Source organism: Alteromonas sp. ALT199, assembly GCF_018619335.1.
In the GTDB taxonomy this organism is placed as follows: domain Bacteria; phylum Pseudomonadota; class Gammaproteobacteria; order Enterobacterales; family Alteromonadaceae; genus Alteromonas.
Genome location: NZ_JAHHDX010000054.1, coordinates 1 through 42,139, shown reverse-complemented (window position 1 = coordinate 42,139; position 42,139 = coordinate 1). Strand labels below are relative to the sequence as shown.

Annotated in this window: 35 protein-coding genes, 1 tRNA gene, 1 pseudogene and 1 riboswitch; of the genes and pseudogenes, 9 read left to right on the top strand and 28 right to left on the bottom strand. The window is 43.7% G+C overall.

The window, feature by feature from the left end:
• Together KL866_RS05915 and KL866_RS05910 are read left to right on the top strand one after the other, a co-directional pair.
• A partial coding sequence (locus KL866_RS05915; RefSeq protein ID WP_214993960.1) for a methanol/ethanol family PQQ-dependent dehydrogenase occupies positions 1-1,608 on the top strand: 1,608 nt, incomplete at its 5' end.
• Positions 1,609-1,673: 65 nt separating this feature from the next.
• Positions 1,674-2,342 carry a pentapeptide repeat-containing protein gene (locus KL866_RS05910; protein WP_025254473.1) on the top strand — a complete coding sequence of 223 codons (669 nt, stop codon included), beginning with the start codon at positions 1,674-1,676 and terminating at the stop codon, positions 2,340-2,342.
• 12 nt (positions 2,343-2,354) lie between these two features.
• Here KL866_RS05910 and KL866_RS05905 read toward each other — a convergent pair whose 3' ends face one another.
• The 4 genes from KL866_RS05905 to prfC form a co-directional block, all read right to left on the bottom strand.
• Complete coding sequence (locus tag KL866_RS05905) at positions 2,355-3,887, bottom strand: acyl-CoA carboxylase subunit beta (RefSeq protein ID WP_214993958.1); 1,533 nt, start codon at positions 3,885-3,887, stop codon at positions 2,355-2,357.
• A 439-nt stretch (positions 3,888-4,326) separates the two neighbouring features.
• Positions 4,327-4,893 (bottom strand): NADPH-dependent FMN reductase, encoded by a 567-nt coding sequence (locus tag KL866_RS05900; protein ID WP_025254471.1) that lies wholly within the window; start codon positions 4,891-4,893, stop codon positions 4,327-4,329.
• A gap of 203 nt (positions 4,894-5,096) precedes the next feature.
• Positions 5,097-6,827, bottom strand: coding sequence for an arginine--tRNA ligase (argS, locus tag KL866_RS05895; protein ID WP_214993957.1), 1,731 nt, complete (start codon positions 6,825-6,827; stop codon positions 5,097-5,099).
• A gap of 33 nt (positions 6,828-6,860) precedes the next feature.
• Complete coding sequence (gene prfC, locus KL866_RS05890; protein WP_025254469.1) at positions 6,861-8,450, bottom strand: peptide chain release factor 3; 1,590 nt, start codon at positions 8,448-8,450, stop codon at positions 6,861-6,863.
• Positions 8,451-8,772: 322 nt separating this feature from the next.
• On the opposite strand from prfC, the pseudogene KL866_RS05885 reads away from it, so the two are divergent.
• From KL866_RS05885 to KL866_RS05870, 4 genes and pseudogenes are all read left to right on the top strand, one after another.
• Positions 8,773-10,265: pseudogene (locus KL866_RS05885) on the top strand (carbon starvation protein A).
• Between the two features lie 137 nt (positions 10,266-10,402).
• Positions 10,403-12,088, top strand: coding sequence for a sensor histidine kinase (locus KL866_RS05880; protein WP_214993954.1), 1,686 nt, complete (start codon positions 10,403-10,405; stop codon positions 12,086-12,088).
• Between the two features lie 9 nt (positions 12,089-12,097).
• Positions 12,098-12,826: a two-component system response regulator BtsR gene (gene btsR, locus KL866_RS05875; protein ID WP_214993952.1), complete on the top strand. Its 729-nt coding sequence runs from the start codon at positions 12,098-12,100 to the stop codon at positions 12,824-12,826.
• Between the two features lie 209 nt (positions 12,827-13,035).
• Positions 13,036-14,793, top strand: a complete 1,758-nt coding sequence (locus KL866_RS05870; protein ID WP_214993946.1) for a diguanylate cyclase — start codon at positions 13,036-13,038, stop codon at positions 14,791-14,793.
• Between the two features lie 109 nt (positions 14,794-14,902).
• On the opposite strand, the gene dkgB is transcribed toward KL866_RS05870, so the two are convergent.
• The 3 genes from dkgB to KL866_RS05855 all read right to left on the bottom strand — a co-directional run bounded on the left by dkgB (position 14,903) and on the right by KL866_RS05855 (position 17,129).
• Positions 14,903-15,739, bottom strand: coding sequence for a 2,5-didehydrogluconate reductase DkgB (dkgB, locus tag KL866_RS05865; RefSeq protein WP_214993944.1), 837 nt, complete (start codon positions 15,737-15,739; stop codon positions 14,903-14,905).
• Between the two features lie 21 nt (positions 15,740-15,760).
• Entirely contained in the window at positions 15,761-15,895 is a 135-nt protein-coding gene (locus KL866_RS20450; protein WP_285801307.1) for a hypothetical protein, read from the bottom strand.
• 67 nt (positions 15,896-15,962) lie between these two features.
• A complete protein-coding gene (locus tag KL866_RS05855) occupies positions 15,963-17,129 on the bottom strand; it encodes an MFS transporter (protein ID WP_025254463.1) in 1,167 nt (388 codons plus the stop codon).
• Positions 17,130-17,321: 192 nt separating this feature from the next.
• Between KL866_RS05855 and KL866_RS05850 the strand changes: the two genes are divergently transcribed.
• Positions 17,322-18,218, top strand: coding sequence for a LysR substrate-binding domain-containing protein (locus tag KL866_RS05850; protein WP_214993942.1), 897 nt, complete (start codon positions 17,322-17,324; stop codon positions 18,216-18,218).
• Between the two features lie 7 nt (positions 18,219-18,225).
• On the opposite strand, the gene KL866_RS05845 is transcribed toward KL866_RS05850, so the two are convergent.
• From KL866_RS05845 to KL866_RS05800, 10 genes are all read right to left on the bottom strand, one after another.
• The gene (locus tag KL866_RS05845; protein ID WP_025254461.1) at positions 18,226-19,155 is read right to left on the bottom strand and encodes a DMT family transporter; all 930 of its coding nucleotides are present in this window, start codon (positions 19,153-19,155) and stop codon (positions 18,226-18,228) included.
• A gap of 228 nt (positions 19,156-19,383) precedes the next feature.
• A complete protein-coding gene (locus tag KL866_RS05840; RefSeq protein WP_214993962.1) occupies positions 19,384-19,680 on the bottom strand; it encodes a 2OG-Fe(II) oxygenase in 297 nt (98 codons plus the stop codon).
• Between the two features lie 132 nt (positions 19,681-19,812).
• Positions 19,813-20,313 (bottom strand): ribosomal protein S18-alanine N-acetyltransferase, encoded by a 501-nt coding sequence (gene rimI / locus KL866_RS05835; RefSeq protein WP_214993935.1) that lies wholly within the window; start codon positions 20,311-20,313, stop codon positions 19,813-19,815.
• Positions 20,314-20,322: 9 nt separating this feature from the next.
• Complete coding sequence (locus KL866_RS05830; protein ID WP_214993928.1) at positions 20,323-20,991, bottom strand: alanine acetyltransferase; 669 nt, start codon at positions 20,989-20,991, stop codon at positions 20,323-20,325.
• Positions 20,992-21,344: 353 nt separating this feature from the next.
• Positions 21,345-21,421, bottom strand: a tRNA-Trp gene (locus KL866_RS05825).
• Between the two features lie 208 nt (positions 21,422-21,629).
• Entirely contained in the window at positions 21,630-22,487 is an 858-nt protein-coding gene (locus KL866_RS05820) for a phosphotransferase (protein ID WP_214993926.1), read from the bottom strand.
• Positions 22,453-23,097, bottom strand: coding sequence for a nicotinamide riboside transporter PnuC (gene pnuC / locus KL866_RS05815; RefSeq protein ID WP_025254440.1), 645 nt, complete (start codon positions 23,095-23,097; stop codon positions 22,453-22,455). Before pnuC ends, KL866_RS05820 begins: the two co-directional genes overlap by 35 nt.
• A complete protein-coding gene (locus KL866_RS05810; RefSeq protein ID WP_025254439.1) occupies positions 23,097-23,360 on the bottom strand; it encodes a hypothetical protein in 264 nt (87 codons plus the stop codon). Before KL866_RS05810 ends, pnuC begins: the two co-directional genes overlap by 1 nt.
• A 16-nt stretch (positions 23,361-23,376) precedes the next feature.
• Positions 23,377-25,467: a TonB-dependent receptor gene (locus KL866_RS05805; RefSeq protein WP_214993919.1), complete on the bottom strand. Its 2,091-nt coding sequence runs from the start codon at positions 25,465-25,467 to the stop codon at positions 23,377-23,379.
• Between the two features lie 55 nt (positions 25,468-25,522).
• A riboswitch (TPP riboswitch) is annotated at positions 25,523-25,626 on the bottom strand.
• Between the two features lie 129 nt (positions 25,627-25,755).
• Entirely contained in the window at positions 25,756-26,181 is a 426-nt protein-coding gene (locus KL866_RS05800) for an acyl-CoA thioesterase (protein ID WP_025254437.1), read from the bottom strand.
• 59 nt (positions 26,182-26,240) lie between these two features.
• Between KL866_RS05800 and KL866_RS05795 the strand changes: the two genes are divergently transcribed.
• Positions 26,241-28,523, top strand: a complete 2,283-nt coding sequence (locus KL866_RS05795; protein ID WP_214993912.1) for a GNAT family N-acetyltransferase — start codon at positions 26,241-26,243, stop codon at positions 28,521-28,523.
• A 166-nt stretch (positions 28,524-28,689) separates the two neighbouring features.
• Here the strand turns inward: KL866_RS05795 and KL866_RS05790 are convergent, their stop codons facing one another.
• The 6 genes from KL866_RS05790 to KL866_RS05765 are packed head-to-tail and all read right to left on the bottom strand — an operon-like array spanning position 28,690 to position 33,633.
• A complete protein-coding gene (locus KL866_RS05790; RefSeq protein ID WP_025254435.1) occupies positions 28,690-29,955 on the bottom strand; it encodes a tetratricopeptide repeat protein in 1,266 nt (421 codons plus the stop codon).
• A 2-nt stretch (positions 29,956-29,957) separates the two neighbouring features.
• The gene (locus KL866_RS05785) at positions 29,958-30,569 is read right to left on the bottom strand and encodes an energy transducer TonB (RefSeq protein ID WP_025254434.1); all 612 of its coding nucleotides are present in this window, start codon (positions 30,567-30,569) and stop codon (positions 29,958-29,960) included.
• A 1-nt stretch (position 30,570) separates the two neighbouring features.
• Entirely contained in the window at positions 30,571-30,969 is a 399-nt protein-coding gene (locus KL866_RS05780; protein ID WP_012517737.1) for a biopolymer transporter ExbD, read from the bottom strand.
• 11 nt (positions 30,970-30,980) lie between these two features.
• Positions 30,981-31,505 (bottom strand): MotA/TolQ/ExbB proton channel family protein, encoded by a 525-nt coding sequence (locus KL866_RS05775; protein ID WP_012517736.1) that lies wholly within the window; start codon positions 31,503-31,505, stop codon positions 30,981-30,983.
• 1 nt (position 31,506) lies between these two features.
• On the bottom strand, positions 31,507-32,865 hold the full coding sequence (locus tag KL866_RS05770; protein WP_025254433.1) for a MotA/TolQ/ExbB proton channel family protein: 1,359 nt from the start codon (positions 32,863-32,865) through the stop codon (positions 31,507-31,509).
• Positions 32,866-32,871: 6 nt separating this feature from the next.
• Positions 32,872-33,633 (bottom strand): DUF3450 domain-containing protein, encoded by a 762-nt coding sequence (locus KL866_RS05765; RefSeq protein WP_025254432.1) that lies wholly within the window; start codon positions 33,631-33,633, stop codon positions 32,872-32,874.
• A 553-nt stretch (positions 33,634-34,186) separates the two neighbouring features.
• Between KL866_RS05765 and KL866_RS05760 the strand changes: the two genes are divergently transcribed.
• The gene (locus tag KL866_RS05760) at positions 34,187-34,741 is read left to right on the top strand and encodes a 2OG-Fe(II) oxygenase (RefSeq protein WP_025254431.1); all 555 of its coding nucleotides are present in this window, start codon (positions 34,187-34,189) and stop codon (positions 34,739-34,741) included.
• Between the two features lie 15 nt (positions 34,742-34,756).
• On the opposite strand, the gene KL866_RS05755 is transcribed toward KL866_RS05760, so the two are convergent.
• The 5 genes from KL866_RS05755 to KL866_RS05735 form a co-directional block, all read right to left on the bottom strand.
• Positions 34,757-36,559, bottom strand: a complete 1,803-nt coding sequence (locus KL866_RS05755) for a tetratricopeptide repeat protein (protein WP_025254430.1) — start codon at positions 36,557-36,559, stop codon at positions 34,757-34,759.
• A complete protein-coding gene (locus tag KL866_RS05750; protein WP_214993905.1) occupies positions 36,559-37,551 on the bottom strand; it encodes an aspartyl/asparaginyl beta-hydroxylase domain-containing protein in 993 nt (330 codons plus the stop codon). The genes KL866_RS05755 and KL866_RS05750 overlap by 1 nt, the downstream gene beginning before the upstream one ends.
• Positions 37,552-37,602: 51 nt before the next feature.
• Complete coding sequence (locus KL866_RS05745) at positions 37,603-37,875, bottom strand: hypothetical protein (RefSeq protein WP_025254428.1); 273 nt, start codon at positions 37,873-37,875, stop codon at positions 37,603-37,605.
• A 5-nt stretch (positions 37,876-37,880) separates the two neighbouring features.
• Entirely contained in the window at positions 37,881-39,011 is a 1,131-nt protein-coding gene (locus KL866_RS05740; protein ID WP_214993903.1) for a 2OG-Fe(II) oxygenase, read from the bottom strand.
• 66 nt (positions 39,012-39,077) lie between these two features.
• Positions 39,078-41,885: a TonB-dependent receptor gene (locus KL866_RS05735; protein ID WP_034325208.1), complete on the bottom strand. Its 2,808-nt coding sequence runs from the start codon at positions 41,883-41,885 to the stop codon at positions 39,078-39,080.
• Between the last annotated feature and the right edge of the window lie 254 nt (positions 41,886-42,139).

The window sequence follows — 42,139 nt, the reverse complement described above, 5'->3', positions numbered from 1 at the left end:
GAAAAGCAGCGGGGGCAAGAATCTCAGGCCCTAGTGTATGACGGTGTTGTTTATGTGACCGGTAGCTATTCCCGTATATATGCCTATGAAGCCAAAACAGGTAAAAAACTGTGGGACTACGCTCATCGTCTTCCAGAAGGAATTCGCCCGTGTTGCGACGTAGTTAATCGCGGGGCCGCTATTTATGGTGACTTAGTCTTTTTCGGTACACTCGATGCGGGTATTGTTGCTCTTGATCGATTAACCGGTAAAGTAAAATGGAAAAAGCGCTTTGAGGACTACCGCGCAGGTTACACTATGACTGGCGCTCCGACGATTGTTAAAGACCAAAAGTCAGGAAAGGTCATGCTTATTCACGGTTCATCTGGTGATGAGTTTGGCGTAGTAGGAAAATTGTTTGCGCGAGATCCTGAGACCGGTGAAGAAATTTGGATGCGTCCTTTCGTTGAAGGACATATGGGCAGATTAAACGGGAAAGATAGCACTCCTACGGGCGGTTCGTACGAAGTTACGACTTGGCCTAAAGATGAAAATGGCGAAATGGTAGAGGCATGGCACCACGGTGGTGGCGCGCCATGGCAAAGTGCAAGTTTCGATGTTGAAACAAACACTATTATAATCGGAGCTGGAAATCCGGCCCCTTGGAATACGTGGAAGCGCACCGCAAAAGGCGGCGATCCCAAAGACTGGGACAATCTTTATACTTCAGGGCAAGTCGGGGTAGATGCAACAACCGGCCAGGTTAAATGGTTCTATCAACATACGCCAAACGACGCATGGGACTTCTCTGGTAATAATGAACTTGTTTTATTCGATTATTATGACAATGGTAAGCTCATAAAAGCCACTGCTCATGCAGACAGAAATGGCTTTTTCTATGTGGTTAACCGACAAAATGGCGAGTTTATCCGAGGTTTTCCATTCGTAGACAACATCAGTTGGGCTACACATATAGATCCTGATACGGGTCGCCCGGTAGAAGTCGATGGAAAGCGCCCGCCACTTCCAGAACCAGGTGAAAAAAGAGGAAAGTCGATAGAGGTATCTCCCCCGTTTTTGGGCGGAAAGAACTGGAACCCGATGGCTTACAGCCAGAATACAGGCTGGTTCTACATGGGCGCAAACCACTGGAAAGAAGACTACTGGACGGAAGAAGTTACCTATAAGAAAGGTGCAGCTTACTTGGGACAGGGCTTTAGAATCAAACGTATGTATGACGACCACGTAGGCGTACTTCGTGCCGTAGACCCCATTTCAGGTGAAATTAAATGGACGCATAAAGAAAAGCTTCCTATGTGGGCCGGCGTACTGGCAACGAAAGGCGGGCTTATTATTACCGGAACGGGGGATGGCTACGTCAAAGCTTTCGACGAAGAAACTGGTGAAGAACTTTGGAAGTTCCAAACGGGCTCAGGCATCATCTCATGCCCTATTACATGGGAAGAGGATGGTGAGCAATACATTGGTTTAGCTTCTGGGTATGGTGGCGCGGTACCTCTTTGGGGTGGCGATATGGCCGAACTCACTAAACCTGTAGCGCAAGGCGGTTCGTTCTGGGTATTTAAACTCCCTAATCACAATAAAAAGCAAAGCGTAGCTAAACAATAGCTTTAACCTCTTTTAAACCAAATCGGGAGGCTGTGAAAACGCCTCTCGGTGTCAAGGAGCTTTCCATGCGTTTACCTTTTCAAACAACTAAACAACTACTCATACCATTAGTCGTTCTTTATTCTGCGTCTGCAACTGCGATCCCCGATTTTGAAGATGAAGTAAAGGTGATTAACGGCTGTGTAATAAAACCCAAAACGGTTTGTAGCGATACAAACCTAAGTGGCGCCGACTTACGTCATGCAGATTTACATGGTGCTGTTTTCACCAACGTTACGTTCAATAAAACTGATTTAAGGCATGCCAACTTGAGCTACGCGACCTTTAAGAAAAGCAATCTAGATCATGCCGATCTGGCAACAGCCAACTTAAAGCACGCTGACTTACGCAGCTCTAAAGTTCGCAACGCTAACCTGGAAGGGATAGACGGCTGGGCGATATTCGGACAAGGGGTAGATTTTACCAATTCCAACTTTTCAGGCGCCAGCCTGGACCAAGGGCGCTTGTCAGGTGCAACAATGGTAAACACCAACTTGCGAGCAGCGCGCTTAGAGCGAGTTTGGATGAACAAAGCTAACTTTGAAGGCGCAATACTCATTAATGCCAACATTCAGGAAGCAAAATTGAACGATGCAAGTTTGTACCGAGCGAATCTAACTGGCACGCGCATCCACTATGCGACATTCCAAGGCACTTTCATGGATAAATGCATAAATTGCCCTACTGATTGGTAATTGTTTATGGCTTTAGAAAGATTGCGTCAAAAAACGTGAAATAGTATCTCTGGTTTCACTTGGGTCAATCACAGCGTCTATTTCAAGTACGGACGCAACTTCTATCGCTTTACCTTTCTCATAAGCCAACTGAACCAACTTTTCAAAATGCTGACGCTTTTCCGCTTCGTCTTTGATTTGAGCTAGCTCTTCCTTAAATCCTAATTTCACGGCGCCCTCTAACCCCATGGCCCCAAACTCACCGGTAGGCCAAGATACGGTATAGTCAGGCTTAGATGTACTGCCACCAAGCATTGCTTGCGCGCCTAGTCCGTAACACTTTCTTAAGACTACCGCGACAAACGGCACGCTTAAACGAGCTCCTGCAACAAAAAGCTTATTTAATCGCCTCGCAGCGCCTTGTTTTTCATGCTCAGGGCCCACCATAAAGCCGGGTGTATCGCACAAACTCACCACGGGTATACGAAAAGCTTCACACATAGCAAGAAACTCTGCGGCTTTTTCTGCAGCATCAACGTCAATTGCGCCACCGAGTACTTTACAATCATTTGCCAAAAGTCCGACCGCTTTTCCATTGAATCGACACAACCCCGTTATGATTGCACCGCCATACTGTGCTCTCAATTCAATAAAAGTGTTTGTATCAACTAACGTATTAATAATGTTACGCACATCATAACTGTAGCGTCGGTCGTCTGGAAGAATGCTAAAAATATCTTCTTGAGAGCAGCTTTGCCAAGGTTTTACATTGCCTTGAAAAAAACTCAAACAAAATTTAGCCAGTTCAGCCGCGTGATTTTCATCTTTAGCAACAATATCGACCACACCATTTCGCGCCTGCGAAGCAACCGGTCCTATATCTTGTGGCGCATATTTACCAAGTCCTCCACCTTCAATCATTGAAGGCCCGGCCATGCCTATCGATGAATTAGTCGTTGCGATGGTAATATCCGCTCCACCAAACAGTGCCGCATTGCCAGCAAAACAGTAACCATTGTTTACCGCTATTCTAGGTACTACCCCTGAAAGTCCCGCCCATGAAGAAAAAGACTTACACTGCAACCCAGAGTTAATCGTAGTGACGTCAGTATCACCGGGGCGACCTCCTCCACCTTCTGTAAACATAATAATTGGCAGGGACTTTTGCTTCGCCACATCGAATATTCGATCTAGTTTTAAATGATGAAAGTATCCCTGAGTACCTGCTAAGACGCTGTAATCATTGATGATAATTGCAGCTGAACTCTGCTTTTCATCAAAAACACCTTCATTGACACTTCCCACCCCCGTAATTACACCATCTGCAGCTGTAGATGATTTTAACGATTCATAATCTCTACGCTGGCGCTGTGCTGCTACAGCGAATTGACCATATTCTTGAAAGGTTTTTGGGTCACAAAGGAGTGAAAGATTTTCCCTTGCGCTATTAAAGCCTTTAGCTTTGCGTTTTTGATACTGCGTGATGCGCACTTTATCGAGGGTAGATTGAGACCTTTCACGCGACTGCGCGAGCGCATTTTTCTTGTAACTGCTTTCACTACTCATTCAACAAGTGCCCCAGTTGTAAAAAGAATATATTGCTATACAAGCTTCTATAAATATCAGCATAAACGCATTCCTACCATTTATTGCTCTTATAGGTTTCTCTCATATTTTTTTATATGCAAATATTTCGATTATTCAAATTGGGCTGACGCAATTGTTACAGGAAATCTTGAAGGTACATTTTCGGGTGGCGATGCAAAAGTTGTCGAGTTGTATGTTTGCGTTTGAGAAGCTATAAACGCATAGTAAATGCAGCGCTAGAAGAACACCTAAAGCTAGGTCCACGCCCGTTTGCGCAAGCAGCACTAAAGCTTGTTGATTTACTTGTTGTTGAAAGTATGTGTAGCGCTTAACTTGGCAAGTTAAAAATTGTATGCCCCTAATGCGATGCATCAGGGGCTTAGATATTTTAAATACTCGTTCAAAGGCGAAAGGGTTGTTAGCCCAGCTTTGCGGTAAGTTCAGCAGTTTCTTTACCCAACGTCTTAAGCTGTTTTATAGCTTTTACATCAGTAATTTCGCCATCTTCCATAAGCGTATTTACCTTTGCGATTGCTTTTTGATTTGGTAGCACTATAGTGCCCAAGTTTTCAAGCAACATTCTAAGTACCACCAACACGCGCATACCGCCTAGCCCACCCGCAGACGCAGCCATAATGCCGGCTACTTTACCGCGATACGCTTGTAATGGCTTTTCACCCTCTTCCATACGCGAAGCCCAATCAATGGCGTTTTTTAGAAGTGCCGGATAGCTTGAATTGTATTCTGGAGATGCAATCAAAAAGCCATCGTGACTCATAAGTAATGCTTTGAACGCTTGAGCTTTTTCAGGTATACCGAACTTAGCTTCTTCATCCTCATTGAATAGCGGCATTTGATAGTCCGCCAAGTCGATAACAGTAACTTCTGCGCCTGCCTCACGTGCGCCTTCGGCGGCCACGTTTACAATAGCTTGATTAAACGAACCTTTACGGGTACTACCTGCAAATGCAAGGATCTTAGTCATTCGATTTTCCTGTCTGTACTTTAAAATATGTTTTTAATAGTCTGATTTATAAGAACTCATGGCCATATCGGTTTTAAATAAAAAATAAGAATAACAGTCAGCACCGATAAGCTGTGTTTTTAGCCGTTTACGTTACGCATAAAAAAAGGCTGACAATTTATGTCAGCCTTTTCAATATCAATATTTATGTTGTACCGCGAACGCTACATTTTTTCTAGAGTCTCAATACCAAGTAGAGTTAATCCCTGCTCTAGCGTATTGGCAACTAAAGCTGACAGCGCTAAGCGGCTATCACGTACCTGAGGTTCAATCCCATCTTTAAGCATTGGGCAAGCTTCGTAGAATGACATAAATGCTGAAGCCACATCGTATAGATACGTACACAAAATGTGAGGTGTCGCTTCACGAGATACCATGCCGATTACTTCTTCAAACTGCATCAGTAACACTGCTAGCGCATGCTCTTGTTTCTCAACTATATTGATATCTACCGGCATAGTTGCCATATCAACACCCGCTTTTCTAAACAAGCTTTTCACACGGGTATAAGCATATTGGAGATAAGGCGCAGTGTTACCTTCAAAGCTTAACATTGAGTCCCAATTAAACATGTAATCGGTTGTGCGGTTTTTAGATAGGTCAGCGTATTTTACCGCGCCAATGCCTACCTTACGTGCAACTTCTTTAAGTTCAGCTTCACTTAAATCGTTGTCGCGTTCAGCAATTAATTTACCCGCTCGCTCAACCGCTTCATCAAGCAGTTCAACTAACTTAACCGTGCCGCCAGTACGGGTTTTAAATGGTTTACCATCACTACCTAACATCATACCGAACGGGCAGTGCTCGTATGATTGCGCTTCTTTCATAAAGCCTGCTTTACGGCCCACAATTTCAGTTTGCTTGAAGTGCAGCGCCTGACGCGCGTCGGTAAGAATAAGCGTGCGGTCAGCGTTTAGCTTGCCGCTGCGATAGCGCATGGCTGCAAGGTCAGTGGTTGCGTAAAGATAGCCACCCCCAGATTTTTGAACGATGTAAACCGCAGGGTTACCTTCTTTATCGGCAAGTTCAGGAATAAATACCACCTGCGCGCCTTGATCTTCAACCGCAATGTCTTTTTCTTTAAGGTCGCTAATTACATTAGCTAAGTCGTCGTTGTATGCAGACTCACCCATAATGTCTTTGCGCGTAAGGCTTACGTTTAACTTGTCGTATACTTCTTCAGAGTGGGCAATAGACACATCAATGAACTTTTCCCACAGCGCCAGGCACTGTGCATCACCGCCCTGTAACTTAACCACGTATTCACGGGCACGATCAGCAAAGCCTTCTTCTTCGTCAAAGCGTACTTTGGCTTCGCGGTAAAAGTCTTCAAGATCAGACAATGCGGTTTCCGCTACTTCATCTTGAAGCTTGTCTGAAAGGTGCGCTAGTAACATCCCGAACTGCGTGCCCCAGTCGCCCATATGGTTTTGGCGAATAACATTGTGACCTAAAAACTCAAGCACCTTAACCACAGCGTCGCCGATGATGGTTGTACGCAGGTGACCCACGTGCATTTCTTTAGCCAAATTAGGCGATGAGTAATCAACAACAATGTTCTGTTCTTTTGACTTGGCAATACCCAAGCGCGGATCGGTTAGCGACAGCTCACACTGGTTAGACAGCCAATCGTTGTTCAAATGTACGTTGATAAAGCCAGGACCAGCCACTTCTAGCTTGCTGGCAATATCGTCAAGCTTTACGGTTTCAACGATTTTCTCTGCAATATCACGGGGCTTTTGCTTCAGTTGCTTGGCAAGCGCCATAGCGCCGTTAAACTGATATTCACCAAACTCAGGTCGAGCACTGCGCGAGACTGGCACTGGCGCATTTTCTACGCCCATTTCTTGTAGCGCTTCAGTGAAACGGTTAACTAATAGTGCATGTATGTTCATAATGTATTTTGTCTTTAATTAATTTCGTCTAGCTTAATTTTCACGCGTGTTCGTAAACTGGATATCTGGGTAGCGCTCTTGCGATAGCTGCAGGTTCACCATAGTTGGAGCGATATACGTTAAATTATCGCCACCATCAAGGGCAAGATTCTGTTCACCCTTACGGCGGAACTCGTCTAGTTTTTTCTCATCACCAGCGTAAACCCAGCGGGCTGTAGCAACATTAACATGCTCATAAAGTGCATCTACGTTGTACTCGGCTTTTAGTCGTGCCACTACCACATCAAACTGAAGCACACCTACCGCACCCACAATCAAGTCGTTATTTGCAAGCGGTCTAAACACCTGTACCGCACCCTCTTCAGAGAGCTGGATAAGGCCTTTAAGCAACTGTTTTTGCTTAAGCGGGTCTTTCAAGCGAATACGCTTAAATAGCTCAGGCGCAAAGTTTGGAATACCCGTAAAGCGATAATTATCACCTGACGTAAAAGTATCACCAATACGGATAGTGCCGTGGTTGTGTAAGCCGATAATATCGCCGGCATACGCTTCTTCTAGCAGTGAACGGTCACCGGCTAAGAAAGTTAATGCATCAGAAATTCGCACATCTTTACCTAAACGGCTGTTGCGCATTTTCATGCCTTTTTCGTATTTGCCCGATACAATACGGCAGAACGCGATACGGTCGCGGTGTTTCGGGTCCATGTTGGCCTGAATCTTAAACACGAAACCGCTGAATTTACCGTCGGTACTTTCAATAGTTCCTTCTTCGGTTTCGCGTCCAAGTGGCGCAGGCGCCCACTCAACCAATCCGTCTAGCATGTGATCAACACCAAAGTTACCCAATGCCGTGCCGAAGAATACTGGTGTTAGTTGACCTTCCAAGAAGAGTTCTTTATCAAATTCGTTAGACGCACCACGAACGAGCTCAAGCTCATCACGTAGCGTTTGTGCTAAATCACTTCCAACTGCATCATCAATTTCAGGATTATCTAACCCTTTAATGATACGCACATCTTGAATAGTGTGACCGTGGCCGCTTTGATACAAAATAGTCTCATCGCGGTGCAAGTGATATACGCCTTTAAAACTTTTTCCACTGCCAATTGGCCAAGTGATTGGCGCACACAGGATATCAAGCTCGGTTTCAACTTCATCAAGAAGCTCCATCGGATCGCGGATATCGCGGTCAAGCTTGTTCATGAAAGTAACAATTGGCGTATCGCGAAGACGTGTTACTTCCATCAATTTACGGGTTCTGTCTTCTACACCTTTGGCGGCATCGATAACCATAAGGCATGAATCAACAGCGGTAAGCGTGCGATAAGTATCTTCTGAGAAGTCCTCGTGCCCTGGCGTATCGAGCAGGTTGACTAAATGGTCGCTATAGGGAAACTGCATAACAGACGTAGTCACTGAGATACCACGTTCCTTTTCCATTTCCATCCAATCTGACTTAGCGTGCTGACCTGATTTTTTACCTTTTACGGTACCCGCAGTTTGTAGCGCACGTCCGAACAGCAATACCTTTTCAGTAATGGTGGTTTTACCCGCATCTGGGTGCGATATGATGGCGAACGTACGTCGCTTTTTTATCTCTTCTAAAAGCTTTTGATCTGACATTAATACTAATCTTCGTTATCTATTATCCCCGTAAATTCTTAGTTTACGGGCGCGTTTTGTAATGGATAAGCAATGCTTTTCCGCGCAAATGAAGTATTGCGGTAAAACGCTTGATACGGCTTGGCAAATAATTGCGCGGATTTTAGCATTTTACGCTGCGTAACAGTAGAGCGAAATTACATATTGCCTACCGCTTAATTTGCTATGCGACCGCTCACTACAATTTTCAATGCATACACACTTTCACTTTATTAACCTATTTAAAACATCGTCGAACTTACTATTTACAAACCTAATTTAAAAACAATAAGGACAACGCCCTGTGATATTGTTTCTAATCTGTGTAGTCGCGCTCATTGCTGGCTATTTCATTTATGGTGCCTTTGTTGAAAAGGTATTCGGAATCACTCCTGCTCGCCCTACTCCAGCACATACGCAAAAAGACGGGGTCGATTTTGTACCCATGTCAACGCCGAAAGTGTATTTGGTACAGTTGCTCAACATTGCCGGTGTAGGCCCCATATTTGGCCCAATAATGGGCGCACTTTATGGCCCAGCCGCCATGCTTTGGATAGTATTGGGCTGTATATTTGCAGGTGCTGTGCACGACTATTTTTCAGGTATGCTGTCGGTTCGAAATAAAGGCGAATCGGTACCTAATCTTTCCGGCCGCTATTTGGGCCGTGGCGCTAAGCACTTCATGAACTTTTTCGCGATTGTTCTGCTGCTTTTAGTGGGTGTGGTTTTTGTTTCCGCTCCAGCTAGCATGATTACTAACTTGGTGAACGATCAAACCTCTTGGCACATTGAAGCTGGGGTTATGGTCGCTATTATCTTTGCCTACTATGTAGTAGCTACTATTGTGCCCGTTGATAAAATTATAGGCCGTTTATATCCGCTTTTTGGCGCTCTTCTTATCTTTATGTCAGTGGTTTATTGGCCGCCGCCAGCTATTCTGACCAGCACTCAATTTTGAGTCAGTTTTCAGCAAGCGATATGTTGACTAACCTTAACCCTAACGATATGCCGCTGTGGCCAGCGCTCTTTATTACTATTGCATGTGGCGCTATATCAGGTTTTCACGCAACGCAATCTCCCCTTATGGCTCGCTGTATGGAAAACGAAAAAAACGGCCGTTTTGTATTCTTTGGCGCAATGATCGGCGAAGGTATTATCGCGCTTATTTGGTGTGCTATTGCACTTTCTTTCTTTGACAACCTAGAGGCTCTATCTGCGGCAATTAAAGACGGTGGGCCAGGTAACGTTGTATATGCGTCGTCATTTGGTCTTTTAGGCGTTTTTGGCGGTGTTCTCGCTTTTCTAGGCGTGATTATTTTACCTATTACTTCAGGCGATACTGCCTTTCGTTCAAGTCGTCTAATAATGGCCGAGTACTTTAATGTAGAACAAAAAGGGATCCGTAACCGACTATATATGGCAATGCCTTTATTTGTCTTAGGTGGCATTTTAACGCAAGTAGACTTCGGAATTATATGGCGCTACTTTGGTTTCGCTAACCAGACAACCGCAGTTATGATGCTATGGACAGCCTCTGCATATCTACTTCGCCACAACAAACTCCACTGGATCACGACTGTCCCTGCCATTTTTATGACCGCAGTTTGTGTTACATTCATTTTAAACAATGATTTGTTAGGTTTCGGCATGGCAATGAATATATCAACGGCTATTGGAATTGTTGTATCGCTAGCGACGACTATATACGTTATCCGTATATCTAAAGGCAAAGGTGAAACTCCGCTTGAACCTGTAGAAGTAACATCACAAAAGCCATCACAAGCTGTCGATGCCTAAGCACGGATCCTAGTCGCGTAAGGTCCTAGTCACGTAATATGTTAAGCCGCCTCTTTTTTGAGGCGGTCATTAACTTTTTTGCATTTAAAAACGGTATAATCACAACAACCTTTCAATAAGCCTTTGTATTAAACCGCATGGAACTCATACTTTCTCTTCTTCAGCAAATGTGTGTTTACCTTGTATTGGCTTATTTGCTTAGCAAAACCCCGCTATTCCTTCCAATACTAAGTATTTCCTCTCATCGAAAGCACCGCTACTTGGTATATGTTGTCTTTTCTTCATTTTGCATATTGGGAACTTATTTTGGTTTGCAAATCGATGATGCTATTGCCAATACGCGAGCCATTGGCGCTGTTATAGGCGGATTGCTTGGTGGGCCCGAGGTAGGGTTTGCAGTTGGATTAACTGGCGGCCTTCATCGCTACTCATTGGGAGGCTTCACCGATGTAGCCTGTGCAATATCAACTACGTTGGAAGGTTTAATCGGTGGGGTGATGCATGTTTACTATGTTAGACGCAATAAAAGGCTAGCGCTGTTTAACCCTTTTAAAGTTGGCGCTATCACCTTTGTAGCTGAGCTTTTTCAAATGGCCATTTTACTTACCGTGGCCACCCCGTTTGAAAAATCCTATGCGCTGGTGAGTGCTATTGCTGCACCTATGATTATTGCCAACTCTGTAGGCGCAGCACTATTTATAAGCATTTTATCTGACAAAAAAACTATTTTTGAAAAATATTCTGCCACGTTCTCGAGGCGCGCACTTTCCATTGCAGACCGTTCTGTTGGCCTTTTGACTACCGGGTTTAATCGTGTAAACGCAGAAAAAATTGCGCGCATCGTATATGAAGAAACCAACGTTGGCGCAGTCGCCATTACTGACACAGAAAAGATTTTAGCGTTCATTGGTAAGGGAGACGATCATCACCTTCCAGACACGCTAATATCTTCAGCAAGTACAATGGAATCCATTAATAACAACAAGATTGTTCATTTAGACGGTGCTGAAAGGCTTTATCAATGTACGCTGGATGAATATTGTCCGTTGGGTTCTGTACTTATTATTCCTCTGCATTCGGGGACTGAGGTAGTTGGTACAATTAAACTTTATGAGCCCAAAAGAAAGTTAATGTCGACCGTTACTCTATCTATGGCTGAAGGGATTGCTCAGTTGCTGTCTAGTCAGATTGTTTACGGCGCGTATCAGCAACAAAAAGATCTGCTCTCGCAATCTGAGATCAAACTACTGCATGCACAGGTCAACCCTCACTTCCTATTTAACGCGCTCAATACAATAAGCGCTATTGTTCGTCGGGACCCCAAAAGTGCTCGAGACTTAGTACTGAGTTTGTCTCGCTTCTTTAGAAGTAACCTTAAGCAAAACACCGCGGTGGTTACATTTAAAGAAGAATTAGATCATGTGAATGCTTATCTTGCCATTGAAAAAGCCCGCTTTGCAGAACGTTTAAATGTCATTATCGAGTATGACAACGATACTTTGACGACGCTTCTACCTAGTTTTACGCTACAACCTCTTGTAGAAAACGCGGTTAAACATGGTATAGCCCAGCGTATTGAGGGCGGTACATTGCTTATAAAAGCAAGTTGCACCAACGAAAACAAATTGTGTGTTCGCGTAGAAGATAATGCAGGGCTGTTTAAACACAAAGCAGAGAAACACACTGGCTTAGGTATGGATATTGTAGATAAACGACTTGTCCATCAATTCGGGGCACAGTCAGGGTTGGTCATAGAGTGTAACCCTCTTCAGTTTACTCGTATGTCGTTTACTATCCCTATAACCAATCAATCTGAAAAGTGAAGATGTTAAATGTCTAATAATTCAGTTTTAACAGCGCTGGTGATTGACGACGAGCCACTCGCCCGTGAAGAATTAGAACAGCTTTTAAAAGAAACTCGTGAAATTGACGTGCTTGCTGAGGCCGCAAATGCAATTGAAGGGCTAGAACTGATAAAACGTCACAAACCAGATGTAGTGTTTCTCGATATCGAAATGCCGCAGCTATCCGGCTTAGATTTGTTGGCGATGTTAGATTTAGAGACAATGCCTTATGTCGTTCTCGTGACCGCTTTCGAACAATATGCTCTTCGCGCATTTGAGGATAATGCGTTCGATTACTTACTCAAACCTGTTGAACCAGAACGTTTGCAAAAAACACTCACTAAATTAAAAAAGAGAACGCTGCCCCACCCCAACCTTCAAAGTGTAGCTTCGTCTAAACTCGACCATATACCCTGCGCGGGCCACCAGCGCATTCTACTTATACCTGAAACAGATATTCACTATGCCTATAGCGATGTGGCCGGAGTTCATATTAAAACAGCAGAACAGCTAGCTGATACCCAGCTTACGTTAAAAACCCTTGAAGAAAAAACCACCTTAGTCCGGTGTCATCGACAATACTTGGTTCAGCTTCGATTTGTGAACGAAATACAGCGACTAGATAATGGTTCAGCAACACTGTTGATGAATACGGGGGACACAATTCCAGTAAGTCGACGCTACCTAAAAAGGCTCAAGGAGTTATTGGGTTTATAAAAACAAAGAGGTCACACTGCTTTTAACGCAGCTTTCTCTCTACATTTTGTCATTCTCAATTTGTGTGTTGTCAAACTCGCGTTGTCGAGAAAATAGCGAAGGTTAATCTAAATTTTTTATACTTTTGTTTTCTTTTTCGGACACTTCAAATTTAAAACGCTGTGCTATATTCAATTATCAAGCGATAAGTAAACGAACAAGGACGGAGAATGCTGCGAGTATTACTAGCTTGGCTTACTGCAGTGTGTGTTAGTCATTCGGTAACAGCAGTTGAATTTGCCAACGATAGTGCACTATTACAATTAGACAAAGACGTAATTTATACGCTAAGCAATAGCCCTACCCTCGCAGGCGATGAGAAGTGGGTTGATGACACGGCGCTACTAGAACGAACGCCATCCCAATATTTACACTTCAAAGTACAGGTGAGCAACCAGCGTAATAAAGCGATTCCCGTTTGGTTTTCAGTAAACTTTCCCGCCATGAAAGAACTGGTCGTCACCGATGGTAATGAAACGTGGAAGACGGGTGATAGCTCCCCCTTTCATACGCGCCCAATTAATTCACCAAACTATCAATTTCCTTCTATTTTAGCACCATCAGCTACAACTGAATTCAGCGGATATATGAGAGGTGAAATACTGCGTTATAGCTTTGCTGTGGCGACGCCAGAATTTATCAGCAATCTAAATACGAAAACGTTGCAAAGGGACATGGCGTTCTTTGGCGCGATGGCGCTTTTAACCGCATTGAGCTTATTAGGCTATATCACAAGTCGAAACTTAGTATTTTTAAGCTTTGCATCTTTTATCTTTGCTACAACGTTTTGGTTTTTTAGAGTATTTGGCTACGCCTTTGAGCTTTTTTGGCCAAATACGCCTAGCTTCAACGATATTAGTTACGCAGTAAGTATATACTCGGTATTAATGACCGCATTTTGGGTTCTATACCAAACCCTTGCTAGACAAGATCACACGGTATACGGCGCCAAAACCATTAAACTATTTTGTGCCATATTGCCACTACTGGGCTTACTATTGTGGAAAACTGTAGGGTTAGATGTAGCTTTAAGGCTGCCAGTCGTATTGTTTTTCCCCTACATTTTAATTGCTGGAATCGTTATTTATGTAGAGCATAAAAGGGGCTCTGACCGAGCTAAGTGGCTGGCAGCAGCCATGTCCCCCGTAGCAATAAGTACGCTATTTCTCGTAATTATCGCCCTTTTTGATGTTGATCTTTACCTCGAACCTGTTGCTACATTTATGACGGGGCTGGTTACAACTTGCCTTTTCATTGTGTCACTAACCGCAAGCTACATGGTCAAAGTCGTGCAGCGAGAAAGAGATGCTCAGAAACAAGCTGCACAATTAAAAAGTGAGCAGGCATCTAAATTAGAAGCACTGGTAAAAGAGCGCACCCTTGCACTCGAACAAACGAATAGCACTTTGGCAGAACTGGCTGCTAAAGACAGCTTAACCGAATTACCCAATCGTCGTACGCTGGATATGTTCGTAGACAATACGTTTGATAAAACCTTACACGATCATGACGCGCTAGCCATTGCGCTAATCGACTTAGATCACTTCAAAAGTATCAACGATACATTTGGGCACGATGTAGGTGACGAAGTACTAAAAGGCATTGCTAACGTTCTCGCGCCGTTTAATGATGAAGAGCAAGTAGCAGCGCGCTATGGTGGAGAAGAGTTTGCCATTGCAAAACGCATCACACAGCCTAATGATAACCAGTCTAACGAAGCCGAGGAATTTGCGAAGCAATTGGAAGCCCTCCACTATGCTATAAACCAATTAACCATCGCATCAATTGATGACAGGAAGTTGGGAGCATGCATAGGTTGGACCTTATGCAAAGACTCCGACGATATTGTCGAAGCCTTTAGACGAGCTGATAAAGCACTATACGTTGCCAAAGATAAAGGAAGAAACTTAATCGTTCCGGCTTTATAAGACCGCAACCACCGTTTTTCGCTTATCTTCTTTTGAAAATCGCAGCGCCTTGTTCAAATTGCCAAACGTTAGTTTGCATGAAAGCTCCTTAACAAGGTGATTTTTCCGATTAGTCCCACGCAGGTGAAAAATCTGGGTTAGCTTGACGGTCGCCACAATCTAGCGCATCAATTTTTGCGATATCCTCTGCATCTAAGTTAAGTTCAAGCGCTTTGAAATTGGATTCCAAATTTTTGCGCTTAGTCGACGATGGAATAGTCACTAAACCATGGGCCAGCTCCCAGGCTACAACCACTTCAGCAGTGCTTACACCATGCTTATCTGCAATCGCAGTAATAGTCTCGTCTTTTAGCACTTTGCCAACAGCAAACGGCATATATCCTGTAACTGTGATGCCATGTTTTTCGCATGCTGCACGTACGTTTTCATTGGTCAGATAAGGGTGCACCTCTACCTGGTTCGTGGCGATTACGCCCTCACCCAGAATGCTCACCGCTTCTTCAATTTGCGCAACAGTGAAATTAGAAATACCAATTTCTCTTGTCAGCCCTAGTTCCTTAACGCGCAATAATTCGCCTAAATATTCTTCCATGCTTTCGCCGTTTTCCGGTGACGGCCAATGAATAAGTAATAGGTCAACGTACGACAGTTGAAGCTTTTCCAAACTTTCTTTTACGCTATCCATAAAGCTTGCTTTATTCAGCTTGTCATTCCACACCTTGGTGGTGACGTAAAGGTCTTCGCGAGCAACGACATTGTTTGTAATAGCATCTTTAATAGCACGGCCTACCGCTTCTTCGTTGCCGTAAATTTGCGCCGTATCAATATGACGGAAGCCCACTTCAAGTGCCATTGTCACACTGTTATAGGCTTCATCGTCTTTTAAACGAAACGTGCCTACACCTAGTGAAGGAATTTTAGTTTGTGACTGATTTACATTCGGCATGATGCCTCCTTGTTGGTTCCGTTATTTATGAAAGTGAGGTAATACGTAGTCGGCAATGCGCTGCATAGCGTTTTCTACCGGCTGCGTATTACCTCTGAAGTGCAGGCCAATGTGATCCCCCCCGCTTCTTTCATTGCAAAGCTCTTGTGTTAGCATTCTTTGATAAGCCCATTTACGCCAGTTTCAACCCCAAATCGGTGGCGTTTTATGGGCGCTTCGTCGCTCACGCGTGTGCGCGCTTGTCTAAATAGCCGCTATAGCGAGTAACAACTAAGGCTGCGACTGAGATAAGTGCACCAATCCATGCGGTATCTGATAGCTTCATGCCATCGACAATTGCGCCACCTAGAATTGAGCCCACCGCTATGCCTATGTTAAATGCAGCGATGTTTAAGCCTGAGGCAACATCAACGGCATTGGGAGTAAACTTCTCTGCTAATTGAACAACGTAAACCTGAAGCCCCGGAACATTGCCAAAAGCAAAGGCGCCCCACACTAAAACAGTGATCACTGCGGCAACTTTACTGTCCATGGTAAATGTCAGCGCAAATAAGATAACTGCAAGGGCTGAAAATATGATCGTTAGTGCGCGAATTGGCCCTTTTTTGTCAGCAAGCTTACCGCCATAAATATTGCCTACCGCGACGGATACTCCGTAAATCAGCATAATTAAGCTAATGGCTGAGGGCGCAAAACCCGCCTCTTCCTGCAATATAGGGGCAAGGTAAGTGAATGCCGTAAACGTACCGCCGTAGCCCAAAATCGTCATCAAATACACCAACACAAGACGAGGCTGAACCAACACCTTCATTTGTTCACTTAACGCAGCAGGTTTACTTTGCTTAAGATTATTCGGTACCAGCAACGCACTACCAATTAACGCAATAGTACCTAGCGCAGACACGACTAGGAAGGTTGCTCTCCAACCAAAGTTTTGACCAATCCAGGTACCTAAAGGCACGCCGGTCACAAGAGCTACTGTTAAGCCAGTAAACATGATAGCAATAGCACTGGCTTCTTTTTCTTTCGCCACTAGCCCTGTAGCAATAGTAGAACCTATAGAAAAGAACACCCCGTGCGCTAGGCCTGTCAATATGCGAGCTAAAATTAAGCTCTCGTAGCTAGGGGCTTGCCAGGCAAGAATGTTGCCTGCCACAAATAGCGCCATTAAGCTAAGTAGAACATGTTTTCTATTCCACTTTCCCGTAAGGGCGGTAAGAACTGGTGCGCCAACGGCAACACCAACTGCGTACAAGCTAACGAGTAAGCCTGCACTTGGTAATGTAACGCCAAGGTCTGTCGCAATAGTAGGCACAAGCCCCACTATCACGAACTCTGTTGTGCCAATAGCAAACGCACTTAACGTTAACGCAAATAATGCGATAGGCATTTTAATTATCCTCAAAAAGTAATTAACGAGATGGCGTGATTTACATCGCCACTGTTGGCTTCTAGAACGAACAACGACTCTGTTTTTTGAAAGCCATTAATAAAGTGCGTACAGTTTGACGATAAATTTATTTGCAAAAAACAGCACTAATAACAAAATACTTTTGCGATTTTTGAAAATATAAGGTGTGTAATGCCAGTTTCATCAAAAACTGAAGATTTAGAAGCATTTCTAACCGTTGTGGATGCAGGTAGTTTTTCTAGTGCTGCCAACTTGCTTAATCAGCAGGTTGCAAAAGTCAGCAGAGCGGTAACCCGGCTTGAAGATGGGTTAGATGTAACTCTGTTGAATCGCACTACCAGACGGTTAGAGCTAACCGAAGAAGGTGAACTTTTTCTGAAATATGCCAGAGACGGGCTAAACATATTGGAAAAAGGCGAAGAAGCATTGCGGCTGTTACAGCGGGCCCCTTCTGGAAAGCTTCGGGTTGATGCTGCGAGCCCATTTGTATTCCACCAGCTAGCGCCATTAGTGGGCGAGTTTCAAGAAGCATTTCCTGACATAACGCTCGATATTACTAGTCACGATAGTATTATCGACTTGTTAGAGCACAAAACCGATATTGCAATACGTATTGGCGATTTGAGCGACTCGAATTTGCACGCTAGACGTTTAGGAAAAAGTAAACTGCATATTGTGGCAAGTCCGCAGTACCTTGAAAAACACCCTTTACATGAAGATGGCGGTGACGCAAGTTCATTGAACAACCACAGATTGATTGGTTTTAGCGACTCTCCAAATTTAAATAAGTGGCCACTTAAACAAGATATCAACTTGCAATACAAACTTCATGCGTCAAGCGGTGAAACCATTCGGCAACTATGCATTGCAGGTCAAGGTATAGCTTTACTTTCAAACTTTATGGTACACAGGGATATTAGTGCAGGAAGACTCGTAGAGCTATTTCGCGACGATATAATCAGCCCAAACCGCAGAGAATCGGTGCAAGCGGTCTACTACAAAAATAGCGCCGTATCCTCTCGCATCTCTGCGTTTTTAGATTTCATACAGCCTCGGCTAACCCTGTAAACAGCCATTACTTTGCGCGTCCCTTGCCTAGTATTTTCTTAAGCATGCTTGGCGAAAGGCCGTTTACGATTAGCGCTGCTATCATCAATATTGCGCCAGCCATCACCATAGGCAGCAGCGTTTCTTTAAGCAATATCACAGAGCTTACATAGCCCACAATCGGCGTAAGTGTGCTAATTAACACAATTTTATCTGGCGGTAATTTAGGCCCAGCCGCAACCATAAGACCAAAGCCGAGACCCGTTGCAACTGGCCCAATGTAGGCAAGTAACAGCCAATCACTTAGATCGTAGGCACCAAAGTTCGGCGTTGGCTCTACTATGAGAGCAATAGCAAGCATGGCAAAACCAGCAATGGTGAATTGCCAGAATACCGCTTCAATAACGCTACCTTTCCATTTATGAAAAGACACCCGACGAATAGCGATCGCCCACAATGCAGACGCTAACAACATCCCTAAAAGCGGTAGCCATGCTCCCGGTTGCCCCGAGGCCAATAGAATCATTGCGCAGCCAATAGTAGAAATACCGGTAAGAATTAATCGTTTAGAAGGCGCACGTTGTCGATACCATAGCGTGTCGATAAGCAGCATCCAAAGTGGTGTGGTGTAAATAAGAATACTGGCCGTGCCCGCAGGGATAAATTGCAGAGATACGGTAATAAGCCCCATTGATAGGATGAATTGGAAAAACGCGACCACAAGAACTACCGAGCGGTCTTTACGGTTTAGCACGGGTAAACGTTTTTTGGTTATCAGCACAAATAGCGCGAGTACGGGAAGGCTTAACAGAAAACGTAAGCACACCATCCATACGGGCCCTACTATCTCGAGTCCTAACTTCATACCTGGCCAGTTGAGCCCCAAACACAACACCGCAACCAATAGCATTTTCACGCCTTTTGATTGCTCTTTTTCCGCCAACGATAATGAAGACATGCGTTTTAAAAAATCCAATTACACGAACTGCTTTATGAGAAGTTTCCACCGCCGGGTAAGAAGAATGTAGGCAGGGAATTGTAAGGGCGCAAATATAAGTGAATTAGCGGCAGATTGGAACCTAGCCCGTCGTGGAATGATGCTATTTAGTCGACCAAATGGTCAACTTTTTAAAACCCAGTGGAAACTTTGCTGTACAGGTTTTTCGTCGCCATGTGAAAATAAGACTTAAAGGTACAATGCTATAGAGAGCAGTTTACGCTCTCCTTTCTCTATCTTACTGACACTGTGCATGTATTTGTCAGGCCGAAAGAAGTAAATTCGGTTGAAGACATTAAAAATGACTTTTTCGGCCCAAAATTGACCACCTTGGTTTGGTTTTTTCAGCACCACATTAAACTTAAAATAACGTCCGCTTCCCATTGGGTCGTTATGTTCTAATACGCGATGCCCCTCTTTATAGGTAACCACATTAATAGCAAATCGTTTAGACGAGACTATTGCCTTGTTAAGCACTTTGGCCATGCTATTTCTACCTTGGTTGATGAGAGCATGAATCAATTTAAACATGCATAGTGCGTACTGGGAAACATATGTTGAGTCTTGATAGTGCTTTGATATGCGCGAAACGCATATGGCTTTTACTAGATACCAAAACTAGGTTAGATCTGGGTTTGCCCACTTCATGATTTTAGCGTTTTCTTTTTGTGCGATATTTCCATGTATACCGCTTTTGTCGTTATCGCTACTTTCTACGGTGTAATAGTTTTTGCGAGTTTCGATATGTTCGAAACCTGAATTCTCATAAAGAGAAATAGCCGCGTAGTTACTTTCACGTACTTCCAGCCAGATTTCACTCATGCCATTTTTCACTGATGTATCCATGACAAAATCAACCAGAGCACGGCCTACTCCTTGACCTCTGGCAGCACTATCTACCGCGATGTCCATCAGCGTCGCTTCATCAACAACTTCGAGCATAATGGCATAGCCGATTACCTTGTCACCTTCAAAGGCAAACACTCCGTAATAGGGTTTAGTAAAGCAATCCGCAAAGGTGCTTAACTTCCAAGGTACGACTTGCGAGTGCTGATGGATAACATGTGCATTTTCAATATGCTTATCAAAGCTTTCAGGCGTTACGATAACTAACTTCATAGGTTTAGACTATTGGGGTGCAACGGAAGTGCTGTTTAACGCGTTCCCCGCGCTAACAAGCTGTGCCCATAACGCCCGCTTCTGTGTGGCGGTGAGTTTAAGCGGTGCCGCTGGCAATATAATGGCGGTTTCGGTGATTGATAATGTACGACCAATCATAACAGTGTTAGCCCAATGGGAAGGAATACCTAACTGAACACAGGCTAGCTGTAAGTCTTTCAGCCATTGTTGTGATTTTGCTTTTTGCTCGGTGCTTAGTGGGATACCTTCAGGCGACACGGGCCCTTTTACTTCGGTTTGCGCAACGTCTGTTTTATTTGCGTCGTTTTTATCGCTCGCCTCATTTGATGGCACATTATGCGTAGTCGTTTTAGCTGTAAACGTGTCTTTAGGCTTAGCTTTCTCTTTTGTATTAGTGCCTACATTTGCCCTTAATTGAGCAAGGCGTGACTGCTTTTCTTCTTGAGAAATTGGTGTTGAAGGCGGCTTGTTTGTCTGCCCGGCTTGGCTAAAGGTGGCTTGTGGCGTTGAACTAGTAGCCGCGCCCTGCGTTGGCGATGAAGTATTTTCTTCTTTTAAGTCATCCTGCTTTTTTATCTTTGCATGGGCGTCTTTAGTGATCCACACTGGGATCTCCATTTCTTGTAATACCGCCTGCTGATATGAAGTAAGAGACATTGCGTAAAAGACCTAAAGTAAATAAACCGTTATTTGCCCAAGTTTACTAAAGTTGCTGAGCTGAATGAATAACTATCGCATTCTTTTACCTAAAGTGCGCTATGCAGTAAGCACCCAAAGTTTAAGAAATCTTCCCCGTAAGTCCGACAAGCACTGTAATATTTTACAAGCATTACGCCTTAAAGCAGTCGCTAGCGCATAGACTCTTGAGCATTTTAACCCAGGTTACAAAACACTAACGGTAAGCATTGCGAATCAAAATTACGACAAGTAACTATGTAGAAAGAACTAGGTGATAAATTTACAAAGAAATATTTTTATGTTTGAACTGAATTGTTCATAAGAAGAGAAAGTGGCAGGGGTGGAGGGACTCGAACCCCCAACCATCGGTTTTGGAGACCGCTGTTCTACCAATTCGAACTACACCCCTAGCGCGCTGTGCATTATACGGATGACATTAAAAAGGTAAAGCCTTTTTATCACTCCCACTAACTGCATGCTCAATTAACATGCAATGCGCTGTTTTTTCAATCGAATAATGCCTAATTCACTTTACTGAAGGCCTATGGTTTACCTTATTAGCCGTTTTTAAACTAACCGTTGCACAGAGATTCATATTGAAACGTTAAGCTCTGCAGCTATTTTTTCCCCGCGTTAAGCGCGGCAAACCACAAGTCATTGGTGATGCCAACTATTTCGCTATGCAACTCAAACTTATCCAATGCGTTACTTTCATCGATATTCGTTAATTTGGCGTAATTCGTAACTAACTCTTCGCTGTCACAACTATTGAGTTTATTGATAAGGCAGCAGCTTGCTAAATCGAAATAGCGGTTTCCCATTGCGGCATATTCCCAATCAATAATTTTGAGTGAGTTATCTTCGCTTAGTAGTAAGTGATTAATCAGAAGGTCGTTATGACACAACACACAGTCTTCATCGTCTTGTTCACTTTTGACTACGTTCTTTCGAAAGCCTTGCGCCCTTAAGAAAAGGTTACTGCTTGTATCAAGCTTTGCAACATCCCAATAATGCTGCCACCTTGAAGCTAAGTTTAACGGCCTGGCGGTAATAGACAGCGAATGAATCTGCGCGAGGGTTTCAGCCAGCATGTGTGAAGGACGTCTAGTTGAAGAAAGCCCAGCGCTATCACTATGACTTTGCCATTGCTCAACCCAGATGGTTTCGTCATCGCTTAACCAAATTGGCTGCGGCGCTATTCCCTCTTCGTACAGCCGTTGCTGTAGAGCAAACTGATGTTTACGTTCCACACCACTAAAATCATCATCGCCCAACCACTTAACGGCTAAATCAATGGGCACATCTTCACACTTTTGATGAACGTTAATTTGAGGGTTACCTTCAGCCAAACTTAACAGGTTATTCGCTGGGTCTTGAACACGGTAAACACGGTTTACCGCGCCAGCAGGATGTACCGACACTTTTGCATTGTCGCTGAGATTAAGCGCCTTTTGCAGCGTGGCGATGATATCCAACCTGTTCACCTTGTTTTTTATATTGCGCCAACCATTGATAATAGCCGAATACTGCGAATCCTACGTAGCCTAGGAACAAGCAAGTAGACAACGCATAGCCCACTTGTAGATATAAATACGCTGAAGCTAGGTTAATGAAAAACCAGTAAACCCAGTTTTGCAAAATTTTATGGGCCACCATGAATGTGGTAACCACACTCAATAAGTTAATGCTCGCATCCAGTAGTAGGTACTCACTATTAAATTGCGAACCCGCCACCTCAGAGAGAAGCCAAGCTAGTAATAACATGCTTGGGACAATGAGCGAGTGCAACCACAGCGGCCAATGTAGCACTGGCTTAACCTCGCCATCTTCCGCCCCTTTCGACCACTGATAATACCCGTAACCTGCCATTATCATGTAAAAGAGATTAAGCGCAGATTGAAATGGCAAAGTCACCTGCCAGAATAACCAAGTATAAATGGCTGTGCTTACAAAGGCACAGAGCCAGCACCAGCTATTTTGTTTCGCGGCTAATAATACATAGGCGATGGCAAGTACAACCGCTACCCACTCTAACAGTGAAGTAGCGGCAATTTGTGAAGCAAACTCAGAAAAGAAGTTAGCCATTAAGAGGACTTTCTAGCCTGCATGGCGTCAAAGTTTAAAAACTTAGCAACGAAAATAGCCTGCCCCACTTCTTCATGAGTTCTTTGCATTTCATCGCCGAGTACTTTCATTACTACAGCGTAATCCCCCGTTACCTGGGTACTAGTAGAACATGTTGTCACCGTGATATCGCTATAGCTATTTAACCTATCAATGAAATCTTGAATAGGCGGAATATATTCGTTAACCAAGGGGTACAACGACAGTTCAACCATAACTTGCATATCTTTTTCCTTTTTTTTAAAACGCGTACTTAACAGTAATACCAAACTGGCGACCGTTACCTAATTGGTAATATGGTTCATCAAAAGCATACTCATCGCGAGGGTCGTTACTGAAACCGCCAAAACCACGAGTGTAATACTCACGGTCAAACGCATTTTGTACCCACAGCGAGGTCTGCCAGTCACCATGTAGCACCACTAACTCCGTATTAACCAGTGTTGTACTTGGTGCGGTAACATCATGACCGTCAGAAAAACGGTATTCGCTTTTATAGTCTACATCTACGCGCCAAAGTATGTTGTCTGTAAGTGCGTACTCACTGTAAAGGTTTGCGGTCCATTTAGGTGATTGAGCCTGTCTTTGCTCAGACACTTCAGTACCGTCTGCTAGTGTATATCCTTCAAACGTAGCGCTTAGGTAACCAACACTTGCATCTAGTTGCCATGCATCGCTAGCAATCCAACTAAGTTCAAGTTCGGCCCCTTTGTTTGTGCCTAAATCAGCATTATCAATAATATCTACAAAGCCTGCCGTGCCGTCGTCACGGGTGATAACGTCAAAATCACTTACTTGCGTATCTTTTCTATCCATATAGAAAATTGCCGCACGCGCAATAAGGCCAGGCGTTAGCAACGGGCCTTTTACACCCACTTCGTAGTTCCAGTTGTATTCTTCGTCAAAGAAGCGCTGATTATCGTTTACTCGACTGTCGGGGTTAAAGCCTGCGCCCTTATAACCGCGTGAAATGCTGCCGTAATAGAAGTGGTCACCCTGGGTATACTGAAGCGCCACTTTTCCGCCAACCATTGTTGTGTCAAACGCGCGTGTAAGCTGATTATTGTCAGCGTAATCAAAATCGTAGTTTTCTACTCTCAACCCGGCAACAAGCGTTAAGTTTTCTTTTAAGCGACTTTCCGTCTGAGCGTAAATAGCGGTAGTTGTTGGCGTATATTCACTGGCAAAGTCACTATCCAAATACGTGTATTCACGCAGTAACTTTTCTTCTGTGTTTTTATAAAATACGCCTACTGTCCAATCCGTCATACCATCGAAAAGTGCGGCACTGTCAGACGACACAAAACGCAACTCACCGGTTTGGGTTTCAACATCTCGGTAGTACGCATCAAAAGACGTATAACCCCACGGGTGGAAGCCATCGAATGTCCAGTCTTCATCATAGCCATAAGCAATATTATGAGAGGCATGAGTTGCGATAAGGATGAAGTCGCCCGCCGCAGTATTGGTTGTAGAGCGTGCGCTTACTGCATGTGTTTGGTGTTCGTCAAAACCTGGCTCGTCAGACAGTGTTTTGTTGTCGTTATCAAGTGAGAAGGCATCGTAGCCGTTGTCAATATCGTACCAGCGGTAGGTAAGCGCAAGCGTGGTTCGTTCATCTACACTGCCCTTTACGGCAAAGCGCAATGCGGTTTCGTCAATATTATTGGTGTCGCTTCTATCTAAAAAGGTATTTTCTACAAAGCCATCACTACGGTTATGCACCAGCGCTACGCGATATCCCCAATCGGAATTAATATCGTCGCCCGTTGCCCCTTCAATACGATAACTTTCTTTGTTACCAATACGTGCTTCTACGTAGTCTGGCGCATCGCTGCCTACGTTGTTACTAGAAAGCTTAACCGCTCCGGCCAGTGCGCCTGTGCCGTAAAGCGTAGCCTGAGGTCCGCGATAGACTTCTAGTTGCTTTGTATCAAAAATGATACCTGCTGCAGCAAGGCCTGAAAAATCAAATTCATCGACAATAAAGCTTACCGAAGGGTTGATTGGCTCGGCGAACTGGCTACGCTCACCAATACCTCGAATTTGCACAAAGCGTCCACGTGAAGCACCCGCCGCAAAATTAACATTTGGAATACTGTTTAACACACTGTCGATATGACTTGGCTGCCTGCTGCGAAGGCGCTCTTGGTCTAAAATAGTCGCGCTAGCGCTTAGCTGGTCAAGTGTAGTTTGTCGAAAATCACCGGATACGACGACTCGTTCAATGTCAGAAGGCGCACTATTTGATGTGTTGCCCGCTGCGGATTCTTGTGCATAGGCTGCAACAGAACTTGCTAGCAATGATAGTGTGAAAAGTGTTTTATACATGGGATCTCTTGTTCTTATTGAAGAAAAAAGATCCGGGTCTAACGGCAGGTGATAAGGCTATGCTGTGAACCATCCCTACGCCGGTATTATCCGGATCAGGTTTAAGGGTTCCCACGTGAGTGGATCTCAGACCGAAAACGGACACCCCTTGGTATAGTGTTGGGCTACTCAAATAGTAACCTCAACGTCTGCGACGGAGTCTACCAGTTCAATACACGCCGTCAAGCAGATAACACATTAAGCTAAGGTCATAATTTTTATATGATATAAGGCATAAAGAGCCCAAGGCTATTCAGCGTTAATATTCATATTAAGACGACGTACTTCATCGTCAGTCTGTGCTTTTAACCCTTCTAGCGTTTTGCCGTGTGCCGTTGGTTGACGAGTATCTGGGTCTACCTTTACGAACACGATATCATCTGCAAAACAGATAGTTTTTTTAGTGGCCTTATTGCGCACTAGACAACTTACGGTAATAGACGAACGGCCTACTGCCTTAGTTTCCAGACCAAACTCTACAATATCACCTTGCATAGCCGGTGATTCAAAACTAATTTCACCAATATGCTTAGTGACCAAGCAGTTAGTTTCTAACTGGCAGATTGCCCAAATGGCAGCTTCTTCGTCTATCCATTCTAACGCGCGGCCACCGAACAAAGAATTGGCATAATTAAGGTCGTTTGGCATAACTAAACGCCGAGAAAGAAAGCGCATTCGAATTCCTCACAATAAATCGCTACTATAGGGTCAGATTATACCGAAAAAACTGTTTCATGGCGCTAACTCAATTACGCGAATGGCTACTCGCTCCCTATCACGAATACAGCTTCGCAAATAGCTACGAAAATGTCTGCGAAAAAAGCTCGCACCTATCAGACATAAATTACCCAACTCACCGAAGAATGCTGGTGATTTCTGGTCATGATACGTTTTGTGAAACCGCATTATCCATTATTCAAACTTTAGCAGATGAAACTGCATTTTTGAGCGTAGCGACCTTTACTAGTAATGAGCTAAAAGGAAAAAGACGAAAAAAAGTGCTAGGCAGTGAGTACGATATTGCGACATTGGACTGTCGAGATTCTTTTAAGCCTGGCGATGCAATGGCAGTGGCAGGCATAGTAAAACACCGTGGGTGTTTAATACTTATCTGTCCTGAGTTTGAGCAGTGGTGCAGCAATGCTTCAGTCTCTTTTCTATCAGAAGGCTTTACGCTCACCCATAGCCGATACCTCGCACGTTTTACTGAATGCCTGCGTACAAATGCTGACATAGCACTTCTTAGCGAATCTATAGCTAGGCTACCGGATTTGACAACCTATCGAGTAGAAGGGCCACCCTTAGAAAAAACCTATCGAGGTTCGCTGTTCAAATCCAAAGAGCAAGAAAACGCTTATAGCCGGTTGTACCAGTCTTACTCACTAAACAAGTTGAACGCCTTAGTTACTGCACCGAGAGGAAGAGGTAAATCTTCTTTATTGGGCATATTTATTGATAGCTTAGTGAGAGAAGGGAAAAACGTGTTACTTACTAGCGAGCAGCGTGAAAACGTTGCTAGCGTAATGTCTCAGCTTCACCAATTTGATGGCACCAAGGAAACAAACGTTCAGTTTCACCATACCGACTCTGTAGATCAAAAGCGGCGGCCCGTTGACGAACGAAGGATGTCCTTGGGTTCTGTAAAATGGGTACCACCTGACAGTGAACTGCTTTACAACGAAGACAATACAACTTACGACCTGGTAGTGGTTGATGAGGCCGCATCAATGCCCCTTCCTACCGTAAACCGTATAATGGCGACTAACCCGCAGTGGATTTTGAGCACAACGCTACAGGGCTATGAAGGGTCAGGAAACGGATTTATTCATAAACTCATTCCTACCTTGCCTAGCGGCAGCATTCATCTCAGGCTGTCGACTCCATTACGGTGGTATGAAAACGACGCTATTGAAGCATTTTTTAAAAGATCATGCTTGTTTGAAAGCAGCACTACGAACGATAACATCACAGGTGTCGAGTCAGAAGATAGCTTCGAACTAATAAAAAGATCCGATTTCTTTTTAGGTTCTTTCAAAAATGTAAACGAAAGCACGCTTCGGCAAGTTATGCATCTTCTTGCACTTGCACATTACCAAACCACGCCCGACGATTTTATGCGCCTACTCGATAGTCCAGACGTACTGGTTGCTATACTGAAATCAGATAGCCATGTGATAGCAGCGGCGATAATAAATATCGAAGGTGGTACAAGGTTAAACAACGTATCAACGGATATAGCGTCGGGGCGCCGCCGTCCTAAGGGCCATTTAGGCGCACAACGGCTCACCTTGTTGTCCACTAACCCAGAGGCGGCTACCTATAACTATTGGCGAATTAACCGTATTGCCGTACACCCGATGCTTCAAAATAGGGGAATCGGTAGCTATGTGGTTAAAGAGGTAGTTAACCAAGCCCGTGAACAGGCCATAGAAGCAACGTGTACGTCTTACGGTACCACGTTAAAGCTCGATAAATTTTGGGCTCGAAATGGATTTGAAATAGTTGATTATGGTCGAAAGCCTAATAAAGCCAGTGGAGAAACCAGCGCTTTAGCGATATTGCCTCATACCCCTAAGGCAACTGACTTTGCTGCGACACTAATAGCGTTGAAAACAAGTTTCAGTAGCAACTCAAGCTTGTATGAACTACCCAGTTCAGTTTTAGAGATTTATATAACTAAGTTAGCTCAATTCACACAAGGTACAAGGACACTAGACGATGTTTGGCCCATTTTGAATAAGTTGTCGGGCGGATTACAGTCTAATTATCACACTAAAGACCAAGGTTGGGACAATAGAACTCACCCTGAAAATAAAGTGCTTAATTCTCAATTAGAAACACTCAATAAACTGATGAAGGCAATGAGTACTCAAAGATACTTAGTAGAAGTGTTTAGTTATTCAAATGTGGATATGAAGAGAATTATAGAGGTCTTTAAAAACAATGGGTTAGCAGTAAATGGATTGAAAGAAGCGACCTCATTAATTAGAACGATGTTGCGCTCGGTTTTCTGCTAACTGTCTTGCGTACAATATTGCTTAACGATAGGCCTTCAAAATGCCTTTCACCACAATCATATAGCCTTATATTCGCCTTCACTTCGATCTAATTTTTAAAACGATGAAACTAAAGCTGCAGACAAAAAAAAGCCTCCCAAAGGAGGCTTTTGTCTAATTCCGAATATTAGATATTAATACCGCGGTTTTTAGCTTTTTCTTTTATGTAAGGTTCCCACGCTGCCGCGTTACGGCGAAGTGAGCGATCTTTCTTAGCTTCTTGTACATGTTTGTATGCAGATCTGAAGTTACCCGCGTAGAAGTTCGCTTCCATTAGTGTGAAGTGAATCTTCTCAGGGTCTTCGGCACCACGTTCTAGAGCATTCTCTAGAGCTTTAATAGCGCCTTTATAGTCTTCTGCTACAAGTAAAAGAGTACCTTGCTTACGATAATGCTCAGGATCTGAACTCTTAGCTGCAGCTTGTGCATACAAGTTTGCCGCTGTTTTAAAGTTCTTAGCCTGGTGATATGCGTTCGCTATATTAGCAATCATATCAGCATCGTTCTTCAACAAGCCTTCTTTCATGTGCTTTTCAAGCAACTTTGCAGCCTTGTGAGGCATGCCATTACTTTGATAAAGCTGTGCAAGCGTTTTAATTTCTGAATCTTTTTCTAGATAACCTTGCATATAAGCAAGCTCTAGCGTTGAAAGACCTTTTTTGTAGTCTTCAACCAAGATGTAGAAAAAGCCAAGACGTGACCACCACGTTTTTTCCTGAGGGAAAGTCTTAACAAGATCTTCCGCTACAGAAACCGTTTCAGGGTACATCTTACGCTCGTAGTAAGAAGTTAGCTTCAATACATACGGGTTTTTGTTTGGCTCTTCGTACAAAGCAATTGCTTTGTCAGCCGGCTCAACCATCTTAGCTAATTGCTTAGATTCGAAATAAGCCTGGGCCAAACGCGTATATACGTCAGCATCTTCCTTACACGTGAAGTCCATCCACTCGTTATACCACTTTATGGCATCGGTGTACTTTTCTTCCTGCATACTCAAATCACCTATTAACTTAAGTGTTTGAGAGTGTTCAAGGTCGTTTAGCACTTTTGGTTGAACTGATTCAACCAAATATCCAAGCGATTTAACACCTTGACCTTCTTGCGCAGCAAGTAAGTTACCAATAAAACGTTTAACATAGGCGCGGTCGAAATCGTCTGAAGCGTCGATTTCATAAAGCACGTTTAACGCTTCATTGACTTGGTCTTCATTGTAGAACTCAAAAGCTTTCTGAACTTTTTTACCGGTACGCTCACCTACTAGCGTTGTTTTACCCTTTTCATAACCAGGGCAAACAACAGGTGCTGACTGCGCTAGAGCAGCGGGTGCTGATAGCACCGCACCTGCGCCTAGCACTAAAGCAACGGCTGACATTTTGAATGTACGTTTCATCATGATCATTGCTCCAGTTTAAAGTCTAGCTGTACGAACATGCCTGTTTGTTTAACGGGCTTGCCATCAACGATCTTAGGCTTGTATTTCCACTTACGTAGAGCACGACGTGCTTCACGGTCGAATACGCGCTTAGGTTCAGCTTCGATAACTTCGATATCTTCAACACCACCAACTTCGTTGATAGTGAAAGACAGTCTTACCCAACCTTCACGGCCATCGCGGGCTGCATCAGGTGGATATTTCGGGTCGATACGAACGATAGGTGTTGCTTCACCGTCACGCTGCATTGCACCAACACCACCAATGTTTACACCAACACCACCTGTGTCGATAGCTGGAATAGCTAAGCTAAAGCCATCTGCATCAGGTTCCGCTGTTTCCGGCTCTACTTGCTCCATTTTCGGAGGCTGTGGAGGCGGAGGCGGCGGTGGTGGTGGAACACGAGTACGCGTTTGCGTCTGGTCGTCTGGTTCCTGCATTACAATATCGATAACCGGTGCAGGCGGTACTTCGTCTGCTGGTCTAGATGAATTTTCAATCAACTTGGCCATTAGAACGAACAGGGCAAATGCGACCGCAGCACCTAATACAATAGATACAAGTATACGTAACATCTTATCCCCTTGCCGCTACCGAGACTCGGTTAACGCCAGCGGCTTTAACCTGATCCATAATTTCAACTACTAAACCATGTTTCGCTTTAACATCAGCTTGAATGATTACGTAGTCAGTCGGCTGCTCGGTAAGCAGTCTTTCAATATTCGCCCTTACGCTGTCCGGCGCTACTTCACGTTTATCTAGCCATACATTTCCGTCTTCAGTTACGGCAATGAAAATGTTTGCATTTTTGTGAAGTATTGCCTGGCTCGCATCTGGCTTGTTGACTTCGATCCCTGCTTCTTTAACGAAAACAGTGGTAACGATAAAGAAGATAAGCATGATAAACACGATGTCCAACATGGGCGTCATATCGATCTGTGCATCTTCTTCCTCGGTTCTGACTTTTCGAGCCATAATCTCTCTCTCTAATGATGTGGCAGGCTATCAACTAGCCCTTCTCTTGCCAGCTTCACTTTCGCTTCAAGACGTGAACTGATGAACAGCCCAGATAGCGCGGCTACCATTCCCGCCATTGTCGGGATAGTTGCCATGGAGATACCAGCTGCCATTAGTCGTGCGTTGCTGGTGCCCTGTGTTGCCATTGTCTCGAAAACACTGATCATACCGGTTACTGTTCCAAGTAGACCGATTAGTGGACACATTGCAATAATGGTTCTGATAATCAGCATTCTAGCGTTTAGATCGTCTGACGCTTGAGAAATCCACGCGTCACGGATTCTATGCGCATACCATGATGTGGTATCTGCTCGGGCATCCCAATTGGCGATGATGTTTTTCTTCACCTTTGGGAAGACCGAGGTTAAATACCAGTAACGCTCAATCATTAAAACCCACATGAGAAAGAGCGCGGCAGCAACGAAATAAAGTACGTCACCGCCGGTAGCGATAAAGTCCCTGACCGATTCGAATAATCCAATCAGGTAATTCATATTACGCTTTCTCCGACTCTGAGTGAGCAGCTACGATACCCGCAGTTTGCTCATCAAGAATGTGGATGATTGACTTGCTACGAGAAGCTACGATGCTGTGAGTAAGGATTAGAGGCAGAGCCGCGATAATACCTTGAGCAGTAGTTACAAGAGCCATTGAGATACTTCCTGCCATCATACGTGGGTCACCAGTACCGAACAATGTGATGGTTTGGAACGTCTCGATCATACCTAGTACTGTACCTAGTAGACCTAGTAGAGGCGCAATCGCTGCGAAAATCTTGATTACGTTGATGCCGCTTTCAATTTTTGGAAGCTCGCGAAGAATCGCTTCATCAAGTTTAAGTTCAAGGTTTTCTGCGTCAGCAGTTTTGTTCTCTTGGTAAACTTTTAGGATACGACCTAGTGGATTGCCTTCAGATGGGCTGTTCACGTTCTTAAGCTGTGAACGCATTTTGCCACCAGTGATGGTTAGCGTAATCATCTTGTAAAGACCAATCAGTAGACCAACAGCTAGCATTAGCGTAATTGTGTAACCTACTGGACCACCCGCGTGATAACGCTCAGACATTGTCGCTTTTTGCTTCAATAGACCAAGGATACCGCCTTGAGAAGGATCAGCGTAGAAAGGCGTGAAACCTGAAGTCGCGTCAATTAGATCTTCTGCAGAAGCTACGAAGTGACCGTCTGGTTGACGACCTAGAGGCTGAACAACTTCAGACTCAGCGTCGTATGCTAGGTAACCGTCTTGACCAACAAGGTTGAAAGTACCGATACGAACAACTTCTTGCTGTGAAGAACCGCCGTCAAGATTAACAACCTCAGTCGTAAACTTAACTACTTCACCACCTTCAGTCATTTCTTTTTGAAGTGCAAACCACAAGTCTTCTAGTTCTTTGATGTTTGGAAGACCTTTAGAATCTTCAGACATCTCAGCTAGGAACTGGCTGCGGCCTGGGAATTGAGCACTAACGATTGAAGTAGAGATACGACCGTAAGCTTCAGAAGATGCTTGACGTACCACACCGAACATTTCGCCAAGTGTACCAGTTGCCTGATCTAACTCAGCTGCTTTTTCGTTTAGTGTTACTTCGTTGTCTGAGAATTGCTTCTGTAGACGATCGCCACGACCCTGCTCAGCTTTTAGATTTGCTTGAGCTTTACGCAGAAGCGCTTGCTTGTCAGCACGTGCTGACTGGAACTCAGCTTCACGTTGCTTGTCTAGACGAGCTTCAGAAACACGGTTCTGTTGAACCTGGTCTAGAAGATCTTTCAGGCTCTTTGCTTCCTGAGCTTGCGCTCCGGTTGCCGCAACTGCAACTGTCGCAGCGGCTAAAAGAGATTTGAATACTGGTTTCATTAACAATTACTCCGCTGCGCTAATTGGTAGTTTAACAAGAGCCGCAGGAATGGTGCCGTTAGCCATTTTTACTGCGTCAATAGTTGAAGAAAGGTACTCATCACCTAGCTTCTCCCAAGTGCGGCTTTCATTGTTCCAAACCCACGCGTGTGTTTGGTCAAGAGAAAGAGCTAGTAGTGCTGTACGACCTAGGTTAAAGAAGTCAACAGTTACTTCAGTACCCGCATCATCGATAGTACCTTGGTAAGAGTTAATCTTAGTACCGTACTCAACTTCCACTAGGTAAGCTTCTAGTACCTGACGGAACTGCTCTGATACAGTAACGTTAGAGTTAGCCATTAGGTCGCGAAGACGCTCAACACGCTGAAGACGCTCTTCCAAGCGAATTGGACGGTCTAGATTGATGAACTGCTCTAGGCTGTCAATCATGCGGAACATAAGAGGAACGATACCCTGCTTAGTTTGCTCGATGCTGTCGATTTGACGTTGTAGAGAGTCGATACCGCGTTGCTGGTCAGCAACTAGGCTTGCGATGTAATCATTGTAGATTTTAAGGTTTTCTGTCTCATCTACTGTTTGACGATACTCAACAAGTAGTTCTTGAGACTGCTCAAACAACGTGTTGATTTTTTCTTGAGATTTCGCCGCAGCCGCGTGGATTTTTGCTTCTTCTTTATGAAGATCTTCAAGCGTGTCTGCAGAGACTGCACTACCTGTTAGTGCGAATGCACCCATAACAGTAGAAGCAATAAGAGTTCTCTTGCTCATTTTGGACATAGTTCCCAACCAAATTTCTTATTTGAATCCTCGCCGATAGGAAATTATTCGGGCAAGGGGCGTATAAAACTTTCACAATTTTGTTTCAGGAATGTAGCGCCGACGTCAATAGTCAGTACTACGAACGTAGTATACTCACACGGAATGTTACGCTTAGTCAAGTAACACACTGTTTACACCCAACAGATTTTCGATTAACTGCTCGTTTTCCGTCCAGTTAGGTAAAATAAGTATTCGAAATTTTCTTGCATAAATCTGGCCACCTCTTAATCGTTTAATATTCAATCAAAATTATCATATTTAAATGCATTAAACTAAAGTATGGATGCAAAAGTATGCGACGCCTTGCACTGCTTTAGTTCAAAATAGAATTTTCGCACTAAAACTACTTAATTCATGTCATGGTGGCAGGCTTCTAATTGCATCTATTTCAATGTTCTTTAAATTGAAGGATGTAAACAAGAACCTATAGAAATTAACATTGGATTGCTATCCACAATTTGGTATTTATACCGCATCTATATATAACAAGAATGATTTAAACATGAGCGCACCTACGTACAGCTATACAATAAATGATAAGCCAGTTTGGGTATTCGACGATTTATGTTCGCTAGAAGAAGCGACTGGAATTTTTAAAGGATTAGAAATCAGCGCATTTAAGCATACAGAAGTTGCGCGTCCTGATACCGCTCAATATAAACACTGGGCAGTTGAACTTAGCGACACACAAGTAAGAGGGCTTGCCGTTTATCAGCACGCAATAAAAGAGATTTTTAATACCACTGGTAAACACTACAAGGCATATCGAGGATATGTAAATTATGCTTCTTACGGCGACATGCTCTTTACTCATACCGACTGTCTTCCTGACGCCGATGAACTTACTGTGTTAGTTTACCTATGCCCAGAATGGGATATTGAATGGGGTGGCGAAACACTTTTTTATAACGACAAAGACGACTGCGTTTTTGCCTGTACGCCTAAACCTGGCAGAACAGTAGTATTTCACGGCGCTATTAAACATGTGGGCAGGCCGCCCAATCGTATTTGCTACATGCCAAGATACACGCTTGCATTCAAGTTAGAGCCAGCCTAACACCGACTCTTAACTTTACGTATGTGGCACAATATCGAAAGCAACCGTTAAGCGTTGATCATTTGATATAATTGGGTTCGTACCGTGCCACATATATGAAGGGAAGAAGGCTATACTTCCTTCTTGCGGTTTAATCGCAAAATCTTCGGGCATAATTACGCCACTTATATCTGGCCGCCCAAAAACCAACCAACCATTTCCATTTGTTGCGACTTCGCTAGGCACGTCTACATACAATACACCGCTAAGCCAACCTTCTGAATGGTAATGGGATTTGTGGAATCCTTTTTGCCGTAACCTCACCGACCAGCTCCCAATAAAGTCTATATTTGGGCTTAGACGAGACAAAAACGGATGCTTCTTTTCGTGCGTTAGTTTCGATATAAACAACTTGGCTCTTTCTTCGATGGCCGCTTTTAACTGTTTAATTATTGGATGCGCTGAATCTAGAAGATTTTCGAATGTTTGAGAACCATTACGCAGAGATTGTCCTATAGGGTGTCTTTCATTATTGTGAAGCGTATTGAGATACTCTCTTAGCTCGCTTATAAATTTCCTATTTGTATCTTCGTTTTCTAACAACGAAGTTACATTCACAAATCTTTGATAATCACATAGCTGAACATACTTAGCCTCATCGCCATTTGCTTTGTATGCTGTAGAAAGCAAAGTCCAATACCCTTGATTTAAAGGTGCAATTCGGCACACTAGCTCAAGTGCTTTTACCGCTTCTTTGTACCTATCAAGACTCAACAATGAATAGCTTTTCTCAATCAGTAATGGAAGCGTCTCTAAGGTGGGATTAGAGGCTTTAACACTAACGGTGGCCAGCGCTTTCTCAAATTCTCCAAGCTCTCTGAGCGTGTTTGATAAACTGGCCGCTGCGGCAATTTGATAAGTTGGCAGCCTCGCTTCGAGAAGCTTTTCTAACCATAGTTTCGCTTTATCAAACTCTTCTACCCTAATCATCAATTCCGTATAAGCTAAAACTAAATCGGGATTGTTAATTGACAAGTTTGTCTCTAAAAGAGAAAACGGTGCTTCAAGGTTTTGAACCCAGGCTAAATGAGCGTATTCTTTATGCAAACCTACGCTTGTAGGAAAAGCCGTTAACCCTTCTTTATAAGTAGCGAAAGCCTCGTTTAGCAAGCCACTGAGTGCTAACACAGCCGCTAGGTTTTGAAAAAGCTCAGCATTAGGTTTACCACTAGACAGCGCCTTTTTATATAGTGCAATCGCTTCCTCGAGCTGGCCATTTCTGCGTTTTATGTTTCCTAAATTGTTCAGCGCCCTTACATTATGCGGTTCATTATCTAACAACTGATTTAAATAACGCTCAGCCTTATCTTCTTGATTATTATCAACTAAAATAGATGCTATCAGCAGCAGGACAGAGCTTTTATTTGGCTGTTTTTCCAATAACTGACGACATTGCTTTTCAGCTTCACTATAGCGCTTTGCGTTAAAAAGAGCCCTTGCTAAGTTGTACTTATAATCGAAAGTACTGGGTTTAATTTTTATAGCTTTAGTAAACCATAAAATAGCTTTATCACTTTGCCCTTTTTCTAAAAACAGGTTCCCATAACTATTCATCAAATCAGTAGACTTTGGAAATAGTTTCAAGCCTTTTTCAAAGGTCTTTGCAGCTTCGTCCGTTCTGCCGGTTTTTCTTAACGCGCTTGCATATAATTGTGAGACAACTGCATCAACACGTGTTAACGATCCGTTCTGCTTTACTGTGTTAATAACAAAAGGGAAATCGCCTCTATTAAACGCATTGATCAAGTTTGGAATGACTATATTTGGCCGCGACTGCATTATTTGTATAACCTTCTGTCCAATGTCGCTAATTCCCCATATTGCGAAGACCACTCGCTATATTCTGCAATAAACTGTGCAATATCCGCTCTCTCGTTAGTCGTCAAATGAGGGTTCCAGATATCCATAATCAAAACTGCTCGGGCTGACTCGTCTCCATTTTCTGCGCTATGTTGAAAACTATCATCAAACAAAATTGCTGTTGTATTTTCATGCCAATACATTTTTTCATTGGCAACGTTCAAATAAGATTTGTCATTGATTATAAGGGGAATGTGCAGTGTCCACTTAATATTAGAAACTCCAAAGTGAGGCGGTATTTTAGTTTTTGGCTGTAGCACAGAGATTACAATTTCGGGCGCGTGCACGGGACAGTGAGCTAAGATCGGCGACTCAAATAACGTCTTTATTTCACTGGGAAGCTTTGAACCATGTTCGGTAAGCTTACCGCCTTTCATTAGGTGGAGTGAATTCCATTTTTGGGCTAGCTGCGCCCATTCTTCGGTATCTGGTACATCACCAGTATGATGGATATAGCGTTCGTTAGCTTGTGATAATTGGGATATGAAGACATCTTTATGTTCAGAAAGTGCATTAACATAAGTATTTAGGCCTTGCACTGAATTCACATCAGAAAAAGGCGCAGATGGAAGATTTGGAACATATAGAAAACTTGGCGATTGATATGCCTTATCAAATTGCTTTTTTTCGGCGCCACAAAATATTCTCACGGCTTTTTTAAGCCTATCAGTCGTGCCAATCGACTGTGTTTTCACAAACAAATCACGTCGAGCTAAATTACCTACGTTATGAATATGAGTAGCTTGAGATTTTGAAAGTGATACTTCGGTAGCTGGCGATAAGTACTCTGGCCATTGCCGATAAACTTCACTGTAAAGAAGAAGAGCATCATTATAATTAGCCGCGTTGATAGCGATGGTTATTTCTGCGAGTATTTCTTCTAAATTGCTATTATTGTTTTTATCTTTCATACAAAAAAGGGAAGTGTTTTGCTTCCCATCTTAAACAAACTTTAAGTGTAATTACTGGTCACCGCCGCCAGTTTCTGTACCGCGCTGCATACGCAACCAGCCGTCGCGACCTGCTTCACGCATTTGTTCTCTTTCTTCTACAGAGTAACATACGCGCTGCATGCGATTTGAACCGATCTTTTTCTCCATTTTGCATACCATACCATCGTCTTCTGCATTGGTATCAGCTTTTGCGTATTGAGAACTTTGATTACTCGTTGAACCACACGCGCCAAGTGCTAGAGCGAGGCTTGATGCAAGAATTATCTTTGTAACTTTTTTCACTTGTGTTATCCCTTAGTATAATTGCCGTAAATTAAGTTACCATAAATAGTGGAAGATTCTCTAATCCATTTTGTAACTAACCATTTATTTTCCGAAACTGTTGGTGTGCCAGCATGATAGCTGTTCAACAGTAGCTTACCGTTTTCATCGCTGTTGGAAAAAACAACCATATTCCCGCCTTTTGGCGCTATGCGAATATCAAGTTTTGGAAAAAGGGTTTCCCCTCCCCCACTCACCGTGTTCAAGTAAACAAGTGCAGTCTTAACGCGCTGCTTTCCGTCTTTAAACATTGCAGCGTCGTTTATTTCATTTAGCCCGTCGTAATGCGGCTTATACTCTTGGCCGGGTGCATACCTAAGTAAATTTAATGCTTCGCCGTTACGTCGGGGAGTCTGTGTCACCTGAGATATTGTTTTATCTAACTTACGTGTAATCCAATCGCACTGGCTAGGTTCTATTATCGCAACATAACTGGTTCGCACGCTATCCGTTCTACCTTGCCCTGTAACGGGGTCTACGACCATTGACGGCTGCAACAAGGCGCTAAATTTAGTAATTAAATAGCGACATTCGAATTCAGATAGAGCGTTAGCGTATACTTTAATGGGTAACGACTTGTCTAGAACTTTTGAAGGTTCATGTATTCTAGTGAGGGCACTAGCTATCTCTTCAATAGCCTGTTGATAAGCGCTTTTTTCACTATGCTTCAAGTCTTCAGAAACTAAATTAAGTTGTTTACTAATGTTTGGCGCAAGAAGGCATACTTTGTTAGCAATATATGAAAACGCCTCGTTACCAACTGTTAAATAAGACAACGCGACCAGATACGCTTCAATTACCCCTTTATCACCAAGTGAAAGTAGTGTTTGCGCAACCAATTCGGAGTGCGTAACTACGCCACCAAAGTAGCTAATCTGCAGCTTATGGAACTGAACGACGGCATTGTCGGCACATCCAGCGCGTTCTAGAAACGCTACTGATTCATTAGGGTTCTTTTTTGATTGATAATAGGCGTAATCTAACGCCGCATTTATATCCCCTAACACACCCGCTTGCTTAAGCCATTGCATAGCTTTATCTGTGTTGCCTGATAAATGGGCGTCGTTAGCATTATTGATACACTGTTCTATATTCATTTGCTGTCGTCCACATAACAAAAAAGCCTCCGAAGAGGCTTTTTTAAATTCTATCTACAACTTCGATTAGAAGTTAACATTTACGCGTGAGTAGAAGAATTGTCCAGGAATTTCATACATAGACGGGTCGAAGCTGTTAGCAAACGTCGAGTAAGAAACTTCTGGGTCAGTGTCGAACAAGTTGTTCACACCAAGCGTAATACGTAGGTTATCGTTAACCGCGTAACCTAGTGATACATCGTGGTATGCCATATCTTCAAGTTCGTTGAAGCTATCGCCACCAAGCTCTTCACTTGGATCGCTACAAAGCTGTTGATCAAGCGTATCGCCATCGATTGAACACTCTTCAGTAGTGTGGCCGATGAAGCGAACTAACCAGTTAGCTGTCCAGTCATCGTACGCCCACGTTACTGCAAGGTTAGTACGTAGACGTGGAACAACATCACGGTCGCCCGCAAGACCCGCATCGTTAAACTCGGTAGATGTATTTGTTACTGGGTCGATTACGATAGTAGTACGCTCGTCAACATAAGTACCATCCCAGTTAATGCGGAAATCACCGTACTCAGTTTCAAAGTTATACGCTACGTTGTAGTCGAAACCAGACGTTGTTTGACCACCAAGGTTTACTTGACCGTTGAACAAGTCTACTACGTTACCACCAGCACCACGTTCGATAAGCGAACATAGATTTACACCAGTTTGGGCACAGGCATTAAGAATAGTTTGTGCACCAACAGATGACACTGCGTTGTCTACTTCAATATCGAAGATATCAAACGTGATTGACAGGCCTTCAACTGCTTCAGGAGAGTATACGAAACCGTATGTAAAGCTTTCTGCTTCTTCAGCTTCTAGGTCTGCGTTACCACCTACAGTTGTACGAATCTGCGTGTTAGGCTGTTCGTAAGTTGCAGGGATACCCGCACAACCTGGAAGGTCAGGGTTACCTGCAGCACCGCCATTACATGGATCGGTTAGTGGTGCAAAGCTATCGCTGTTACCTGAGAACAACTCATCAAGAGATGGAGCACGGAATGCTTCAGACCATGTACCACGTACAAGTAGGTCGTCATTAATACGCCACTTCAGACCAACTTTCGAGTTAGTAGTGTCACCAAAGTTGCTGTAGTCAGAATAACGGGTAGCAAGCTCTAGGTCTAACTGCTCTACACCAGGCATATCTGAAAGTAGTGGAACAGCAAGTTCTAGGTAAACTTCTTCAACGTCAAAAGCACCAGAGGTAGGCTGACGCGCGTTACCTGAAGTGATACCAGCTGCAATGATTGCGTCTGGCTGGTCGTAACCTGACTGCCAACGCTTCTCATAACCAGCAGCGAACGCTAAATAGCCCGCTGGTAGTTCAAGTATTTCACCAGAGATATTAGCAGAGTAGCTTTCAAGTGAAGAGTTTAACTCGTCTTGAGCAGTGAACGTAATGTAATCAAGCATTTCTTGCGTGATAGTACCTTCACCAATAACGTTTGGCGCGCCGCCAAATAGGTTAAGAGGTGTACACTCACCAGTACAGTCAGCAGGGTCGCCAATAGCTTGAGCAACACGGTCCATGTTAAGAAGACCGTCAGTAGACGTGTTTTGTGTGATATCTGCGTACGTGTAGTTAGCATCCCAGAAGAATTCTCTGTCCGCAAACTCAATTACACCGTCAAAACCACCGTTAAATTGGAACTGGTCAACGTTTTGTCTGAAACTACGGAAACCCGCTTCCATCATACGACGACCGAATAAGAACATTTCACGTGCATTTGGATCTGCATCAAGCACTGATTGGTCGGTTGAAACATCAACGCCGTACGGGTTAAATGGGTTATCAGCATCTAAAGTGAAGCCTGAATCACCAAACGCAGTACCGATAAATAACGGAGTTGGCGCTAGGGCCTGCTCTGATTTACGGTTACCGTAGAAGCCCGTTACGTTAACAGATAGGTTATCTGTAAGTTCATAACGTGCCTGAGTATAGATGTTAGTACGTTCTTGTGGTGTAGATAGGTAGTTGAACGGCGCGAAGTTGAAGCGGCTATCTGGTTCAACCCATGGTTCTAAACCACCGTTACCGTCACCTTGTTCGTTGAAGCCATTATCAGCTTGGTCAAAAGTCCAGAAACGCCCCTGAGGTGGAGCAGATGAACCGCCGAAACCTTCAGGCGTACCAAAAGTAGGTACTGCAGAGATTTCACGGTCGCCCGCTAGTGTTGGCTCTTCTTCTACGTAGCTGATGTTAAAGTAAACATTACCTTTGTCGTTAGAAGTACCGAAGCCGATATCCCACTGCTCTTTGTTGCCGTCGCCTTCGTCATATTGACCAACGTAACCAGATGCATGAACACCTTCAAAATCTTGACGAGTGATGATGTTTACAACACCAGCAACCGCGTCTGAACCGTAAACTGCTGATGCACCATCTTTAAGAACTTCAATACGCTCGATGATAGATGCAGGGATGTTGTTAAGGTCAACAGAGCCAGTAAGACCTGGCGCCCAACGCTTACCGTTAACAAGAACTAGTGTACGGTTTGAACCAATACCACGGATGTTAATAGTAGTTGTACCATTACCACCGTTGTTATTGTTGGTGTTAATCGCAGAACCTGCAGAAGGGATTGCTTGAAGAACGTCACCGATTGAAGTGATACCGAATTTTTCGATATCAACACGTGACATAACTGTAACTGGGTTTGCACCTTCAATATCGGTACGACGGATACGCGAACCAGTTACTTCGATTTTTTCTACTGCTTCCGCTGCTTCTTCGGTTTCCTGTGCGTTAACTGCACCAGTGAAGCCGATAGATGATGCAGCACCGAATGCGCACGCTAACTTCACTGACTTAGCCAGCTTAGAGTTTATAAACATGTATTGTCTCCCTGGACCACTAAAAACTCTTAGTGTGTGTTTCTTAAATCGTTTATATAACGAATTATTATTAGTAAGGTCAAAGCCTCACTTTGATAATAACCACATCCTAAGCGAACGGTCAACTGGGATCAGACGGGTGTTCCGTAAAAGTTCAATTTTTTTTCGTCTTTTTACCTCCTTCTGTAAATATTATCTTACATTTAACATTTAAAGCACATAAAACATCCTATCCAGTTCATTTTTTGTACTCT

What these genes read in the sequence shown, in the direction of transcription:
- KL866_RS05910 (WP_025254473.1), top strand. Translation starts at nt 1,674, where the DNA reads ATGCGTTTACCTTTTCAAACAACTAAACAACTACTCATACCATTAGTC.
- KL866_RS05905 (WP_214993958.1), bottom strand. Translation starts at nt 3,887, where the DNA reads ATGAGTAGTGAAAGCAGTTACAAGAAAAATGCGCTCGCGCAGTCGCGT.
- KL866_RS05900 (WP_025254471.1), bottom strand. Translation starts at nt 4,893, where the DNA reads ATGACTAAGATCCTTGCATTTGCAGGTAGTACCCGTAAAGGTTCGTTT.
- argS (WP_214993957.1), bottom strand. Translation starts at nt 6,827, where the DNA reads ATGAACATACATGCACTATTAGTTAACCGTTTCACTGAAGCGCTACAA.
- prfC (WP_025254469.1), bottom strand. Translation starts at nt 8,450, where the DNA reads ATGTCAGATCAAAAGCTTTTAGAAGAGATAAAAAAGCGACGTACGTTC.
- KL866_RS05880 (WP_214993954.1), top strand. Translation starts at nt 10,403, where the DNA reads ATGGAACTCATACTTTCTCTTCTTCAGCAAATGTGTGTTTACCTTGTA.
- btsR (WP_214993952.1), top strand. Translation starts at nt 12,098, where the DNA reads ATGTCTAATAATTCAGTTTTAACAGCGCTGGTGATTGACGACGAGCCA.
- KL866_RS05870 (WP_214993946.1), top strand. Translation starts at nt 13,036, where the DNA reads ATGCTGCGAGTATTACTAGCTTGGCTTACTGCAGTGTGTGTTAGTCAT.
- dkgB (WP_214993944.1), bottom strand. Translation starts at nt 15,739, where the DNA reads ATGCCGAATGTAAATCAGTCACAAACTAAAATTCCTTCACTAGGTGTA.
- KL866_RS20450 (WP_285801307.1), bottom strand. Translation starts at nt 15,895, where the DNA reads ATGCTAACACAAGAGCTTTGCAATGAAAGAAGCGGGGGGGATCACATT.
- KL866_RS05855 (WP_025254463.1), bottom strand. Translation starts at nt 17,129, where the DNA reads ATGCCTATCGCATTATTTGCGTTAACGTTAAGTGCGTTTGCTATTGGC.
- KL866_RS05850 (WP_214993942.1), top strand. Translation starts at nt 17,322, where the DNA reads ATGCCAGTTTCATCAAAAACTGAAGATTTAGAAGCATTTCTAACCGTT.
- KL866_RS05845 (WP_025254461.1), bottom strand. Translation starts at nt 19,155, where the DNA reads ATGTCTTCATTATCGTTGGCGGAAAAAGAGCAATCAAAAGGCGTGAAA.
- KL866_RS05840 (WP_214993962.1), bottom strand. Translation starts at nt 19,680, where the DNA reads ATGGCCAAAGTGCTTAACAAGGCAATAGTCTCGTCTAAACGATTTGCT.
- rimI (WP_214993935.1), bottom strand. Translation starts at nt 20,313, where the DNA reads ATGAAGTTAGTTATCGTAACGCCTGAAAGCTTTGATAAGCATATTGAA.
- KL866_RS05830 (WP_214993928.1), bottom strand. Translation starts at nt 20,991, where the DNA reads ATGTCTCTTACTTCATATCAGCAGGCGGTATTACAAGAAATGGAGATC.
- pnuC (WP_025254440.1), bottom strand. Translation starts at nt 23,097, where the DNA reads ATGGCTAACTTCTTTTCTGAGTTTGCTTCACAAATTGCCGCTACTTCA.
- KL866_RS05810 (WP_025254439.1), bottom strand. Translation starts at nt 23,360, where the DNA reads ATGCAAGTTATGGTTGAACTGTCGTTGTACCCCTTGGTTAACGAATAT.
- KL866_RS05805 (WP_214993919.1), bottom strand. Translation starts at nt 25,467, where the DNA reads ATGTATAAAACACTTTTCACACTATCATTGCTAGCAAGTTCTGTTGCA.
- KL866_RS05800 (WP_025254437.1), bottom strand. Translation starts at nt 26,181, where the DNA reads ATGCGCTTTCTTTCTCGGCGTTTAGTTATGCCAAACGACCTTAATTAT.
- KL866_RS05795 (WP_214993912.1), top strand. Translation starts at nt 26,241, where the DNA reads ATGGCGCTAACTCAATTACGCGAATGGCTACTCGCTCCCTATCACGAA.
- KL866_RS05790 (WP_025254435.1), bottom strand. Translation starts at nt 29,955, where the DNA reads ATGATGAAACGTACATTCAAAATGTCAGCCGTTGCTTTAGTGCTAGGC.
- KL866_RS05785 (WP_025254434.1), bottom strand. Translation starts at nt 30,569, where the DNA reads ATGTTACGTATACTTGTATCTATTGTATTAGGTGCTGCGGTCGCATTT.
- KL866_RS05780 (WP_012517737.1), bottom strand. Translation starts at nt 30,969, where the DNA reads ATGGCTCGAAAAGTCAGAACCGAGGAAGAAGATGCACAGATCGATATG.
- KL866_RS05775 (WP_012517736.1), bottom strand. Translation starts at nt 31,505, where the DNA reads ATGAATTACCTGATTGGATTATTCGAATCGGTCAGGGACTTTATCGCT.
- KL866_RS05770 (WP_025254433.1), bottom strand. Translation starts at nt 32,865, where the DNA reads ATGAAACCAGTATTCAAATCTCTTTTAGCCGCTGCGACAGTTGCAGTT.
- KL866_RS05765 (WP_025254432.1), bottom strand. Translation starts at nt 33,633, where the DNA reads ATGAGCAAGAGAACTCTTATTGCTTCTACTGTTATGGGTGCATTCGCA.
- KL866_RS05760 (WP_025254431.1), top strand. Translation starts at nt 34,187, where the DNA reads ATGAGCGCACCTACGTACAGCTATACAATAAATGATAAGCCAGTTTGG.
- KL866_RS05755 (WP_025254430.1), bottom strand. Translation starts at nt 36,559, where the DNA reads ATGCAGTCGCGGCCAAATATAGTCATTCCAAACTTGATCAATGCGTTT.
- KL866_RS05750 (WP_214993905.1), bottom strand. Translation starts at nt 37,551, where the DNA reads ATGAAAGATAAAAACAATAATAGCAATTTAGAAGAAATACTCGCAGAA.
- KL866_RS05740 (WP_214993903.1), bottom strand. Translation starts at nt 39,011, where the DNA reads ATGAATATAGAACAGTGTATCAATAATGCTAACGACGCCCATTTATCA.
- KL866_RS05735 (WP_034325208.1), bottom strand. Translation starts at nt 41,885, where the DNA reads ATGTTTATAAACTCTAAGCTGGCTAAGTCAGTGAAGTTAGCGTGCGCA.